General features: G+C 45.5%; 47 protein-coding genes and 1 tRNA gene (1 of these 48 cut by a window edge). 28 read left to right on the top strand and 20 right to left on the bottom strand.

Translation table 11 applies throughout. From position 1 onward, the window contains the following. The first annotated feature begins 54 nt into the window (after positions 1-54). The gene (locus M3191_RS09090) at positions 55-765 is read left to right on the top strand and encodes a GNAT family N-acetyltransferase (RefSeq protein WP_251700069.1); all 711 of its coding nucleotides are present in this window, start codon (positions 55-57) and stop codon (positions 763-765) included. Positions 766-1,137: 372 nt separating this feature from the next. On the opposite strand, the gene M3191_RS09085 is transcribed toward M3191_RS09090, so the two are convergent. The 3 genes from M3191_RS09085 to M3191_RS09075 form a co-directional block, all read right to left on the bottom strand. Beyond that, on the bottom strand, positions 1,138-2,160 hold the full coding sequence (locus M3191_RS09085) for a DUF4179 domain-containing protein (RefSeq protein WP_251700068.1): 1,023 nt from the start codon (positions 2,158-2,160) through the stop codon (positions 1,138-1,140). After that, entirely contained in the window at positions 2,135-2,680 is a 546-nt protein-coding gene (locus M3191_RS09080) for a sigma-70 family RNA polymerase sigma factor (RefSeq protein ID WP_251700067.1), read from the bottom strand. Before M3191_RS09080 ends, M3191_RS09085 begins: the two co-directional genes overlap by 26 nt. 271 nt (positions 2,681-2,951) lie before the next feature. Continuing rightward, a complete protein-coding gene (locus M3191_RS09075; RefSeq protein ID WP_251695746.1) occupies positions 2,952-4,145 on the bottom strand; it encodes a coenzyme F420-0:L-glutamate ligase in 1,194 nt (397 codons plus the stop codon). 112 nt (positions 4,146-4,257) lie between these two features. Between M3191_RS09075 and M3191_RS09070 the strand changes: the two genes are divergently transcribed. Beyond that, a complete protein-coding gene (locus M3191_RS09070; RefSeq protein WP_251700066.1) occupies positions 4,258-5,142 on the top strand; it encodes a LysR family transcriptional regulator in 885 nt (294 codons plus the stop codon). 187 nt (positions 5,143-5,329) lie between these two features. After that, positions 5,330-5,863, top strand: a complete 534-nt coding sequence (locus M3191_RS09065; RefSeq protein WP_251700065.1) for a GNAT family N-acetyltransferase — start codon at positions 5,330-5,332, stop codon at positions 5,861-5,863. Between the two features lie 36 nt (positions 5,864-5,899). Here M3191_RS09065 and M3191_RS09060 read toward each other — a convergent pair whose 3' ends face one another. From M3191_RS09060 to M3191_RS09050, 3 genes are all read right to left on the bottom strand, one after another. After that, positions 5,900-7,582: a ribonuclease J gene (locus tag M3191_RS09060; RefSeq protein ID WP_251700064.1), complete on the bottom strand. Its 1,683-nt coding sequence runs from the start codon at positions 7,580-7,582 to the stop codon at positions 5,900-5,902. A 48-nt stretch (positions 7,583-7,630) separates the two neighbouring features. Continuing rightward, positions 7,631-7,702 (bottom strand) — tRNA-Asn (locus M3191_RS09055). Between the two features lie 119 nt (positions 7,703-7,821). Further along, positions 7,822-9,489, bottom strand: coding sequence for an ABC1 kinase family protein (locus M3191_RS09050; RefSeq protein WP_251700063.1), 1,668 nt, complete (start codon positions 9,487-9,489; stop codon positions 7,822-7,824). Between the two features lie 190 nt (positions 9,490-9,679). Here M3191_RS09050 and M3191_RS09045 point away from each other — a divergent pair, with 190 nt between their 5' ends. After that, entirely contained in the window at positions 9,680-10,390 is a 711-nt protein-coding gene (locus M3191_RS09045) for a sulfite exporter TauE/SafE family protein (protein ID WP_251700062.1), read from the top strand. Between the two features lie 34 nt (positions 10,391-10,424). Here the strand turns inward: M3191_RS09045 and guaC are convergent, their stop codons facing one another. Next, positions 10,425-11,408, bottom strand: coding sequence for a GMP reductase (gene guaC, locus M3191_RS09040; protein ID WP_251700061.1), 984 nt, complete (start codon positions 11,406-11,408; stop codon positions 10,425-10,427). Between the two features lie 200 nt (positions 11,409-11,608). Between guaC and M3191_RS09035 the strand changes: the two genes are divergently transcribed. The 3 genes from M3191_RS09035 to M3191_RS09025 all read left to right on the top strand — a co-directional run bounded on the left by M3191_RS09035 (position 11,609) and on the right by M3191_RS09025 (position 13,721). Continuing rightward, positions 11,609-13,156: a sensor domain-containing diguanylate cyclase gene (locus tag M3191_RS09035; protein WP_251700060.1), complete on the top strand. Its 1,548-nt coding sequence runs from the start codon at positions 11,609-11,611 to the stop codon at positions 13,154-13,156. Between the two features lie 21 nt (positions 13,157-13,177). Further along, on the top strand, positions 13,178-13,354 hold the full coding sequence (locus tag M3191_RS09030) for a hypothetical protein (RefSeq protein ID WP_251695732.1): 177 nt from the start codon (positions 13,178-13,180) through the stop codon (positions 13,352-13,354). Positions 13,355-13,535: 181 nt separating this feature from the next. Further along, a complete protein-coding gene (locus M3191_RS09025) occupies positions 13,536-13,721 on the top strand; it encodes a hypothetical protein (RefSeq protein WP_251700059.1) in 186 nt (61 codons plus the stop codon). 87 nt (positions 13,722-13,808) lie between these two features. On the opposite strand, the gene M3191_RS09020 is transcribed toward M3191_RS09025, so the two are convergent. Next, the gene (locus M3191_RS09020) at positions 13,809-15,032 is read right to left on the bottom strand and encodes a DUF346 domain-containing protein (RefSeq protein ID WP_251700058.1); all 1,224 of its coding nucleotides are present in this window, start codon (positions 15,030-15,032) and stop codon (positions 13,809-13,811) included. 82 nt (positions 15,033-15,114) lie between these two features. Here M3191_RS09020 and M3191_RS09015 point away from each other — a divergent pair, with 82 nt between their 5' ends. Continuing rightward, positions 15,115-18,255 carry an SNF2 helicase associated domain-containing protein gene (locus M3191_RS09015; protein WP_435368150.1) on the top strand — a complete coding sequence of 1,047 codons (3,141 nt, stop codon included), beginning with the start codon at positions 15,115-15,117 and terminating at the stop codon, positions 18,253-18,255. 52 nt (positions 18,256-18,307) lie between these two features. Then, complete coding sequence (locus M3191_RS09010; RefSeq protein ID WP_251700057.1) at positions 18,308-18,733, top strand: hypothetical protein; 426 nt, start codon at positions 18,308-18,310, stop codon at positions 18,731-18,733. Positions 18,734-18,874: 141 nt separating this feature from the next. On the opposite strand, the gene M3191_RS09005 is transcribed toward M3191_RS09010, so the two are convergent. Further along, positions 18,875-19,903: a nuclease-related domain-containing protein gene (locus M3191_RS09005; RefSeq protein WP_251700056.1), complete on the bottom strand. Its 1,029-nt coding sequence runs from the start codon at positions 19,901-19,903 to the stop codon at positions 18,875-18,877. 343 nt (positions 19,904-20,246) lie between these two features. After that, complete coding sequence (locus M3191_RS09000; protein ID WP_251700055.1) at positions 20,247-20,498, bottom strand: DUF2188 domain-containing protein; 252 nt, start codon at positions 20,496-20,498, stop codon at positions 20,247-20,249. 129 nt (positions 20,499-20,627) lie between these two features. On the opposite strand from M3191_RS09000, the gene M3191_RS08995 reads away from it, so the two are divergent. Together M3191_RS08995 and M3191_RS08990 are read left to right on the top strand one after the other, a co-directional pair. Beyond that, the gene (locus tag M3191_RS08995; protein WP_251700054.1) at positions 20,628-21,425 is read left to right on the top strand and encodes an ABC transporter ATP-binding protein; all 798 of its coding nucleotides are present in this window, start codon (positions 20,628-20,630) and stop codon (positions 21,423-21,425) included. Further along, positions 21,418-23,058 (top strand): hypothetical protein, encoded by a 1,641-nt coding sequence (locus tag M3191_RS08990; protein ID WP_251700053.1) that lies wholly within the window; start codon positions 21,418-21,420, stop codon positions 23,056-23,058. The genes M3191_RS08995 and M3191_RS08990 overlap by 8 nt, the downstream gene beginning before the upstream one ends. A 228-nt stretch (positions 23,059-23,286) precedes the next feature. Here M3191_RS08990 and M3191_RS08985 read toward each other — a convergent pair whose 3' ends face one another. Next, positions 23,287-24,207, bottom strand: coding sequence for a hypothetical protein (locus M3191_RS08985; RefSeq protein ID WP_251700052.1), 921 nt, complete (start codon positions 24,205-24,207; stop codon positions 23,287-23,289). A gap of 388 nt (positions 24,208-24,595) precedes the next feature. Here M3191_RS08985 and M3191_RS08980 point away from each other — a divergent pair, with 388 nt between their 5' ends. Together M3191_RS08980 and M3191_RS08975 are read left to right on the top strand one after the other, a co-directional pair. Beyond that, the gene (locus M3191_RS08980) at positions 24,596-24,964 is read left to right on the top strand and encodes a MarR family winged helix-turn-helix transcriptional regulator (RefSeq protein ID WP_285853272.1); all 369 of its coding nucleotides are present in this window, start codon (positions 24,596-24,598) and stop codon (positions 24,962-24,964) included. Positions 24,965-24,976: 12 nt separating this feature from the next. Then, positions 24,977-26,179 carry an MFS transporter gene (locus tag M3191_RS08975; RefSeq protein WP_251700050.1) on the top strand — a complete coding sequence of 401 codons (1,203 nt, stop codon included), beginning with the start codon at positions 24,977-24,979 and terminating at the stop codon, positions 26,177-26,179. A gap of 444 nt (positions 26,180-26,623) precedes the next feature. Here M3191_RS08975 and M3191_RS08970 read toward each other — a convergent pair whose 3' ends face one another. After that, the gene (locus M3191_RS08970) at positions 26,624-26,998 is read right to left on the bottom strand and encodes a VOC family protein (protein WP_251700049.1); all 375 of its coding nucleotides are present in this window, start codon (positions 26,996-26,998) and stop codon (positions 26,624-26,626) included. Between the two features lie 365 nt (positions 26,999-27,363). On the opposite strand from M3191_RS08970, the gene M3191_RS08965 reads away from it, so the two are divergent. Both M3191_RS08965 and M3191_RS08960 read left to right on the top strand, forming a co-directional pair. Beyond that, positions 27,364-30,408, top strand: a complete 3,045-nt coding sequence (locus tag M3191_RS08965; protein WP_251700048.1) for an efflux RND transporter permease subunit — start codon at positions 27,364-27,366, stop codon at positions 30,406-30,408. 110 nt (positions 30,409-30,518) lie between these two features. Next, entirely contained in the window at positions 30,519-31,127 is a 609-nt protein-coding gene (locus M3191_RS08960) for an SAM-dependent methyltransferase (protein WP_251700047.1), read from the top strand. Positions 31,128-31,406: 279 nt separating this feature from the next. Here M3191_RS08960 and M3191_RS08955 read toward each other — a convergent pair whose 3' ends face one another. Both M3191_RS08955 and M3191_RS08950 read right to left on the bottom strand, forming a co-directional pair. Beyond that, positions 31,407-33,344, bottom strand: coding sequence for a GTP-binding protein (locus M3191_RS08955; protein ID WP_251700046.1), 1,938 nt, complete (start codon positions 33,342-33,344; stop codon positions 31,407-31,409). 83 nt (positions 33,345-33,427) lie between these two features. Next, positions 33,428-35,842: a sensor domain-containing protein gene (locus M3191_RS08950; protein WP_251700045.1), complete on the bottom strand. Its 2,415-nt coding sequence runs from the start codon at positions 35,840-35,842 to the stop codon at positions 33,428-33,430. A gap of 330 nt (positions 35,843-36,172) precedes the next feature. Here M3191_RS08950 and M3191_RS08945 point away from each other — a divergent pair, with 330 nt between their 5' ends. Both M3191_RS08945 and M3191_RS08940 read left to right on the top strand, forming a co-directional pair. Next, positions 36,173-37,798 (top strand): M20/M25/M40 family metallo-hydrolase, encoded by a 1,626-nt coding sequence (locus M3191_RS08945; protein ID WP_353056519.1) that lies wholly within the window; start codon positions 36,173-36,175, stop codon positions 37,796-37,798. Positions 37,799-37,942: 144 nt separating this feature from the next. Next, a complete protein-coding gene (locus M3191_RS08940) occupies positions 37,943-39,208 on the top strand; it encodes an MFS transporter (protein WP_251700044.1) in 1,266 nt (421 codons plus the stop codon). 99 nt (positions 39,209-39,307) lie between these two features. On the opposite strand, the gene M3191_RS08935 is transcribed toward M3191_RS08940, so the two are convergent. Continuing rightward, positions 39,308-39,937, bottom strand: a complete 630-nt coding sequence (locus M3191_RS08935) for a CBS domain-containing protein (RefSeq protein ID WP_251700043.1) — start codon at positions 39,935-39,937, stop codon at positions 39,308-39,310. A 143-nt stretch (positions 39,938-40,080) separates the two neighbouring features. Here M3191_RS08935 and M3191_RS08930 point away from each other — a divergent pair, with 143 nt between their 5' ends. Both M3191_RS08930 and M3191_RS08925 read left to right on the top strand, forming a co-directional pair. Continuing rightward, complete coding sequence (locus M3191_RS08930; protein WP_251700042.1) at positions 40,081-40,719, top strand: LytTR family DNA-binding domain-containing protein; 639 nt, start codon at positions 40,081-40,083, stop codon at positions 40,717-40,719. 144 nt (positions 40,720-40,863) lie between these two features. Further along, positions 40,864-42,378, top strand: a complete 1,515-nt coding sequence (locus tag M3191_RS08925) for an acetyl-CoA hydrolase/transferase family protein (protein ID WP_251700041.1) — start codon at positions 40,864-40,866, stop codon at positions 42,376-42,378. Positions 42,379-42,827: 449 nt separating this feature from the next. On the opposite strand, the gene mgtE is transcribed toward M3191_RS08925, so the two are convergent. Then, a complete protein-coding gene (gene mgtE, locus M3191_RS08920) occupies positions 42,828-44,186 on the bottom strand; it encodes a magnesium transporter (RefSeq protein ID WP_251700040.1) in 1,359 nt (452 codons plus the stop codon). A gap of 344 nt (positions 44,187-44,530) precedes the next feature. Here mgtE and M3191_RS08915 point away from each other — a divergent pair, with 344 nt between their 5' ends. The 3 genes from M3191_RS08915 (at position 44,531) to M3191_RS08905 (ending at position 46,786) form a co-directional block, all read left to right on the top strand. Further along, positions 44,531-45,343, top strand: coding sequence for a transporter substrate-binding domain-containing protein (locus M3191_RS08915; protein WP_251700039.1), 813 nt, complete (start codon positions 44,531-44,533; stop codon positions 45,341-45,343). Between the two features lie 69 nt (positions 45,344-45,412). After that, on the top strand, positions 45,413-46,045 hold the full coding sequence (locus tag M3191_RS08910; protein WP_285847209.1) for an amino acid ABC transporter permease: 633 nt from the start codon (positions 45,413-45,415) through the stop codon (positions 46,043-46,045). 15 nt (positions 46,046-46,060) lie between these two features. Further along, entirely contained in the window at positions 46,061-46,786 is a 726-nt protein-coding gene (locus tag M3191_RS08905) for an amino acid ABC transporter ATP-binding protein (protein WP_251700038.1), read from the top strand. A gap of 55 nt (positions 46,787-46,841) precedes the next feature. Here the strand turns inward: M3191_RS08905 and M3191_RS08900 are convergent, their stop codons facing one another. Beyond that, entirely contained in the window at positions 46,842-47,510 is a 669-nt protein-coding gene (locus M3191_RS08900) for a hypothetical protein (RefSeq protein ID WP_251700037.1), read from the bottom strand. 177 nt (positions 47,511-47,687) lie between these two features. On the opposite strand from M3191_RS08900, the gene yfkAB reads away from it, so the two are divergent. The 3 genes from yfkAB (at position 47,688) to M3191_RS08885 (ending at position 51,199) form a co-directional block, all read left to right on the top strand. Then, positions 47,688-48,818, top strand: a complete 1,131-nt coding sequence (yfkAB, locus tag M3191_RS08895; RefSeq protein WP_251700036.1) for a radical SAM/CxCxxxxC motif protein YfkAB — start codon at positions 47,688-47,690, stop codon at positions 48,816-48,818. 367 nt (positions 48,819-49,185) lie between these two features. Continuing rightward, the gene (locus M3191_RS08890; RefSeq protein ID WP_251700035.1) at positions 49,186-50,121 is read left to right on the top strand and encodes an AEC family transporter; all 936 of its coding nucleotides are present in this window, start codon (positions 49,186-49,188) and stop codon (positions 50,119-50,121) included. 73 nt (positions 50,122-50,194) lie between these two features. Next, positions 50,195-51,199, top strand: coding sequence for an alpha/beta hydrolase (locus M3191_RS08885; RefSeq protein WP_251700034.1), 1,005 nt, complete (start codon positions 50,195-50,197; stop codon positions 51,197-51,199). A 107-nt stretch (positions 51,200-51,306) separates the two neighbouring features. Here the strand turns inward: M3191_RS08885 and M3191_RS08880 are convergent, their stop codons facing one another. The 3 genes from M3191_RS08880 to M3191_RS08870 form a co-directional block, all read right to left on the bottom strand. Continuing rightward, positions 51,307-52,371 (bottom strand): M24 family metallopeptidase, encoded by a 1,065-nt coding sequence (locus M3191_RS08880; protein WP_251700033.1) that lies wholly within the window; start codon positions 52,369-52,371, stop codon positions 51,307-51,309. A gap of 227 nt (positions 52,372-52,598) precedes the next feature. Continuing rightward, positions 52,599-53,387: a cytochrome c oxidase assembly protein gene (locus M3191_RS08875; RefSeq protein WP_251700032.1), complete on the bottom strand. Its 789-nt coding sequence runs from the start codon at positions 53,385-53,387 to the stop codon at positions 52,599-52,601. After that, positions 53,380-53,880, bottom strand: coding sequence for a DUF2243 domain-containing protein (locus M3191_RS08870; RefSeq protein WP_251700123.1), 501 nt, complete (start codon positions 53,878-53,880; stop codon positions 53,380-53,382). Before M3191_RS08870 ends, M3191_RS08875 begins: the two co-directional genes overlap by 8 nt. 139 nt (positions 53,881-54,019) lie before the next feature. Here M3191_RS08870 and M3191_RS08865 point away from each other — a divergent pair, with 139 nt between their 5' ends. The 3 genes from M3191_RS08865 to M3191_RS08855 form a co-directional block, all read left to right on the top strand. After that, positions 54,020-54,454: a YugN family protein gene (locus M3191_RS08865; protein WP_251700031.1), complete on the top strand. Its 435-nt coding sequence runs from the start codon at positions 54,020-54,022 to the stop codon at positions 54,452-54,454. A gap of 143 nt (positions 54,455-54,597) precedes the next feature. Then, positions 54,598-55,497 carry an ABC transporter ATP-binding protein gene (locus M3191_RS08860; protein WP_251700030.1) on the top strand — a complete coding sequence of 300 codons (900 nt, stop codon included), beginning with the start codon at positions 54,598-54,600 and terminating at the stop codon, positions 55,495-55,497. After that, a protein-coding gene (locus tag M3191_RS08855) for an ABC transporter permease subunit (protein ID WP_251700029.1) crosses the window boundary here: on the top strand, positions 55,478-57,671 show its 5' portion. 356 nt of this gene lie beyond the right edge of the window; the window shows 2,194 of its 2,550 coding nt (coding positions 1-2,194); the start codon lies at positions 55,478-55,480; its stop codon lies beyond the right edge, outside the window. Before M3191_RS08860 ends, M3191_RS08855 begins: the two co-directional genes overlap by 20 nt.

Below are 57,671 nucleotides of genomic sequence, written 5' to 3'. Positions count from 1 at the left end.
CTGTATATGCTCCGGCGAAACTTCTTATACGGAGGAAGCGAGGGAGATGTGAAAATGAACTTATATAATCGGATTAAGAAGCAAAATGAATATTGGCTTGTTGATCAAGTGAAGGTAGGCGGGGTTTCCAAGCAAGAATATGAGGAAGCTTTTGATCGATTGCTAGGTGAATGGAAGGAAGAAAAGGTCGGTTATTTATCATTGTTGATGGATACTGTGCATGAAAAGAATCTATTGGAACAAGGTTTCCGCAAAATCTCAACGATTGTGGAATATACACGGAAGTTAGATGAAACCTTTTCGCCAGCGCCGGGTATAAGTGTCGAACCGTTAAGCGATGGGGGAATGGTGGATTCGGATTTTGCGGAGCTATACGAGCGTTGCCGCAGTGGATCTGCAAATAAAAATAAACTGTTCACAATCGAGCAGGTGATGGAATCACTCGAAAATGAACTTGGACCTGAATGGAGGGCATCTTGCTTCATCTTCCGGAAATCCGGCGAGCCGGTTGGTTTGAGCATCCCCATTATCGAGCAAGGAACTGTCGATGAGGGGCGTCTGTTTTATTTTGGGATTGTGCCGGAATGGAGAGGGAAAGGGTATGGAACCGTGTTTCACCGGCTTTCGCTCAATTTGCTAAAGGGAATCGGCGCTGCGACTTATGTCGGGAGCACGGATGAAGTGAATCATCATATGATTGGCATTTTTGAGCGGAATGGCTGCCGTTTGCGCGACAGGAAAGGGATTTATCGGATTGATAGGTGAAGAGCTCTCGTACTTGTACTTGCAGCGCTTGCTTGAGATTCTATTAAAGTGTTCGCGATGGCAAATCTCCAAAGGTCAATTTCAGTTAATGGATGAACATTTAATCGCCTCCTTTGAAAGTTGAATGTACTACCTTATCCAACTAGCTGAGAGTCTATTTTGAAGGGTATTGCCGATGGGAGTGAAGAACTTAACTAGTAATTAAGTCCTGAAATGACGATAAAATTGTGAAAATGACCGATAACGCGCTGTAGATGACCGATAACTTTGTGACATTGACCGATAACTTCCCGCAATTGATCGATAACTCTTGAGAAATGATCGATAAAAAACTGCCGGTCATGTTTACACGACCGACAGTAGGGCTACTATTTATAATTCTACTTCAATGTCTTCAAAATAAATTTTCTTCGAACCTTCAAGCGTGCTCACGGTCGCAAACGGGTGAAATATAAGTTTGGTCGCCTGCGGATCAATGTTGTGGATGGTTGCGCTCCATTGGAGATCCTCGCGAGTTCTGGCGCCACCTTCAGTAAACCCGCCGTTATAAGGAACTTCGTATTCATTCCCCAGATCATCTGTGGCTTTCAGCTCCGCCTCGACTGCCGTCAAGTCATCCAGCAATGCAGGGTCGACCAATTGCTGATAGTAAATATTGAAGGTTAACGGTGTCTTTCTCACTTCCTTGAATTGGATGGCAACACCATCTTTTTCAACTAGCTCATTCAAAGTCAGCACTTCGGGTTCGATTAAAGGCAGGGAGAAGTTTAACTTCCAGTCGCCTTTCACCTCTTTTTTATCACCAAGCAACACTTTCGGCTCCCAGTTGATATCCACCTCATCGGGTGTTTTCTCAAAATGGGGAGTGATGGTCATAATGCCTGCGTAGCCTAATCCTTTCACTCTCTCAAAGGAGTTGCTGGCATTTCCAGCGGACTCGCCCTCAACGGAAGGCCAGCCGTCAAAAAACAAGGTTGAGCCATAATTTTTAGTCGTTTGTACCGTCACTGCCATAGTGATTGTCGTCCCATCGAAGACTCCTTGGTCGATATTGATTAAAACACCATTATCCTCCGCAGTCCGGCCGACGTCAGTCGCAAGCTGTCCGAACTCCTTATAGGCAGGTTTACTAGTTGAACCGAAATAGTCGAATACATTCCCGATGACCGGCAGTTGGCTAATCATATTCGCCATCGCTGGATTCAACATGACCGTCCCGCCTAAAATACTAATTGCCAGTGTGGCGGCGAGTACATATCCAGCACGCTTTTTGACAGTCCTTTTACGGAATTGAGCATTTGATTTAAATGAATTCTCAATGATCGAATCCAGCTTCTCACTCGGTACAGGAATGGCCTCCATCGTGTCTTCAATAATTTTCGTTTCGTCTTTCATCCATATAAACTCCCTTCAACTTTGTTTTCAACAGGGAGAGACCCCTATGTAAGTTCGTTTTAACAGTCCCCTCAGGACAACCAAGTATATCCGCAATCTGCTTGACCGTGAAATCATGAAAAAAGCGCAAGACGAGAACAGATTTGTACTTGTCATCCAATTCATAAAGGACATTAGTCAAATCCATTTTTTCTTCAATGGAGCCGCTGATCTCAATAACGTCGGGAATTGAATAGCTCTCCATTGTAACGATTTTTTTGTTATTACGAATCTCCTTCAACGAGACATTGATGCAAATCCGTGTCACCCACGTGCTGAAATATGCCGGATTCCTTAGTTGGTGTATTGATTCAATGACTTCCAATACGGTTTGCTGAAATACTTCCAGGGCATCATGTTCATTTTTCATGTGAATGAATGCCATTTTATAGAGCTTATCCTTCTCTTCTTTCAGAAGCAGTTGCAATGTGTTCTGATCACCTTTAATTGCTTTCTTCACCAGTCTTTCCTTTTTCGGCATGGAATCACCACCTTCTATAGATTAGGTGACCGGGGTGGATGAAACGTTTCAAGTTTTTTTAAGAACAGCTATCCTAACAATAAATTAAGCGGTTCCTAAGTCCCGAAATGACAATAACTGTTGGGAAATGATCGATAACTTCTGGGAAATGAACGATATTTCCTCGCAATTGATCGATAACTCTCGGGAAATGAACGATAAACTCGGGGAAATGATCGATATCCCGATTAACTACAAAAAAGCCCTCAGTCAAATGACTAAGGGCACAATCTTATTTCGTATAGTTATCAAAATATCCTTGTATGAACACAATCGGAGTACCTTTATCACCGCTGCCTGAAGTCAGGTCGGACAGCGATCCAATCAGGTCAGTCAGTTTCCGTGGAGTTGTCCCTTGGGATTCCATTGAACCGACGAGATCCTCTTCTTTGTTCTCGATGAATTCATTGATCGCCTTTTTCAACTCTTCGCCTCGTAGATCAGCGAAGTTGTTGTCTGCAAGGTATTTCAATTTGATTTCGTTCGGCGTACCTGCGAGGCCAGCTGTATAGGCAGGTGACACGACAGGGTCTGCGAGCTCCCAGATTTTGCCGACTGGGTCTTTGAAGGCACCGTCGCCGTAAACCATGACTTCAACTAGCTTGCCGGTCTTTTCTTGCAATGAAGCTTGAATTGTGTCGACGACTGGCTGGCAATTGCGTGGGAACAGCTTTACGCTGTCTTCCGTCGCCTTATTGGAGCCTAGAAGTCCGTACGCTTCATTAAATCCACTGCCATCGACCGATTCGGCTAGGATATTATCAAGGCTGTAGATCTTTTCGCCGCCATTCGCTTTCAAGATGCGTTTTGTTCTCTCACGAGTATGGATATCGCAAGTGAGCACGTCTTTTGTGTAATCAAGAATCGTCTTCGCGTTGTTCGAGAAGATGACTTCGCATTCAACGCCATATTCTTCAACGATTGATTTATAATACTCGATGTAATCGATACCAGTGAATGTATGTTTATTGTATCCGAAATGATTGCGGAATTCTTGTTCATTCAACACGTCCGTCCATGGGTTGACGCCTTTTTCGTCGAGCATATCAATATCGACAAGGTGATTGCCTACTTCATCGGATGGATAGCTGAGCATCAAAACGATTTTCTTCGCAGCACCTTTTGCGATTCCGCGGAGACAGATTGCAAACCGGTTACGGCTTAGAATCGGAAAAATGACGCCGATTGTGCTATCGCCGAATTTTGCTTGAACGTCTTTCGCAATATGATCGACTGTCGCGTAATTGTCTTGAGCGCGAGCTACGATGGATTCCGTGATTGTGACGATATCTCTGTCATTGATGGCAAATCCTTCGACTTCCGCCGCTTTCAACACGCTATCCACGACGATTTCTTCAATATTGTCCCCTTTGTTGATAATCGGGCAACGAAGACCTCTGACAACCGTTCCAACTACTCTTTCCAATGTTATCGCTCCTTATCGGTATAACTTAACTGACAATCCTCTTGTACTATACTACTGATTAATGATATAAGTAAAATTAATAGTTCTAATGATGGGTATAAGGGGTGGTTATGTGGTAAGTAAATTAGACTTGTACCGTATTTTTTGTGTTGTCGGCAAGAATGAAAGCTTTTCAGGGGCCGCAAAGGAACTATTTATGACCCAACCTGCCATCAGCCAATCGATTATGCAGTTGGAACGGGAGCTCGACACACGACTATTCAACCGTACGCCTAAAGGAGTTACATTGACGAACGAAGGAAGCCTTCTTTTGGAGTATGTTAATTCGGCCATCAATTTAATCGAAATCGGTGAGGAAAAGATTGCCGAGTTCAAAAATCTGACAACCGGTGAGCTGCGAATCGGCGTCGGTGATACGATATCGAAATACTTTCTCCTGCCCCAACTGGAAGCCTTCCGATCTCGTTATCCGAATATCAAATTGAAAATCGAGAATGGAACGACGGACGAACTTATTTCATTCCTGAAATCGGGGGAGGTCGATATCGTCGTCTGTAATTTGCCTGTCAGCGACCCAACGTTGAATGTAACATCTTGCATGGACATCCACGATACGTTCGTCTATGGAGATAAATATCGGAAGCTGCTTGCAAGGCCGGTCGGATTCCGGGAACTCGCCAAGCTGCCGCTCATCTTCCTTGAGCCAAGTTCGAATTCGAGGAAATATGTCGAGGAGCAATTTTTATCCAAAGGCGTAAAGCTCTCGCCCGAGTTCGAATTGGGCTCACATGATCTCGTCGTTGAATTCGCTAGGATGAATATGGGGATCGCATGTGTCACACGTGAGTTCACGAAGGACTATTTGGAAAGTGGAACACTCCATGAAGTACAGCTGACGGAGCAGATTCCGCATCGAAGCATCGGCGTCTGCTCGTTGAAGAGTGTGCCGCTATCGCCGGCATCGACTAGATTTTGGGAACTTGTTGTAGGGGAATGATATGTTGATCGTGCCATTGACTTATGCGCAATTATTTCCGTTTATGCGCATTTCGCGAGATTTATGAGCTTTTATTTCCATTTATGCGTTTTTGGACAGTTTTATGCGTATATAATTGGAGTTATGCGCGCTTGTCAGGATTTATGCGTTTCTGGCGCGGGTGGATCAAATAAGGGGGATCAGTACAATGTTTGCTTTTAGAATTGATGAAAACATCGAGTTGCGTTTATTGGAACTCAGACATGCCGAACAGCTATTTCAATTGACCGATCAATCAAGGGAAAGCCTCCGTGAATGGCTTCCTTGGCTCGATTTCACGAGGACGATGGCGGATTCGAGAAATTTTATTGGCAGTACATTGCAGCAGTTCAGTCGGAATGACGGCTTCCAGGCGGGCATTTGGTACAAAGGAGAGCTTGCTGGCGTAATAGGCTTGCACAGCATTAATTGGTCAAACAAATCGACATCTATCGGCTATTGGCTAGGAGCCGGCTTCGAAGGGAAAGGCTTGATGACGAGAGCTTGCCAGGCGGTTGTTGACTATTGTTTCAATGAATTAGAGCTGAATCGGATTGAAATCCGTACAGCAACTGAAAATCAGAAAAGCGCAGCAATTCCGCAACGACTCGGTTTCCAGCTGGAAGGTAACTTGAAACAAGCGGAGTGGCTGTATGATAAATTTGTTGATCATTATGTGTTTGGATTGGTGAAAGAGGAATAAAAAAACGGAGGACAAGCGATGTCCTCCGCCTCATTTTCATATTTCGATAATAAATGGAAGAATCATCGGTTTTCTTCTCGTCCGGGTGTAGAGCAGCTTCTCAACCGCCTTTCGAATGGCGTGTTTCAAGTCGTTCTGCCGGTATCTGGTGGATGGTTTTGCATCTTTAATTGTTGAAATGACTAACTGGTTCACTTCCTGATAGAGCTCATTTGCATCGCGTTCATAGACAAAGCCACGTGAAATCGTGTCCGGATCCGAAATGATTCGCCCATCCGCTTTGCTCATGGAAACGATGATGATGAGCATCCCTTCTTCGGAAAGAAGTTTGCGATCGCGCAATACGACTCTTCCGACATCCCCGATGCCAAGACCGTCCACAAAGACATTCCCTGCTTCTATATGTCTCGTTTGGCGCGCGATTCCATTTTGAATGTCAACTACATCGCCGTTGTTAAGAATAAAAATATTTTCACTTTCCACACCGATCGATTCCGCCATTTCGCGATGCAGCTCCAACATGCGGTATTCACCGTGGATTGGGATGAAATAGGTTGGTTTCATTAACGAAAGCATGAGCTTCAACTCTTCCCGGTATGCATGTCCGGAAACGTGCATACCCGTTGCGCCGCCGGTCCCATATATGACCTTTGCTCCGAGACGATATAGATTATCGATAATCCGCGACACGCTTTTTTCATTCCCTGGTATCGGGCTGGAGGCAAATATGACGGTATCTCCCGGCAACACTGACACTTGGCGGAAGTTATTGCTAGAGAGACGCGATAACGCCGCCATCGGTTCGCCTTGGCTGCCGGTACAAATGATGGCGACGTTTTCAGGATCCATCTGATCGACTTCTTGCGTTTCGATCAGCATACCTTCAGGAATCTTCAAATATCCGAGTTCCTCGGCGACTGACACGACGTTCACCATGCTTCTGCCAAGCAATGCAATCTTTCGGTTCGTCATATGCGCAGCTTCGATGATTTGCTGGACACGATGGACATTCGAGGCGAATGTTGAAATGAAAATCTTTCCTTCCGCTTTCCGGAATGCGTCTGCAATATGCCCGCCGACAACTCGTTCGGATTGCGAGAAGCCGGGGCGCTCTGCATTTGTACTTTCAGATAATAAAAGCAGCACACCCTTTTTCCCTATTTCGGCCATCTTATGAAGATCCGCATATTCATCGTTAATAGGCGTAAGGTCAAACTTGAAATCACCAGTATGCACAACTGTTCCCTCAGGCGTTTCGAAGGCGATTCCGAGACAATCCGGAATACTGTGATTCGTTTTGAAGAAGGTGGCGGATATCGATCCGAGGTCGACAGTTGAATCTCCGTTTATTAATATAAGTTCAGTTTCCCTCAGTAGTCCATGCTCTTTTAATCTCAACTCGATCAGTCCGAGTGTCAGCCGTGTCGCATAGACAGGGACATTCAGTTGCTTCAGGAAATACGGAATTCCTCCGATATGATCCTCATGTCCATGAGTGACAATGAGTGCCCGGACATTTTCCCGATGTTCCTTCACGTAGGAGATATCCTGGATGATCAGATCGACGCCCAATAAATTCTCGTCCGGAAATTTCGAACCGCAATCGATGACAACGATATCGTCTGCATATTGAATAACGTACATATTTTTCCCGATTTCATTGATGCCGCCTAAAGCAAATACCGCTAATTTTGTGTCCACATCGATGTCCTCCCACATTGGTAATGAAAAAGGGCTGTCTCGTCGTTACGACAGAGACAGCCTTTACTCCGAAAGTAGGATTCGAACCTACGGCCTATCGGTTAACAGCCGATTGCTCCACCGCTGAGCTATTTCGGAAGGATATTAGTAATCCTATAATGTGCAGAACGCGGTGGATTATTCATCTTTATTTTAAAAAAATTGAGCGGCAATCAATTAGCTTGTAATTTTGGTGTACAAATTAAATGAAATATACTTCACATCCGCCCGGAGCGGAAGATGGAGTAGATCATGAAAAGAAACATGAGCGCGGCGATGATGGAACCGGCTTCAATGATAGGGAACTGCCATAGCACATTTGTCTGGCCGGCGATGGCTGAGCCGATGATCAACCCGACCATGAGAATGCTGAAGGACAGCAGGATGATACTAAATGAAAGGCGGTTGCTGATCCGGTCAAGCCGATGCAGAAATGCTTGCAGTTGCTGAATGTTAATGTCGAGCTGAAGCTTCCCTTTTCGGATTGTCGTCGTAATTGCTTTCAAGTCTTTCGGCAGATTCGTTAGGATTTCGATGTTTTCAACAAAGTCTTTCCACGAATTCTCCAGTAAGTTTTTCGGATGATAGCGCTCCCGCATCAATTTCTCTCCAAAAGGCTCGACCGCTTCCATGATGCTAAGCTCAGGGTCCAACTTCGCAATGAGCCCTTCGAGTGTAAGAATAGCCTTTCCTAATATCGAGATTTCAGATGGGATGATAATATGGTGTCGGTAGGCGACTTGAAACAGTTCGATGAAGATTGCCCCAAGGCTCACATCATTTAATGAAACATCGTAATACTTCGATTGAAGATCATCCACATCCCTCGTAAATGCCCGCATGTCCGTGTCTTCCGATAGGATACCCATATCGGAAAAAACTTCGATCATCCCTTCTGTGTCTCCTTCGCGCAAATTGAGGATAAGCGAGGCGAAATGGTATTTCAGCTCCTTATCAAGCCTTCCGACCATCCCGAAGTCCAAATAAGAAACGACGTGTTCAGGGAGGATGTAAATATTCCCGGGGTGCGGGTCGCCGTGGAAAAAACCTTCATCCAAGATTTGATGGAACATCGAATCGACGATCCGTCGCGCAATCAACTTCCGGTCATACCCGCCTGCATCCATCTTTTCCAAATCATTGGCTTTGACGCCATGGACCATTTCCATCGTCAGCACCTTTTCCGTCGAAAAATCCCAATAGACTTTAGGTATATGGATACTCGGATTTTCCTCGAATTGTTTCGCGATACGCTCACTATTGCGCCCTTCCACCCGGTAATCCAGTTCATCTTGCAATGATCTGGAGAATTCGATGACCATCTCACGGAGGTGATACGTCTCGGCCCAATCCGTATTGTCTTCTAAAAAGCGGGCCAAATCGCTTAAAATGGCAAGGTCGGTCTCCATTGTTGGTCTAATGTCAGGCCGCTGAACTTTGACAGCAACCTCTTCTCCACTTGGCAAGTGGGCGATATGCACTTGCCCGATCGAGGCGGTAGCTAACGGCTTTTCATCGAATGTCTTGAATAGATGTTCAAGAGGCTCTTCGAGTTCAAACTCTACTATTTTCCGAATTTGATCAAACGGAACAGATGTAACATGGTCCTGAAGTTTCTCTAGCTCCGAAGCGATTTCAAGAGGAACAAGATCCCGCCGTGAACTCGCAATCTGCCCAAGTTTGATGAAAGTCGGTCCCAATTCCTGCAAGGCATGACGAAGCTTGACCCCAGCATCTTGCATATTCATTTCATTTCCGCCGTCATCGTTTGACGAACTGCGATCGGTTAGCCCTAATCGGAACAGAAAGTGGCTGAACCCGTTCCGCAGAAAAACATTCGTAATCTCTTGAAATCGTTTTGTATGCCGTATTCGTATCTTCAACAAATTAATTCCTCCAAATCTATCGCAGCAGTTTACCTATCCATATACCCTTTCACGATTAATGTTAGCCATTGTATTACATCTTTACGCGGCTACAAAATTAACGGGCAGCCTCTCTCAAACGTTGCGATTCCAAAGAAAGCAAGACTCAATCCGTGTTACACTTAACAAAAACCATTAGAGGGTCATTCAATTGGATATTCTTTTTTTCATCACAATCATATTGCTAGCATCCATCCTCCAGACTGGGACCGGGTTTGGCTTCTCAATCGTTGCGACACCGTTTCTTCTGCTGTTATTCGATGCGCGGGATGCCATCCAAATCAATCTTCTTTTGTCGTTAGTCATTTCATTAGCGATGTACCACAAAGTGAGGACTGATATTGATAGGGGAGTGATGAAGCGGTTCATCATGGGCAGTTTCATTGGGTTGCCGCTTGGGATCATCGTATTCCTGCTAGTCGATATTCCAAAGTTAAAGCTGGGCATCGGTATCATCATCCTTCTGTTGACAGCCCTTTTGCTTCTGAGGTTGAGGATGAAGCAATCACCGAACAGGGATGTTGCCATCGGTGGGCTTTCCGGTGCGTTGACGACAAGTATCGGCATGCCGGGGCCGCCATTGCTGCTTTATTTTTCAGGTGCGGACACGGCAAAAGAAACATTGCGCGGCACGACGCTTGTCTATTATTTATTCATTTATTCCATCAGCTTGCTCATCCAGATCGTATTTGCAGGGACAAGTGTGACAGTATGGAAATCAAGCGTTCTTGCATTGCCAATTGTTTGGCTTGGCCTTTATGCGGGGCAGTATTTATTCCTGAAGGTTAATCAAACCGGTTTCCGCATTTTCATGTATATCATCTTACTATTTACGGGGATTTATTTGCTGTTAAGCAACTAAAAAAGGGCTGGCACATCGCCAACCCTTCCGCTTTTTAATAAACCTTGTCCCCATTAAAAATGGAGTTCTTCACGATTACATAATCAACTGTACGGATAGCATCCAGCTTCGTTCCGCCTGCATAGGATATGGACGATTGGAGATCCTGCTGCATTTCAGTAAGCGTGTCTTGCAGTTCCCCTTTGTATGCCACATGCATTTTTTTGCCTTCGACGTTTTTCTTCTCGCCTTTTTGGTCTTCAGAAGCAGATCCGAAATACTCTTTGTATAGCTTGCCGTCCATTTCGATTGTTTCGCCTGGGGACTCTTCGTGACCGGCGAATAGGGATCCGATCATGACCATGGATGCGCCGAATCGAACCGATTTTGCGATGTCTCCATGTGTACGGATGCCGCCGTCAGCGATGATCGGCTTCGAAGCGGCTTTTGCACACCAGCGAAGTGCGGCCAGCTGCCAACCGCCAGTTCCGAAACCGGTTTTAATCTTCGTGATGCAAACTTTACCTGGTCCAATGCCCACTTTCGTTGCGTCCGCGCCAGCATTCTCAAGTTCGCGGACAGCTTCCGGCGTACCGACATTGCCGGCAATGACAAACGTTTCCGGAAGATGTTTCTTAATATGTTGGATCATGCGGATTACGGCGTTTGAATGACCGTGCGCAATGTCGATTGTAATGTAGTCCGGAATAAGCTGGTCAGCTGCCAATTGCTCGACAAAGCCGTACTCCTCCTCTTTCACACCGACACTGATTGAAGAAATCAAACCACGGGTATGCATATCTATAATGAATTCAGCACGCTTTTCTGGGTTGAACCGGTGCATGATATAGAAATAACCGCCTTCCGCCAATTGGATGGCGACCTGTTCATCAATGATCGTCTGCATATTTGCAGGGACGACCGGCAATTCAAATTTATGTTTACCTAACATCACGGAAGTGTCACATTCTGAGCGACTATTTACTATACACTTAGCGGGAATCAATTGAATATCTTCATAATCAAATACAGTATCCATACATTACACTCCTAAAGGCGAACGATATTTTTTATTCCAATGAAAATGTTCGCACTTTTGCAATTTACATTATTTTTCCCCATTCGTCAATTACTATTCACGCTGTTCCAAGAGTAATATTCCAAAATAAGGGTGTTCAAAGGATTTATAGATGATATGATGTGTAAAAGTTTGAAAACTTACAGAGGTGATGGGTCGCTATGAGGCTATCTTTAAAGTATTTAATAGGGTTGGTTGCGTTCCTATCAATAGTGCTTACTTTGGCAGCCAGCATCATTTCAGGATATCGGGTGGAACAGCAATCGTTAATTGAGAGTACATTGGAAACGAACCGTGCGTATGCAGTAAAAATGGCGCAGTCGACAGAGTCGTATTTGTCAATGACGCTGCAATCAATGGAAGCGAGCGCGAAACACATTGCGCCGTTTATGGGTCAAGAAAATGCAGAGGAAATCTTACTTTCCGAAGTGAATCGAATGAAGAAACAGACGGATACCTTCAATTCATTTTCAATTGTCGACAAAGATGGTGAAATAGTAGCCGTCTCCCCGGAGACTTTAGCTTTGAAGGGAAAAATGTTGAATTCGGTAGGTGGTCGTGAAGCTTTAAAGAAGCGTGAAGCTTTCATTTCACATCCTTATATCGGATTAACAGGGCGCTTGATCATTTTCCTATCCTATCCGATTTTCGACAATAAAGGAGATTATCTCGGCCTTGTGGGGGGAACAGTTTATTTAAAAGAGGAAAACATCCTTCAACAAGTATTGGGTGAACATTTTTACGAGGACGGCTCCTACGTGTATGTCGTGGATAAAAGCGGTCGTATTATCTATCACCAAAATCCTTGGCGGGTAAACGAAATTGTGTTGGAAAATGCCGTTGTCCAGCAATTGATAGCAGGCAAGAGCGGTGCGATGGAAGTAGTGAATACGGAGGGAGTCGAAATGTTGGCGGGCTATGCGACGATCCCAACAGCCGATTGGGGAATCGTAACCCAGAGGCCGAAGGAAATTGCTTTGGCTTCATCCGTCACAATGATAGAAGAAATGATCTTGAAGACGACTCCAATCTTGCTCATCTCCTTCCTAGGCATTTTATTTTTGTCTTATAAAATTGCCCAGCCTTTGACGAAACTTGCTACATACGCCGAATCCAGCACGCAAAACAATCAAAGCGGAAAAGTAAGTGATGTGCGTACATGGTATTACGAAGCAATTCAATTGAAAAAGGCATTAAACTATAGCTTGAATTTCTTTATTCACCAATCGACGGTCGATCCGTTGACGAAGCTGATGAACCGGCGATTCATGGATGCCCATTTGGAGCAATGGGCAGAGCAGGGCCGCCCTTTTGCATTGCTTATTTTTGATATTGATAAATTCAAACGTGTCAATGATACGTATGGACATGCGATGGGTGATGAAGTGCTGAAATACTTGGCAGCATCAATACTTGAAGTCGCCCGTAAGGATGATGTATGCTGCCGTTTCGGCGGGGAGGAGTTTGTCATGCTGTTACCTGAGACGGATCGGCAGACGGCATTCCAAGTAGCGGAACGCTTGCGCAAGAAATTGGAAAGCACAAGTAGTCCATGCGGGGAAGTAGTGACGATATCGATCGGGATTGCGATGCATCCCGAAGATCGCCAGGACTCAAGCGAACTGTTGGGGTTGGCAGACCAAAGTCTATATGAAGCGAAACGGACAGGTCGTAACCGGACGATTGATTATGCTACACTGAGAATATGAAAGCCCAAGGAGGACATAATCATGCAATATTCGAAGTCGAAAATGGAACTGCTTGTGAAAAACAATTCGGAATTGACGCAGCGGTTGAAGCAGATCATGAAGGAACATGAGTTGGAAAAGAGTTTTGCATTGAAGGCACTGTATCACTCCGAAGTGAAGGAAAGCGGCAGGTTCATGAAAGACTACCAGGAACTTTGAAGCAACGATAAATAGGCAGGGACACATCTCGACGTGTCCCTGCTTTTTTCTATTCATGACTCTAAAAGCTATTTCATTGATTAACAGGAACATTTGTTTTATATTATTGGAAGGAGGTGGAAGGTTTTTTGTCGAAAAGGAAGTAAAAGGAAATTAAGTATATATGAAAGGAGGGAGTCAAATGCAAAATCGGGTAGAGGAATTGGAGGAAGCACGCTTGAAAGGGTTGAATCAAGGCATCTGGCAAGAGAAGGTTTCCACAGTGCTGACAATGCATGGCTTGGCTTTCTCCACAGAAAAAATCGCCTTGGTGACGAGGCTCACTACAACAGAGATCAAAGCCGTTATTTCGGAAAATTGGCGTTAGTATAGGAAGAAACATGACTTGTGAGTATCTCTATCGAGAACCACAGGAAGAGCCACTGAAGACGAAATGTTTTCAGTGGCTGATTGTCTATCTGTTTTGATATAAATGAATCAGGTTTTGATTTTGCCCTCTTGCGAATACGTCCGTCCGGTTCGGTCCCCATGAAACAGCTGAAGGTCTCGAGGTGAGCGATCCGCCAAGGTTTTGCCAGTCGGACCAGCGTGAGCCGTTCCACTCCAGCATGTACAAGCTGTTGTCCGTTCCCCTTACGAATACTTGCAGGCGGTTCGGTTGCTTGGAGGAGACTGTTGGTCCGCCGACAAGGATGCCGCCAAGGCTTTCCCAATTGCTCCAAGATGATCCGTTCCACCATTTATGGATCAAGTTCTGGTTTTGTCCTCGAGCGAATACGTCAATCCGGTTTGGTCCCCATGACACAGCAGCCGGTTCGGAAGTCAAATTGCCGCCGAGATTCTCCCATTCTTCCCATCGAGATCCGTTCCACGTCTTTTTGTATAGTGCATTGTCACTTCCTCTTACGAAGACATCCAATTGATTGGGCCGGCGAGATGATGCAGCCGGGTCGCTCGTAAGCACACCGCCAAGACTTTCCCAATCATTCCATTGTCGTCCGTCCCACCATTTATGATAAAGGGAATTGTCTGTTCCTCTTACAAACACATCAATGCGGTTCGGTCCCCAAGACACAGCTGCAGGAGCTGAAGTTAACACACCGCCAAGGCTTTCCCAATCATTCCATTGCCGTCCATCCCACCATTTATGGTAAAGGGCTTGGTCCGTTCCGCGGACAAACACATCCAATCGATTAGGCTGCCAAGAAGATACTCCCGGAGCGGACGTCAAGACACCACCCAAGTCCTCCCAACCGATCCAGCCTTGGCCGGGCCCGGGTCCAGGTCCAGGTCCTGGTTGGCCACCGCGGATTTCATCCAGAGTCAATTGAATCACCCGCAACAAAATACGATCAATAACGTTTTGAGGGATATTGAATTGGCGGAAGAATAGATTCATCCAAGGGTATTGCTGCTGAAACTGCCTATAGATTTGTTCAGCGGTTTGGTTCGCAGTTGACGCATTGATTGTGGATCCGATGACCAGCGTGAATACATAATTGGTGATGACTTGATTCATGCCGTACCGGTCGAGTTCCCGGTACAGGTCATAATTTTCCCTTCTGATTTTCTGTAAAATCTGCTGAACGCTTGCTTGACGCTCTCTTTCATCAGGGCCGAGTTGTGCAAACTGGTTCATCGGCATCATTGAAGGCGCCATATAACCATAATAAAACAATCAAACACCTCCTCTGAGTGATAAGATAGTATATGCAAAGCGCCTGTGCAGGTGATTAATCCCCGAAAGGAGACAAGCTGATTTGAGCATCCATATAACACAAAATAAGATCATGGATCTGTGCGGCTCCGTCTCATTCAAACGGGGCGAGATGTTTATCCGTGCAGGGAAAGTGACGTTTACACAATACAGCGACACGTATTGCGAAGCGATTGTGGCAGGGAAGGAAAACTTCCGCGTTTTAATCGATCTATTGGGTGAAAAACTTCAATCGGAGTGCAGCTGTCCGGTTTTGCCTTACTATAAATTCAAATGCCAACACGTAGCGGCTGTTTTGATAGCCATGATGGAACGCAAGCGTGAGATAGCGCCGGATTTGGCGGAAGGAATGCTTTCCCTTTTCAATGACAAACCAAGAGCTAGCGGACATCAGCTTCATTTCGAAAATAGGGAAGTGGTGGAGCTCGCTTTTATATTGAAGCCCGTTGCTGCGGGGAAACAGCAAGTGCTTGGCATGGAGTTGGCTGTTGCAGGAATTCATGTGGAGGACATCCGGCAGTTTTTGGAGGATGTGAATGATAGACGGCCAAGCACACTGACACATGCATTCACTTTTGATTCCCAACTGCACTGCTTCAACCGGGAAGCTGATGCAGTTCTCCAGAAACTTATCGGTATTCATAGTGAAGATAGGGCTTTCCGGCATCGTTCAGTCAGTCCCGCTACATTACTCATTCCGCCATCCTCGTGGGAAAGGTTACTGTCGCTTATAAATCAAGCAATCGATGTGAAACTGGAATTTGGCGGCAGAATAACAAGCTTTCACATAGCGGAAGCGACATTGCCTGTCCATTTTCATTTCGAAAAAAAGCAGGAAACCGGGCATGTTCTCACAATTGATGGGTTGAACCATGTGCACGTATTGGAGGCTTACAAGCTTGTCCTTTGCGATGGGCAATTATTTCAGCTGAGCAATGAGGATTGCAAACGGCTTGCTGATCTGCAACAAATGATCGAGACGTCAGGCACACGCCAGCTGCCCATCTCCAATGAGCAAATCGGATTTTTCCTCGAAAAGGTAGTACCCGGACTGAGGAGAATCGGCGAAGTCCAACTCGATGAAACGGTAATGGACCAGCTCGTGAAATCTCCTTTGAAGGCAAAGCTGTACATCGATCGGGTAAACAACCGATTGCTTGCAAGCCTAGAATTCCAATACGACCAGATTGTCCTGAATCCTGTCACGGAGAGTGATCTGCCGACGGGATCCGTATTAGTCCGCGATCTTGAAAAGGAAGAGGCCATCCTCCGTTTAATGGAAGACAGCTCATTCGCCACAACAGATGAAGGGTATTTATTGCACAATGAGGAATTGGAATATGAATTTCTTCATCATATCCTCCCGAAACTTCAGAAGTTCGTCCAAGTGTATGCGACGACAGCGATCAGGAACCGGGTTTTCAGGGGGAATGCCAAACCGCGCATCCGAGTGAAAGCGCACGAGGACCGGACGAATTGGCTAGAATTCAAATTTGAAATGGACGGCATACCCGATAAGCAAATACGTGAAATCCTTGAAGCGCTGGAGGAAAAACAGAAGTATTACCGTTTGCGGAATGGCTCCCTTCTTTCATTAGAAACGAAGGAGTTTGAAGAAATCCAACGGTTTTTGAATGAAATTCCGGAAGATCTCGAGACCCTTGAAAAGGGATTGAACGTTCCTATGGTGCGTGGCATTCGGTTTTTAGATGCAGTGGGAGACGATGAAACGTTTTCCGTCGAGGAATCTGCTCGCCAGTTTTTTGAACGTCTACTGAATCCCAGCGATTACGCGGAAGTGCCACCGTCGTTGGAAACGGTATTGCGCGATTATCAAAGAACAGGTTTTCAATGGATGAAAACGATTGCTGAATTCGGCGTCGGGGGCGTGCTAGCAGACGATATGGGGCTCGGTAAGACGTTGCAGAGCATTGCATTCATCCTGTTTATGCTTCCTGACATCCGAGAGAAGAAACGGCAAGTCTTAATCGTCTGCCCCTCTTCATTAACCTATAACTGGTTGAGCGAATTCCGGAAATTTGCGCCTGAACTCAATGCCGTCGTCATAGACGGGTCAAAAAAGGAGAGGGCAAAGCGGCAAAGTGACGTGGAGGACAAGGATGTGTTGATCACGTCCTATCCTTTGATTCGCCGGGACATTCAGTGGTATGAGAAACAAGACTTCCTGACGATCTTTTTCGACGAGGCGCAAGCATTCAAAAACCCGTTTACGCAAACGGCACGGGCTGTAAAAAGATTACATGCTGACACCTGTTTCGCGCTGACCGGAACGCCTATTGAAAATTCGGAGGAGGAACTTTGGTCCATCTATCACGTCGTATTCCCTGAACTGTTCATGGGATTGCAGGAATATAGTGAACTTACGCCGAAAGCGATATCCAGGCGAGTACGGCCATTTTTGCTGAGACGGATGAAGGAAGATGTCCTCGGAGAGCTGCCGGCAAAAGTCGAATCGACGGAATCCGCGGAGCTGCTTCCCGAACAGAAGAAGCTGTATGCCGCCTATTTGGCAAAGCTGCGCCACGACACGTTAAAGCATTTGGATAAGAACACGATTCGAAGGAATAAAATCAAAATCCTCGCCGGACTGACGAGGTTGCGGCAAATCTGTTGCCATCCGGCATTGTTCGTCGACGGCTACCAGGGCAGTTCCGCGAAGTTCGAGCAGTTGAAGCAGCTGATTCAGGAATCGAAGCAGGCAGGGAGAAGAGTGCTGATCTTTTCGCAGTTTACGAAGATGCTTGGCATTATCGGCAAGGAACTTGCACTGAAAGGTACTCCGTTTTTCTATTTGGATGGCCAAACACCTTCCGAGGAACGACTGGAATTATGCAATCGATTCAATGCAGGAGAGCGCGATGTGTTTCTCATTTCATTGAAAGCGGGCGGGGCAGGCTTGAATTTAACGGGGGCCGACACGGTCATCCTATACGATCTTTGGTGGAATCCCGCGGTGGAGGAGCAAGCCGCGGACCGCGCCCACCGCATGGGTCAACAGCAAACTGTCCATGTCATCAAGCTCGTCGCGCGTGGCACGATTGAGGATAAAATGAATGAGTTGCAGGAGAAGAAGAGGAATCTGATCGAGGAGATCATTGATTCTAAAGATGCTGCTAATACTACATTGACTGAGGACGACATCCGGGAGTTGCTGGAAATATAGAAGTATAGTTGCTGCAAAGGCAGTGGATACTACTGGAAAAGGAGCGGATCAATTGAGAGCAATCAAGGTTTTACTAGGAGTTGCGGTTGTCATTGTGGCTATCGGCTTCGGTGTCTACCATTTCGGAACAAAATTCATCGCCGATGAAGTGATGGGCCAAGTGGCGGCAGAACTGGAATCGAGCGGTCAGATGGAAGCCATCAGACAGGAAGTTCAAAAAGACCCGGAACTCCGTGCGTTCATCGAAGAAGGGAAGAATGTGGACAGCTCGAAGCTCCCTTTCCAAACAAAAGAGGAAGCGACGAGGATCCTGTTGAAGAAATTCGATCTAGGTGAAATCAACGACATACAAATTCAAGCACGGCAAGGCATGACAGCATCGGAGCAACAGGCGCTGCTCAATAAAATCGAGAGCCGGTTGACGGATGAAGAGATGCTAGCGTTGAAAGCGTTGGCTTATAAAGAGTTATTCAAGTGAGAAACCGCTTCAGTCCGATTGACTGAAGCGGTTTTTGCTTGGAAAGGAAAGTTATCGGTCACTTGGCATGAGTTATCGGTCATTTGGAGCAAGTTATCGATCACTTCTAGTAAGTTATCGGTCACTTTCACAAAGTTATCGTCATTTCGTTACTTTTGTCCTATTAGAATCATGAAGGTTTCTAACCCAATCCAGGTTCGCCGCGTAAACTCTTCCCCTTCTTTCTCCCTCGAAGGGAATTCCTACCCTTCTTAGAATTCGTTTCATCTTTTGTTCGTCGGATAGACGGAAAAATTGCCGGGCTGTCTTATTAGAGATACGGTAATTCATCAACATGAAATAATCCAGCAGTGTTTCGATATGGGCATGAGGGTCAATGTTCCTGCATTGCGGACATCCCCAACCACTTTGTATCGACTCCATGCCAAACCAACCGCATTGAACACAGCGGACTCCCGATATAAGTTCGGATGGCTGGATTCCAAATCGGTCTGATAGTGGAAACGGATCAAATTCACGGTGGGCATCAGTTATCTTATTTGCAATAGCTTCAAGTCCGGGTAAATCAATTGAAGGGTGAAATGAATTGAGTCTTCGGAGAAAAACAGGGATCTCAAGAGGAAAAAGGAGAGTCAAGTCCTTACGAAGGTTTTCGAATTGCTGATGCGGTCTGGGGAAAACCGCTGCCTGATAAATGGGGATAGGCATGTGGTGCGTGTGAAACCAATCTTCTAACAGCATCTTATTCCGCTCCAGTTGGACAGATGGACATTCAAATGCGTCAATTTGTCCGTTTTCAAGGGTTCGCGTCAGTTGATTGTACTCTTCAGGGAAACCGATTCGGCCGGCAATATTTTTCACTTCTAAAATGACCGCGCCTTGTTGAAAAAGAAAAAGTGTATCGATTTGGAATTTGCCTGTGGATTGTAAGTTCAAATCATGGAAAATGTAATGCTTGAAAGGGAACTGATAGTGCTGAAAGACATTCGCCAGTATTTTCTCGCCATTTTCACCGGCTCGAGTTTTTCTCAGCTCATTCTCTATATCAACATAGCGCGGGTGATGCTCCGGCAGCCTCCGTAGCAAGGCCTCTAACCCGATTGCCTTTAAAGAAATCTCTTTTTCCTTCATGATCAATGAAATACCGCCTCCATTATTGTTTTGTAACATCTATTCTACCACAAGAGTCTGAAAACTCGCTATAGTTAGTGCCGCTGAAAAGTTATCGATCATTTCCTTTAGGTTATCAATCAATTTCACCGAGTTATCGTTCATTTCCTGGCAGTTATCGGTCAGTTGTAAAAAGTTATCGGTCACTTCTCAAAAGTTATCGTCATTTCGGGACTTTAGTCTCCCCCAAATTACATAATTCCAGTGCCTTTTAAAGATGAAAGGCAGGCGTAATTGGTAAGTGAATCATTTGGCGTTTCAGTATTATGGGATTCCAAGGTGCAAACGGTTTTTATTGAATGAAATAAAAAACGGCAGCGCACAAGGCGTTGCCGTTTCGTTGTTAATCACCGTATTCTAACTGTTCCTCTATCTTCCCATCATCTCCATGAACATAAACCATCGTACCGGCTTCTTCCGCCATTCGTTTGGCTTCATCGACGGCGTCATTCCGGTTGCCCGCCGTATAGGCAGGTTCATCATTGCCTTCCTTTTTCACAGCCCAGCCTTCATCATCATGGGGAACGACGTGGAATCTCGCATCGTCTGTTCCTGCGCGATCTTCGAAATACTCGTCTTGGTCACGTTTTGCCATACAATAACCTCCTCAATCTAGTACCCTTCCATTACCCGGTTGGGTGGAATCCAAAACAGCTGTAATTCATAGAATGGTATGACTTCTCTGGTTAATTAATGGTAAACTTAAGCAAGTGGGGGTGTATATATGGATTCACCAAATAAGGTGTTATCTTTACGGAACGTCACGATGACATACGGGAATCATCGTGTGTTGAATGGCGTGAATTTAGAGGTTGAACGGGGACAGATTATCGGCTATATCGGTCCGAACGGTGCGGGGAAAAGCACGACGGTGAAGATCATGCTCGGCTTAATTCAAAATTATAAGGGCCAGGTAGTAATTTTCGGCGAGGATATCGCTTCGGGAGACCCATCTTACAAAAGAAGAATCGGGTATGTGCCGGAGCAAGCGGAGCTGTACGATAACTTGACGGCGATGGAGTACTTGGCGTTCACGGGGGAATTGTACGGACTTGACCGTGCATTTGCGGAAGAGAAAGCGCAGAAGCTTATGGAGGAATTTGAACTTGGCGACGTAATGCACACGCGGCTTTCTTCCTTCTCCAAAGGGATGCGGCAAAAGGTGCTCATCATTTCGAGCTTGCTGCATAATCCCGATCTGTTGTTCTTCGATGAACCGTTAAGCGGTTTGGATGCGAACAGCATGATGGTCATCCGTGAAATGCTCGCGCAACTGGCGGCGCAAGGAAAAACGATTTTTTATTCTTCGCATATTATGGATGTCGTCGAGAAGATCAGCAACCGGATTGTGCTGCTCGTCAAAGGGACCGTGATCGCGGATGGCAGTTTTGAGGAGTTGCAGGAACTGAGTGAAGAAGGATCGCTTTCCGGCATATTCAATCAGCTGACAGGATTCACAGATCATGCGAGTCGGGCAGAGCGATTCATCTCGATCGTTGAGGATGGAATTGCCGATGCATGAATTTCGTACACTTGCGATCCTCTCTAAATGTAAACGACTATTTGTAAAAGCAGGCATCGACTACGACGCAATGGGTACCATTTTGCGCATGAAATTGACTATGGATGGCAGACGAACGCCAACCATTTTCAATGGGCAGAAGAAAAAGGAAGGCAATCAGTTCCTGAAGTCCTTGTGGATCTATGGATTGTATGGGCTGATGGTCATTCCGTTTCTCCTATTTGGAGACGGTCATTATATCTTTCAAATGAGCATCGTTTTCGGTATCATCATGTTCATTTTGACGACGACGATGGTGTCCGATTTTTCTTCGGTACTGTTGGATGTAAGGGATAAGACGATTTTGCAGACAAAACCGGTGAGCAGTAGGACGCTTGGCACCGCGAAAACCATCCACATATTAATCTATATGTTTTTCATAGCAGGGGCCTTCATTGCGATCCCTCTTGTCGTAGGGCTGTTTTCCAAAGGAATCGTATTCACATTGGTTTTTCTTGTCGCACTACTGCTTACGATGCTTTTTATTGTAGTAATTACGTCACTCGTGTACTTTGCGGTCCTGCGGTTCTTTGACGGCGAAAAACTGAAGGATATCATCAACTACGTGCAAATCCTACTATCTGTCGGCGTCATCGTCGGCTATCAGATTGTCATCCGCGCCTTCGATTTTGTAGATATAGATTTGACGTACACATTCAGCTGGTGGCATGTGTTTTTGCCTCCGATGTGGTTTGGAGCTTCGTTCGAGCTATTGTTGAATCAAGACCTTTCAAAAGTACTCATCCTGTTGTCCGCACTGGCCTTGCTCGTCCCGATCATCTCCATCTACATCTACGTGAGGCTCATGCCTTCGTTCGAACGCAATATGGATAAGTTGATGAGCGAATCGAAAAATAAGAGGAAGAAATCGCGTTGGTGGGTGGACAGTTGGGCAAAGCTTTGCTGTCGGAATAGGGAAGAGAGGACGTTCTTTCATTTTGGAGCTTTGATGATGCAACAGGAACGGGATTTCAAGCTCAAAGTCTATCCTTCGCTTGGATTTTCAATGGTATTTCCGTTCATTTTCATCTTTACAGAACTGCAAATGAGGACACTGGCGGAAATCTCTACAGGAAAGTTGTTTTTGCTCATCTATTTCGGCAGTATGATGATCCCGAGCATCATTCATACGATGCAGTTTTCCGTGAATCATAAAGGGAGTTGGCTTTTCAAGGCAGCGCCGATCCAGCAGCCCGCTGCGGCATATAGTGGGACGCTGAAGGCATTTTTAGTGAAGTTATATATGCCGGTTTTCGTATTGCTGTCGATTGCATTCATCGCGATCTTTTCGTGGCGCATTGTGCCTGATTTGTTCGCTGTGTTATTAGGGGCAATTCTTCAGACATTGCTCACATACAAATGGCTCAATTCAGGCGACTTTCCGTTTACCCAATCCTTCGAGTTTGCACAATCAGAAGGGTCGGCGAAAATGATTTTGATCACTTTCTCGACAGGGATTTTCGTCATAGGTCATCTGATTGCACATGCAATAACGGGTGGGATTTATGTATATATCGCATTGCTGCTAATTGGAGTATTTCTCGGTTGGCGGAAAGTGTTTCCGATGATGGGGGACGTGCCGGTACGGGTGTGAATTGAGGGGTGGCTTGCTAGCATTTATGCGTCTTTCGCGCGATTTATGCGCGTTTGTGGGCGGTTATGAGCTTTTGCGGAGGTTTATGCGTGTTTGTTGGCGTTTATGAGGGTTTGGAAGAATTTATGCGTGTCTGGAGAAGTTTATGGATTTTTGGAGGAAGTAATGCGTGTCTATATACGAATTTCTGGTGGGATCAGTGCGACTTGCATGATTTCCACCCGTTTTTTATATAACTTGTAATTCGATTATGAATAAACCAAGTCCATTCGCCTGCGAAACGGTATCAACAATTTTCTTGATGTCTCTTTTAATTGTTTCATCTTCAAGATCTATAGTTTCGAAATAAAGTATGATGTGTTTTTTGTCCTTTGAATACACCATGATTCCAGTTTGCCCGTTTGGTGCATATCCGTTCTTTTTAAGTTCCTCTTCAAGTTGAATGGCGAAATTTGTTTCTTGTATTTTGTTAATCATTTCATGGGCTTCTGCACTTCGGGCGGAGGATGCTGTATGGATTGTATTGACGATGTTTATTTGAAAATCATCTCTGGCATGATGGTTTTGCTCAATTATATCTGTCGCTAATTGCTCCACTTTGGGATTGATGGCTGGGTCATAGTCTATGGGCAGGTTAATGATCAACTCGACTTTTTCAGAAGCCATTTTGTATTCCAGGCCAAAGGTTGAGTAATCTTGATGCTCCAACTCCTGCATAATGTAACCCATCAAATCATTATAACTAAGCCGAACCGAAGATTGCTTATTCTCTTTAGAGAGTTTGTGATAGCTAGAAATTTCTAAAAGAAAATGTTCACGTTCCATATTGTTCTCTTCCAGCACCCTATTGACGATTTGCGTTATTTCCTTTTTAGTGGACCTTTTAATTTTTTCGCTTGGCAACTTTATGAGGATTTCTATGTTTTCATCCGGGAGAATGGCGTAGTCCAACACAAATCCTATGTCAGCCTGGCGTAACTCCTGCGTAATTTCATTAATTACTTCCTCGTATTGTTGAATGTAGGTAGTTACATCAGTTGATAACTCCGAGTCTGCTTCAACTTCTTTAGCCGACTTGCCCTTAAAAAGGACAACTGCAGAGGTGGAAAAGATCAGAAGTAGACAAAGCAATAACAGTTTAATTTTCAAGTATCTCTATTTCTCCTTTCATTGAAAATGGCTATGGTAAAGGGTATGTCAGATACTAGGGGAGCATGCATTGACTTTTACCTCCCCCAATGCCGCCGCCTTAAACTTATCGATCATTTCCAAGAGAATATCGTTCATTTCGAGCCTTTTATCGATCAGTTAGAAGGAGTTATCGGTCACTTCTCGAAAGTTATCGGTCATTTTCCTAGAGTTATCGTCATTTCGGGACTTTAGTAGCAAGCAAATTATGCCACCACTTTACAAATTCCCAGTTATATGTCATAATTAAATAGTTAATTAACCTAACTAACCATTATGCGAGGGGGCGAAACCCATCGAATCATTACAACAAAACCTTTTCGGACATTATTATAAAATTTATCGTCCGTTGCTTAATCAAGTCAATGCTAAGCTGGCCCAATACGGGTTGTTTAGTTCACAGTGGCAGATCATGAAGCTGCTTATGCAGGAAGGCGCGATGACGCCTGCGGAAATTGCGCTGCGGCAGCAAGTGGAGAAGCCGAGCATCACGAAGATCCTCCAGCGTCTCGGGGAAATGGAGTATGTGGAATCGACGCCGGGACAAGATAAGAGGGAAAAATGGATTCGGCTGACAAGTTCAGGGGAGTCCGTTTGCCGCGACGTCATGGAGCAACTTGCATCCCTTTACAAAGAACTATTAAAAGGTTCATCGAAAGAAGAAGTGGAAATAGCCATTAGCGTATTGGCGCTCGCCCACCAAAATCTCACATCATGAAAGAGTGAAAATATGGAAGAACAGAAATTATGGACAAAGGACTTCATAACCATATCAATTATCAATTTCATCCTCATGCTTGCCATGTATTTATTATTAGTCACCATTGCACCGTTCGCGGTTGAACAATATGGGGCTTCGACGAGCATGGCGGGACTTGTTTCGGGGATTTTCATCATCGGAACACTGATTGCACGGATTTTTTCAGGAGGCTTGATTGGAAAAGTAGGCGGCAAGAAGATGCTGTTTATCGGCCTTCTCGTGTCCACAATCGCAACTGCTTTTTATTTCGGATCGGCGAATATGCCGTTGCTACTTGTGAACCGGCTATTTCACGGAATTGGACTAGGAATTGCCTCAACCGCAACCGGCACAATGATTGCCCAAGCGATTCCAGCTTCAAGAAGAGGGGAAGGGATTGGCTATTTTAGCATGAGTACCGTTATGGCGACAGCAATCGGGCCGTTTTTCGGCATCTTCATGAGCCAACACTATCCATTCCATATGCTGTTCGTCCTCTGCCTCACATTAAGCATTGTGACGCTAATCATGTTTTTCTTCGTCAAGGAAACTACGAAGTTGTCTGCTCCGAACAAGCAGGAACTGGCGAAGAAACGGATTAGCTTATCCAATTTCATTGAATTGAAAGCATTGCCGATTTCCATTATTACGTTATTCGTGGCACTCGCTTATTCAGGCGTGCTGTCATTCATCTCGTTTTACGCGAAGGAAATTAACCTCGTTCAAGTTGCAAGCTTCTTTTTCCTCGTCTATGCCATCGTCGTGCTACTTTCCCGCCCATTCTCAGGAAAGCTATTGGACGTAAAAGGAGCGAAGTATGTTGTCATCCCTTCGCTCATACTTTTTGCGCTCGGCATGATCATATTGAGCCAGACGTATAGCGGTATCATGCTTCTTGCGGCGGGTGCCATTTTCGGGCTTGGCTACGGGAATTTCCAATCATGCGCCCAAGCGATTGCACTGAAAGGGATTTCCGTTGAACGGCTCGGCATCGCCACCTCTACGTTCTATATCTTCCTGGACTCCGGACTCGGATTTGGTCCGTACTTTTTAGGCGTTGTCGTTCCAAGCCTCGGCTATCGGGGCATGTATGAAGTGTTGACGGTTGTCATTCTGCTATCCCTTGCGGCGTTTGTCTACTTGTTCCGTACGAGAAGTAAAGACCCTATATGCGATATAGATGAAAAGATGTAAGACAAGCAGCGCGAGTAGCTGCGATATCGATATCAAAGTAATAAAAAGTATATCCGAAAATAATATGATTTCGCCGGGGGGAAGTTCTTTTGAGGGGGCAACAACGATAAAGAAGGAAACTAAAACGGATACACCGAATGCTAAATAGGCAGCAAGCGAATGTTGAAAAAAAGCTAGCCTAAATTTGCTGGCTCCGAGAAGAATATTGGTGAATCCAATCGCTAAAGGAAAAATCACTAATTGGAATAGGAATAAATCAATTGTTCCTACAGGTATTGACCAATAAAACACTTGGGCTGAACAAGCAATAATGATGTTTATTATCGCTACAGTCATGAAGCTTTTATTCATTCTGCACCCCCTTCTTCGTTCCAATTGAATATCGTAATAAAAGAAGGCGACTACTGGGAAAGTAGTCGTCCATTTTTATGTGAATTAATTATTTTACCCCACCACAACTTCGCTCAACAACGCATGCATATTATCCTCCGTGTCCTTGAAGAACACCATCCACGTTTCGGTTTGCTCCACTTTTGCGACAACATGAGGTTCATCAATGAACACAATGCCTTTTTCCTTGTATTCCTCAAAGGCCTGTTTAATATCTTCCACGTGAAAATAAAGGACTGAGCTTGAATTGGCGAACTCCTCTTTTTCAGGAAGGCTGACGAGTAAGCGTACGCCGTCGCAATCAAAAAACGCCATTGTGTCAGTGTTGAATAATAGCTGCAAGCCTAATTGCTCCTGATAAAATGCTGTTGCACGTTCAATGTTTTTTGCCGGTACCCCAATTTGTCCGATTTTCTTGATTTCTCCCATATAAAAATCCCCCTTATTAATAAATTCCCTTCATTATATCATTTTCTAAGTAGTCAAACACCTCTACCATAGAGAATCGCTTTGCTAAGCTAAATTTTTTTTTTGCGGAAATGGATTTAACTTGATAGGTATTAAGTCTTGAAATGACGATAAGTAGGCAAATATGATCGATATTTTCAGGGAACTGACCGATAATTCCCGGGATTTGACCGATAAACTTGTGAACTTGACCGATAACCTAGCGCCAACCCTCGAAAACAGCTATCTACATCCAAAGTCTGAGCTGAAATCCGGCTGGAGCACGTTATAGGAAGTGGAAAAACTTGTTAAGCTAATGAACAATGAGGCTGGAAAGGGGAATGGTTGTGAAGGTATTGGAGTTTATTGTGAAAAAGAAGGTGCTGGTTGGTTTATTGACCGTGTTGATCGTAGCTTTGGGGAGCTTTGCGATCGTTAAATTGGATAAGGAAATTATGCCGTCGGTCGGGATGGATGGGGCGTCCGTCTATATCGACGCGGGGGATATGGCAGCGGTTGATGTAGAACGGTTCATAACCTCGCCGCTGGAACAGGAGCTTGCAGGAATCGAAGGTGTTGAGGAAGTACGGTCGACGACGACGGTCGGGAGCAGTTCCCTCGATATAACGATTGCCCGTGGGCAGAGCGATAAGGTCATGAAAGATGTCGACAAAGCGGTGAATGAAACAAAAGCGGAGCATTCTGAAATTCAAGTAGCCGTGGCCATGCAATACGGTGTCCAGCAAGGCTATGAGTTTTTCATGGACCTTTCGGGCGATTATCTTCAAGCGATGACGGCCTTCGCCAAGGATGTACTTGAACCGAGACTTGAAGGCTTAAAGGAGGTTCAAGACGTCCATCTATCCGGCGTATCGGAGCCGGAACTGTCCATTACGTTCAATCGGGATGAAATGAAAAAGCATGGATTGGATATTTCGCAAGTCGCGGGGTTCATTGCGCAAGCGAACTCGGAAACGACAATTGGGGAACTGCAGGACGGGATCATCCGCTGGAATTCCCGGCTTGAGGATATTGACGGAGTGAAGCGGATTGAAATTCCAACAGCAGAAGGTTTTATTCAACTGAAGGAGATTGCAGATGTAACGCTAGCGACTCGTGAAAATTCATCATTCGTATGGAAAAACGGGACGAAGGAATTGGTGTTCATCCAAGTAGGGCGGGCCGCGAACATTACACAAATTGATATGGCGAAAGCAGTCCGTGCCGAGATTCAGAAGATACGTGATGAAGGGCTTGTGAAAGGCTTTACGTTGAATGAAATGGTGGCGCAGGCGGACATCGTACAGGAATCAATTGATGGGGTAGTCGTCAATATTCTGATCGGCAGCATTGTGGCAATTGCGATTCTGCTTTTATTCCTAAGAAATGTCCGTGCGACGCTCATCATCGCCGTCTCGATCCCGACATCGGTGCTGCTGACTTTTTTGACGGTATATATGCTCGGATACAGCCTCAATATGCTGACGCTTATCGGTCTAGGGCTTGGAATCGGAATGATGGTGGACTCGTCGATTGTCATTTTGGAATCGATTTATCGGCAGCGGGAGCTCGGCCTCGCAAAGTTGGAGGCGGTTCTTGCAGGGACGAAGGAAGTGGCGGGTGCCGTTTTCGCGTCCATGCTGACGACGATTGTGGTATTTCTTCCAATCGGCCTTATCGGTGGGGGATTGGGCGAGTTCATGATCATCCTTGCGATTGTCGTGGCGATTACATTGATAAGCTCGGTGCTTGTCGCATTCACGCTCATTCCTGTACTTTCGGAGAATTTCCTTCGCTACCGGGACATCCGTAATACCAGGAAAGAGAGCCGTTTCAGCAAAGGGTACAATGCAATCGTTTCGTGGATTGTTGGGAAAAAACGTCGGTGTCTTCTAGTCATCGCAGTCTTTTTTGGACTTTTTGCCGGGTCGCTTTTCCTTGTGAATAAAATTTCGATGACCGTCATGCCGGACGTCTTTAATCGATATAGCGAGATTGTCGTTGCACTTGAAACAGGGGTGGAGCCTGCTGAAAAAGAGCGGCTTGCACATCTGCTGAATGACAAGTTGGCGAGGATTAACGATGTCGAATCCAGCTATGTATTGGAAGGTAGTGTTAACGAACTGTTTGTCATCGTCAATATGACCAAAGGTAATGACATGGTTCTCGAACAGAAGGAAGTAAATGAACAGATAGTACGATCGCTGCGGGAGTTCCAAGAAGCAGAACCGATACGAACCGTGCAATCGGCAATGTCCGAAGTGAGCGGCGCGCCTGTCCAAGTGATGATCAAAGGGGAAGATTTTGGTCAGCTGCAGGCAATTGCGAAGGACTTTATGGGGCAGCTCGGCAAGGTTGAAGGACTCGTCGGCATGACGAATTCAATGGAACGCACATCGGAAGAACAGGCGATTGTGCTAAAACAGAAGGCAATCGCGGATGCCGGCTTATCGCAAATGCAGGTGAAACAATTCATCGAACAAGCTTTCATTGATATGCCTGTCGGTCAAATGATGCTTGATGGAGAGAATGTGCCTCTACTAGTAAGTTGGGGTTCTAAAACGGATACGCGGGAGGCGCTATTCGACTTGGAAATTCCGACGATGGAAGGCGATAAGAAATTATCAAATTTTCTTAGCTTGGAATCGGTCAGCACGCCAAACGAAATTACACATATCAGCGGGGAACGATTCATAACAGTTTCAGCGGATATTGAAGGAAGGGATTTAGGTGCAATTAATCGCGACGTGCAAAGAGTCATTAGCGAATTCAATGCGCCCGCGGGCTATGCAATCGATGTAGCCGGCGATATCGAGCAACAACAGCAGCTCATGGTGGAAATGCTTCTAGTGTTGGGCGTCGCACTGTTCCTCGTCTATTTCGTCATGGCTGTCCAGTTCAATCACCTGGGACACCCGCTCATAGTTATGTCGGTCATTCCGATGGCAGTCATCGGTGTCATCATCGGATTGTTCGTGACGCAGATGGAGCTCAATCTGTTGTCCGGGATGGGCATCATCATGCTGATCGGTATCGTGTTGAATAACGCAATTCTCTTAATTGACCGGACGAACCAGCTTCGAAAGGAGGGAATGACTGTGCAAGAGGCTTTGGTCGAAGCAGGAAGGAACCGGGTTCGCCCGATCTTCATGACGACGTTGACGACTGTTGGGGGAATGCTGCCCCTTGCGCTCGCTTCCGGTGCATCGGGAAATTATCAGGCGCCTCTCGCAACGGTGTTAATTTTCGGATTGCTGTTTGCTACGTTTATAACATTGCTGCTCATTCCATCGGTGTATCGTTTGTTTACTAAGACTGAGATAGTGGCGGAAGCGGTGACTGCCAAACGAAGGAAACGCGTGGTGACACGATTGGCCGAACCTGTGAAATGACTAATGTAGTGCGAGCACGATCTTCATGAATAATGAAGATCGTGTTTTCCGCTTGTCATAAGACAAGTTAGACGGCTACAATGAGGCGATGAAGAAAGGGAGTGAGTTCGTTGAACGAAAAGGAGTACGATAACCTTCTTCGGATAAAAACGGGTGGGACGCTTGAACTACTGAGTCAGTCAGCTCATTATAATCGCTATGAGGCGACGCCTTACGAAGCGTTGGACGAGCTGTTCAAATCTTACGAGTTGAAACGATCGGACGGTTTTGTCGATTTTGGATGCGGCAAAGCGCGCGTGTCATTTTACGTTCATCATCACTTCGGATCATCTGTTACGGGCATTGAGATGAATGGCCAGCTCTACGAGGACGCAATTGAAAACTTGGTCAGATATCGCCGTAAAGCGAAGTTCCGCGGCGGGGCAATCCGTTTTGAGCGGTGCTTTGCGGAAACGTATGAAATTGATTCGTCGGAGAATAAATTTTATTTCTTTAACCCGTTTTCCATTCAAATATTTATGACGGCTATTAGTAACATTTTGATGTCCGTGGAACGGGCTGCACGTCCGGTCGACGTCATTCTTTATTACCCGACCGCGGAATATGTGCAATATATGGACAAACAGACGCCGTTTAAGCTGTGGAAAGAAGTAAAAGTCGACCGGCTATATGATAAAAATGAGAATGAGCGATTTTTAATTTATCGATTGGGTGAGTAGGGAAGATATCGATCATTTCCGGTGAGTTATCGGTCAAATTTACAAGTTTATCGGTCAGTTCGAGGAAGTTATCGGTCACTTTCCGAAAGTTATCGGTCAAATTCACAAAGTTATCGTCATTTTGTGTCTTTTCACCTAGTAGATACTAATGGCGAAGAAAATTTTTGATTGGTCAAAGGCATTCGGCGCGAATGGGCTGGTCATGTGCGATAAAAATAACCGCGGAAGAGAAAAAGTAGTGGCCCTTGCCAAGCGCGCCAAATGCACTCTACAAATCAATCACAACAAATGCATCGCCGCCTCCGCTTCATACCACGGAACCGGATAGCCTTTGCCTTTTGCGCAAAAAATCGAAGTGGATGTGTATTCGGGGTCGGCGTCTTTGTTGTAGCCGATCGCCTCAATCACTTCTTCCGGATTATGGCATTCGTCATAGCCGCCGAACTGCAAGGTAAGCGCACCTTTCCCATTCGTAAATGATGCGAATGTTGTGCTGTAATTCATGAACGTGGCAACCGGAACTCGACCCGTCACGACAGTGTTTTCCCCTATCGTCTGAGGTGGCGCGAAACTTCCGGATGCTTGCTGAATGTCGGAAAGGACTCGGCCGATATGCTCCATCCCGACTTTTATTTTGAAATCGTAAACAGGTTCAAGAAGAACATTTTCCGCTTTCTCCAACCCTTGCCGCAATGCACGGAATGTCGCTTCCCTGAAATCGCCGCCGGATGTGTGCTCGTTATGCCCCCTGCCTGTCAGCAAGGTGATTTTTACGTCGGTCAGTGCCGATCCTGTCAATAAACCATGATGAGAACGCTCGAAAAGATGGGTCCGCACCAAGTTTTGATTGCCAATGGATAAATCATTCGCATGGCATACATTGTAAAACGAAATGCCGCTGTTCCGCTCTGCCGGCCCAATCTTCAAGTGTACTTCCGCATAATGCTTCAGCGGCTCGAAATGGCCGTAGCCGTTTACTGTGGAACGAATCGTTTCCTTATACAAAATTCTCGGATCGCCAAACGACACGTCGAATTGGAAACGATCTCGCATAATTTGCCTCAACACTTCAAGCTGGATGACGCCCATCACATGGACATGTACTTCCTGGACATGCTCGTCCCAGACAACGCGCAACGAAGGGTCTTCGGCGTCCAGCATTTTGAAGCAGCGCAGCACTTCCTTTACATGGACGGAAGGATCAAAAATGACTTTTGATTTCAACGTAGGAATTAACTCAAATACTGCCTTCTCAGTGAGTGCACCGATCGGATCACCAGCGCCGGCTTCCGTCAACCCCGTCAAAGCAACGATTTCTCCCGCATGAGCAACGTCCAACGCTTCAAACTTCTTTCCGTTATATCTTCTAATCTGTGTTACTTTCTCAAGCTTGCCGGCATATTGCACTTCATCCCTGACGCGCACGCCACCTTGCAACACTTTCAGGAACGTCACCCGGTTGCCGTTTTCATCATGTCGGATTTTATAGACGCGCGCTGCAAAATCTCCCTCAACCACATAATCCGTTTCCGTAAGCAAATCCAACTTCTTCAAGAAATCAAGTACACCGATATCCTTCAGTGCAGAGCCATGCCCATAAGCAAAGACATCGCGGTTTTTAATCATCCGCTTTAGAGCCTCCAGCCATAGCGCTTCATCATAGCCGGCATCCATATAACGCTCGAGCAATGCCTCGTCGCGTTCCGCAACGAATTCAATGAGGTTTTCGGTCATGCAGCCTTCTTCCATTTCCGATAAATCAAAGATCTCCTCTGAAAGGCTGCTGCGAATTTCAGCCAAGACGTCCGGTAAAATCACGCCTTCGCGATCGGTTTTATTCAAAAAGAAGAAGATTGGAACTTGATGCTTTTTCAGCAATTGCCAAACCGTTTCGGTATGCCCTTCCACTCCGTCCGCCGCGCTGATGATGACGATTGCGGCATCCATCACCTGGATAGCTCTCTCCATTTCAGGCGAAAAGTCTACGTGTCCCGGCGTATCGATGAGTGTGTAGTGCGACCCGTTGAATGTGAAGGCGCCTTGGTCTGCGAATACGGTGATGCCGCGGTTCTTCTCGATTTCATGGCTGTCGAGGAACGTGTCTTGATGGTCGACACGGCCTCTTTGGCGAATGCTGTTCGTATGAAATAGCAGCTGTTCGGAAAATGTCGTCTTTCCCGCGTCGACATGTGCGACGACTCCGATTGTTTTATACATAGGCGCACCTCAATTCATACTGGATTCTATAACTCTTATTTTAGACATAAACGCACCCCGAATAGGAGTGCGTAATGTGAAGATTAATGGAACAGCAGTTGCTCGATTTCCTTCAGAGGAAGCGGTTTGGAATAAAGATAGCCTTGCACTTCATTGCAGCCGAGGTCTTTCAGGAATTGTTCCTGTTCTTCTGTTTCGACGCCTACCGCGATGACGTTCAGTCCCAAGTTCTTCGCGAGGTCGATAATCGCTTTGACGATTGCGGTGTTGTTGTTGCTCAGTTCCCGGATGAACGCCTGGTCGATTTTCAGATGGGAGAGCGGGAACTTGCTCAAATAGAGGAGGGATGAGTATCCTGTGCCGAAATCATCGACGCTGACAGTGATTCCTGCGTCTTTCAACTGTTGTAAAACAGTTTCGCAGCGCTTCACGTCTGACATCATGCTTTCTGTAATTTCTAAATTCAAATACGATGGATGGAGCCCCGTTTCGTCCAAAATTTTAAGTGCATCTGCCACGAAGGAAGGCTGATTGAATTGCCTCATCGATACATTGACGCTCATCCGCAAAGCAGGAAGCCCTTGTTCCTGCCAAGCTTTCGCCTGCGCACATGCCGTTTTCAACACCCAATCGCCGAGCGGGATGATGAACCCGTTCTCCTCGGCAATCTCAATGAATTTCAACGGCGGGATAAAACCCCGTTCAGGATGATTCCATCTGGCAAGCGCCTCCATCCCTATTAACTGTCCAGTTTTCAAATCGAATTGGGGCTGATAATGAAGGAGGAATTGCCCCTTTTCCAATGCCTGCCGAAGCTCCATTTCGAAAAATGTCTTCTCCATCAATTCTTCGTGGAGCTCTTCCGTGAAAAATCGGAATGTCCTCCTGCCTGCCTCCTTTGCCACGTACATGGCGGTGTCCGCATTGCGTATCAATGTACTATAATCCTCTCCATCGTGTGGATACAATGCGATTCCGATGCTTGGGGCAACGAAAATCTCTTGTTTCTCAAAATAGTAGGGCTGTGAAATGTCTTCAACGATTTGGGCAGCAAGGGCTGTCAATTCATCCGTATCGCCGGAGTCAATGAGGACGACAAATTCATCCCCGCTCAGTCTGGCCACGGCATTTTCACTATGAACACAATCGCGCAGCCTTTCCCCGACAGCAATGAGCAATTGATCGCCGACATGGTGGCCTAACGTGTCATTGACATTTTTGAAACGATCCAAGTCGAGGAATAGGACGGCAAACTGTTCGCCCTCACTAGCTCCGGCGATTTTCTGTTTCACTCTCTCTTGAAGGTTTCTCCGGTTGGGCAGGTTGGTCAGGGAATCGAAATAGGCCATATGCTCAATGACTTTTTCAGCTTCAATCCGTTCTGTAATGTCAATAGCTGTGCCGACAACTTCGACGATTTCTCCATCTTTTGCGATCGGCGAGAGGTAAACGAGGAAGTAAAGACCATCGTAGTGCAACTCGAATTGGACAATCTCCCCAGCCATCCCTGCCAATAAATAATTCTTGAATGTTACGAGCTGCTCTTCGGTGAATAAATGGTAGACTTCCCGTGTGTTTAATATGTCCACCGATATACCGATCCGTTCTTTAATTTGTCCCTCGAAAAGGGTGAACTCAATTTCTCGGTCTTCATTTGTCGTGTATTTAAAAATCGCATTTTGCAAGTTTTTCACGGTCGTACGGAAATCATTCTGTAAAGCGATTTCCAATGATTCTTCCGCCTGCTTACGAGCTGTAATGTCATGCCGGATTGCAATATACTGTTCCGGTTTTCCTTCATCATCAAGAAACGGGACGATTGTCGTACTTACCCAATAGAGGGAGCCGTCCTTCGCCCGGTTGCAAATATCGTCTTGCCAGATGTCTCCGCTTTGGATCGTGTTCCACATTTCCTTGAAGAAGCTTTTGGGATGAACTTTCGAATTCACGACTCGGTGTGTTTTTCCGATCAATTCATTACTCGTATATTGGGATAATGCACAGAATTTTTCATTGACATACGTGATGACGCCTTTCGCGTCGGTTATGGCGACGACCGATGAGTGGTCGAGCGCATTTTCGATATTACGCAGATTTTGCAGTGTCTCTTTATATTTTCCCTTCGTAAGCTCCCGCGCTGTAATGTCACTGTCTATAGAAAGGAACTGGATGATCTCCCCGTCCGCATTCAATACCGGAATAATATTGGCGTTTACCCAATATGGAGTACCATCTTTTGCAATGGCCATGACATTTTTCTGCCAAGCTTCGTCACGTGAAAAGTACTGCTCCATTTCCTCCACAAAACGCTCCGTTGTATACCCAGGGTTTACAATACCGTAACTCTTCCCGAGCAACTCCTCTTTGGAATAACCGGACAGTTCGCAGAAGTTGTCATTGACATGTGTTATCCGCCCTCTTCTGTCAGTAACTGATACACAAAATTTCTTATCCAATAGAGATACGAGAGAGTTGTAGCTTAATTCCGAAAACAACATTTCCATTTCCTTTCTATACAAAAACAACGCTATATCGCGAAGAAATAATTCTGTGTAATCCACCGGTTGAGGGAACGAGAGTATAAGTAGCCCAGGGACGTTAAAACATCAATTTAAATTAGTAAAGATAATTTTATTAATTATACCATCCGAAAGAGCGGCATTCCACATAATATAGTTCTTTAGTCAGTTTTTTCGAAGAGTTAGATATTTATTTATTTAATCAATTCAATAAAGTTTAATTGACTTTCCATTCCTGCCGTCGTACGTTTAGAACAATAGATGAAACTGTTACTATTTTATACATTCATAGAAAAAGGGGGTCACAAGATGGGAATGGAGAATCTGAAATGGAATCGGCCTGATCAACTGGAAGACTTATTATGTGAAATGGTCAGTTGGGAAAGCAGAACGGGAACTGTGGGGGAAGTCGAGTTTTCGACGAGACTGTTAAAAAAGCTATTGGAATTGAAGTATTTTCAAGAACACAGCTCGCATATTCATTTCCACGATGCAGGTAAAGGGAGAAATGCGGTGACCGCCCTTTATGACAGCCGGGTGACGAATAAAACGATTGTGTTGATCAGCCATTTCGACACCGTTCATACAAAGGAGTTTGGCGCGGGATTAGAAGAGTTAGCTTTCTTGCCTAGGCAACTGACGGAGGAATTGAAAAACCGGATGGCCGACTTGCCGGAGGATGCGCAAGAGGATTTGGATTCGGAGGAATACTTATTTGGCCGCGGAACGATGGACATGAAAATGGGGCTTGTATTACATCTGCATTTATTGGAAAGGGCAAGTGCTGAACAGTGGCCGATCAATCTTCTATTACTGACAGTGCCTGATGAAGAGGTGAATTCTTCCGGAATGAGGGTTGCTGTGAAGGGGCTCGTGGAATTGAAGGAAGCGTATCAATTGGAATACGAGCTGTTCCTTAACAGTGAGCCGTCCTTTTCACAGAAGCCGCAGGATCCAAATTATTATATTTACTCGGGAACCATCGGCAAAATTATGCCCTCAGCGCTGTTTTACGGAAGGGAGACGCATGCCGGAGAACCTTTGAGCGGCATGACGAGCCACTATATGGCGTCTTATCTGACGAGGGCGATGGAGTTCAATTCGGATTTCGTAGAAGAACAGTATGGAGAAAGGACCCCGTTGCCCGTGTGTTTGCAGCAGGTGGATTTGAAGGAAGATTATTCGACCCAAACTTCCCATCATAGTGCGGCCTTGTACAATGTCTTTTTGATGCGTCAAAATGCTGACGATATTATGAATATATTCAAAGATACTGCTGACCGGGCAATGGCGGAATGCTCAAAGGATTATAAAGCGGTTTGTAAACGTGAAGGCGTCCAGCCAGTCGGTCCTATTAACGTACTGGAGTACAAGGAATTGCTTACGTATGCTAAGGGGAAAATCGGCGACGCGGAAGTTCAAGTGATTCTTGAAGATGTCATGTCGGACGAGTCGTTGGATGAACGGCGAATGTCCATGCTCATCAGCGATCGATTACTGTTGCACTGTCAGGAATTGGCTCCAGCTGTCATCCTGTTTTATGCCCCTCCGTATTATCCAGCCGTCAATTCATCTGATAACGAGCTCGTACGAGAAAAGATTTCCCTTGTCCAAAAGATCTTACTTGAAGAGTTTCATGTGGAAGCGAAGCAAGTGCATTATTTCAATGGAATTTCTGATCTCAGCTATGTGAACTATGACGCAACAGATTCGGGCTGGCAGTCTTATAAAGAAAACACACCCGTATGGGGCCGGACCTATAGCATTCCTTTCAAGGAAATGCAGCAACTTCAGGCGCCAGTTCTGAATATCGGTCCGTATGGCAAAGATGCGCATAAGCTTACCGAGCGATTGCACAAAAAGAGTGCCTTCCACTATACCCCTCGCGTGTTAGGGAAGGTCATTAAAAGCATGTTTTCTCTCATAGAGGCGTGATCTCCTGGAGGTCAACCCGTTTCATCAAGGGTTGGCCTATTTAATTGGTGAAGAAAAAATCATTCATCACTACTGTTTGCTGATTATTAATTGTATAATATTGGTACGAACATAGTTTTGAAGAGTATGAAAGGGGTGGGATGGATGGGAAAGGGGAAATACACAAAAACGGAGAAAAGTTGGATGTTTTATGACTGGGCGAACTCGGCCTATTCAATCATCATTACAACAGCAGTATTTCCGATCTTTTACAAGTCGGTGGCGACCGAAGCAGGGGTCGGACTGACGCAGTCGACAGCGTATTTGGGGTATACGGTGGCGATTGCGACATTCATTTTAGCGATGATCGGGCCGATTTTGGGGACGATTGCGGACTATGAGGGATTGAAGAAGAAATTTTTCTTCGCCTTCTTCCTCCTTGGTTCACTTTCGACGGTTTCATTGGCGTTTGTGCCGGAGGGAACATGGTTGCCGTTATTGATCATTTACACGATCACTGCGATCGGATTCCACGGGGCAAATATTTTCTACGACGCATTTCTGGTCGATGTAACGCCGGAAGAGAAGATGGATGAAGTCTCTTCGCGCGGTTTCGGATTGGGGTATATCGGAAGTACGATTCCTTTCATCATCAGCATCGCCATCATCCTGTTGGCGAAACAGGAAGTCATACCACTTTCGACGACAGTCGCGACTAAGTTGGCGTTTGTCATCACGGGAATTTGGTGGTTCACCTTCACGATTCCGATGTTAAAGAATGTTGTGCAGATCCATGCAATTGAACGGGAACCAAGGATTTTAGCCAGCAGCTTCCGTAGGCTTGGTGAAACGTTCAAGGAAATCAAGAAATACAGGACCGTCTTCATTTTCTTATTGGCGTATTTCTTCTATATCGATGGGGTCGGTACGATCATTTCGATGTCGACGGCATATGGAACGGATTTGGGCATCGAACCGACTGATCTTCTGATTGTCCTATTCGTTACCCAAGTCGTTGCCGCACCGTTTGCGATTTTGTATGGAAGGCTTGCGCAGCGATTTTCGGTGAAGACGATGTTGTATGTCGGGATATTTGTTTATATCATCGTCTGCATCTATGCGTTCTTCCTATCGACAACATTGGATTTCTGGATTCTGGCAATGCTTGTTGCGACGTCACAAGGCGGAATTCAAGCTTTGAGCCGCTCTTATTTCGCGCAATTGGTGCCGAAAGAGAAGTCCAACGAGTTTTTCGGCTTCTATAATATTTTCGGGAAATTCGCATCCGTCATGGGCCCACTATTGCTTGGTGTAACTGCAACATTGACGGGAAGCTCTGCGTACGGTGTGTTCAGTCTTGTTATCCTCTTTATTATCGGAGGCATTCTGTTGCGGATGGTGCCGAAGCCAGAAAGTGAGCTTGCTGCATAAAAGAAGGCTGTTTCCGATGTCGATTACGACGTGGAAACAGCCTTCTATTTGTGGTTATTATCCAACTGTTATGGCAAGGCAAGCGCCCGCTACTTTTGGTTACTTAGGCTGAATTCTGTGCATTTGCAAGATCCGGAATCCGTGTTTTTCAAGCCTCTCACGCAATTTCACCATTTCTTCATCGGATTTACCGTTTTCAAGCGTAATGACAACCCTTCTCGCGAGTGCTGAGCCGTTGTCCAGTGTGAGCATGCCTTCAATGTTCTCGTCCTTTAGCGTCGTCGTCAACTTTCTGATCATGCCTCGTGCTTCAGTTGATGCAAGTGTGATATTAATGCCACCTGTTTTCAGTCCGAATGCATCTTCCAGGACACTTTCAATTTTATTATGTGTTAAAATACCGAGAAGTTTGCCATCCCTTACGACGCTGATGAAAGGCAGTGCTTTAATTTCAAGCAAAGCACTCAAAAAAGAAGCGTTCTCATATAGGTAGATGTCTTGGTGTCTCAATAAGGAGTCGATGGGCTTCGCGACATCTCCCTTATCTTCATACAGATAGGAAAGTAAATCGACTTTGTAAATCATCCCTTTATAGGTGTCATCGCTGTCGACGACAGGGATGCACCTATATCCTGTCTCGTTGATTTTTGCTAGCGTTTCAGATACGCTTTGATCTGACTTTACCGTAGCGACTCCGAGTCTTTCTACTATCAAATCCCGAATATGCATAAAAGCTCCCCCTCGTTACCTGTAGTTTCTGTGAAGTCCAAATTTTTAGTTTAGATTGGTTTCCATTATAAATGAAAATTGGAATATTGTACATGAAAACTTATACTAGCAGTAATTGAATTGCGAAAGGAGTACGGAATACCTTGTTAAATGTGGAATCTCTGCTCGACGTTGTCGGCGAGTTGTTTGCTGATGAAATCTCCATAGTCGTTTCTAATACAAAGGAATATATTTATTACCGGCCGAGCAAGCGGATTGACCTGAAAATCAGACCAGGTGATCCTGTGCGGGAAGGGACGATCGCCTATAAGGCACTGAAGGAAGGGCAAAAGGTTTCAGAGTTCATCAATCGTGATGTCTTTGGTGTGCCCTATCACGGAATGGCCGTTCCTTTCCATGATAATGGCGCTTTGGACGGTTGCGTCGTTGCTATCTATCCCGCTTATACGGAAGGAAAGTCGGTCGTTACCGTGAAAACGGAGGATGGCTGGGTGCCAGTCCCATTTTCCGAAGTGAAGTATATTGAAGTGCGGGATCGCAAAACGGTCGTCGTTGCGGACCATATAACGGGTACCCATCGGCATTCATTGCAGAACTTCGAATTTGTGCTGCCACACGAATTGTTTGTACGTTGCCATCGGTCGTTCATCGTCAACGTCACACAAATTAAAGCGATTTACCCGGATAGCCACTCGACATTTACCCTCTCCATGAATGATGGTGCTCAAATCCCGGTCAGTCAATCGTATTCCAGTTATTTTCGTAAACTGTTAGGGTTTTAAGGTTGTAAGTCAAAAATATGCTGTTTCAGTCATTGAATGAGCTTGTCTGTTTTCAAATCCGGTAGTTCATTCACAAAACCCCTTTTCAGCACTGTGGCGAGGTATAATGCAATTATCTAAAAGTTATGAAAAGGGGCGATTTAAATGGGTAACCATATGGATCGTATCAGAATTGAAAAAATGAAAGACTTAATTGTGTCGCCTAAAGAGGCTGCTTCTTGGATTAAGGACGGCATGACTCTCGGGTTGAGCGGATTTACACGTGCGGGCGACGCGAAAGCGGTTCCAATGGCATTAGTGAAGCGCGCTGAAACGGAAAAGTTCAAAGTGAATGTGTTCACGGGGGCATCGCTCGGCTCCGATATCGATAAATTATTCGCGGAAGCGGGAATCGTGAAGAAGAGGCTGCCATTCCAAGCGGAAAAGGCGATGCGCAACGACATTAACAACGGGGAACTGCTGTTTGTCGACCATCATCTATCCCAAACGGCAGAGTGGATCCGTACTAATGTGACCGAACCGATTGACTTCGCGATTTTGGAAGCGATTTCAGTGACGGAGGATGGAATGATCATTCCGTCGACTTCTGTAGGTAACTCGTTATCGTTTGCGCAGCATGCAAAGTCAATCATTATTGAAATAAACACAGCACAGTCAACGGCCTGGGAAGGAATCCATGATTTATATGACCCGGGCAAACAGGGAGAACGGAATCCGATTCCATTGACGAAAGTGAGCGATCGGATTGGAACGATCGGCATTCCGATTGACGTGGATCGAGTGAAGGGAATTGTGTTCACTCACCAACAGGATTCCGCGTCAACGATCACCCAACCTGACCGTGACACGGAAATTATGGCAGAGCATCTGCTATCCTTCCTTCGTTCGGAAGTGGAAGCGGGCAGATTAACGAACAGTCTTGCTCCTCTCCAATCGGGTATCGGATCTCAAGCAAATGCGGTTTTGCATGGTTTGCTTGACTCGGAATTCGAGGATTTGGAAGTGTATTCGGAAGTGCTGCAGGACGCGGTATTGGATTTGATCGACGCGGGTAAAATCCGCAATGCTTCGTGTGCGTCAATCACACTGTCGCAGGAAAAGATGGAAAAGGTCTTCAACAATCTGGATAACTACCGGGACAAGCTAATAATGCGTCCACAGGAAATTTCAAATCATCCGGAAATCATCCGTCGACTCGGTTTGATTTCCATCAACACTGCGCTTGAACTCGACATATACGGCAACGTCAATTCGACGCACGTAACGGGGACGAAGATGATGAATGGCATCGGCGGCTCTGGTGATTTCGCCCGAAATGCAAGACTTGCCATCTTCGTTACGAAATCCATCGCTAAAGACGGCGATATTTCAAGCATCGTACCGTTCGTTTCGCATGTGGATCACACGGAACATGACGTTGACGTCATTGTTACGGAGCATGGATATGCGGATCTGCGCGGCCTTGCGCCGAGAGAACGTGTTGAGCTGATCATCGGTAATTGTGCGCATCCAATGTACCGTACGCAACTATGGGAATACTTCTATGAAGCTCTTGATAGAGGCGGCCATACGCCACATGTGCTCGAAAAGGCATTTTCATGGCATATGAACCTCATGCAACATGGTACGATGCGCCCACTTACTGAGAAACGCATCTAACGTCAACCACCTATTCGAACTTACCGATATAAATGAAAAGCTGTCCAGAAAGTCGAGAAATTGACTTTCTGTGACAGCTTTTTTGTGGTTATGCGTCTAAGAATACAGAAATGTGCTCAACAATCGAGTTTTGCGCTCAAGAATCCGTTTCCGCGCTCAAGAATCCGTTTCCGTGCTCAAGAATCCGTTTCCGCGCTCAAGAATCCGTTTCCGTGCTCAAGAATTCATTTCCGCGCTCAAGAATCCGTTTCGGTGCTCAAGAATTCGTTTCCGCGCTCAAGAATTCATTTCCGCGCTCAAGAATCCGTTTCCGTGCTCAAGAATTCATTTCCGCGCTCAAGAATCCAGTTTCCGTGCTCAAGAATTCATTTCCGCGCTCAAGAATCCGTTTCCGCGCTCAAGAATTCATTTCCGCGCTCAAGAATCCAGTTTCCGCACAATCCCGTTCTCTACATCAATTTCGAAATGAACATCGTTGCGATCCCGAAGTAGATCAATAAGGATAAAATGTCATTGATTGTTGTAATAAGCGGGCCGGAAGCAACCGCAGGATCGACTTTGAATTTACTCAAGATCAACGGAATAATGGTTCCTGCCAACGTCCCGATGATCAGTGTCGCAACGAGGGAAGAACCGACGACGAGACCAAGTGTGAAGCTGCCTTGCCAAACATACGCAATGACGGAGATGACTGCGCCGCAGACAACTCCGAGCATGACTCCCACTAGCAGCTCACGGAAGACGAGGCTGAGCGTTTTTTTCATCGTCAGCTCCTCCGTTACAAGTCCCCGGACAACGACAGCCAACGATTGGGTTCCTGTGTTTCCGGTCATCCCTGCAATCATCGGCATGAAAAATGCCAATGCCACGACGGCTTCAAGTGTTGCCTCGAATTTAGCGATGATGCTGCCTGATACGAGTCCTATGAATAATAGCAAAATAAGCCAAGGGAGCCGTTTATACGTTGCGACAAAGGGTCTTGTGTGGAAGTCGATCTCTTTACCGGATGCAAGCAACATATCAATATCCTGATTCGCTTCCCTGACGACAATATCGAGTACATCATCAGCCGTAATGATGCCGACTAAAATATTGTCATCATTCACAACTGGCACGGACAGGAAATCATGCCGCCCGATCATCCTAGCGACTTCACTTTCTTTCGTACTTTCATGCACCTTGACGATGTCCGTCGTCATTACATCTGTGATTACCTCGTCAGGTTCGCTCAAAAGCAGGTCACGGTAAGAGGCGACGCCGACCAATTCCTTTTCATCATTGATGACATAAACGTAATTCAAATAATCCGCGAAATCCCGGAAGTATTTCAACTTATTGATTGTTTTTTCAACCGTATAGGATTCATGGACCCACACGTACTGGCTGATCATCGCGCGACCGGCTGACTTTTTCGGATACTTCATCTTTTTACGGATGTCCTTCTTTTCTTCGTCCCGCATTTCGGCAATGAGGGCATTGACCTCTTTATCCGGTAAATCGGACAGTAGATGGGCAAGGTCGTCGCTCTTCAATAGTTCCAGTAATTCCGTGGAGCGGACGGCTCCGATCTTCTTCAATACGCGAAGCTGTTCGTTGCGTGTCAAATATCTGAGCAACGTCACAAGTTGATCCATAGAGAGCCACTCTAAAAATAGAATTCTTCTTTTACGAGGCAGTCCCCGGTAATGTCTCGATATTTCATATGGGGTTAATTCACTCACGATTTTTTGAAATGTGTCCTTTTGTCCTTCCTTCAACACGTGGACAATCGCACGCGAAACATCTTCTTTCTCACCGTTTAACGCCATGACTCCCTTCACCTCTCTTTATGTATATAAAAGCCTTGCTGACTTGTCCAATTCCCTGTTTCTTATGTGAATAAACGGAGCATAGTTTACTCATTCAGTATGAATTGTAGTTAATCGGTGATAAATTCAACCGAGTCGGTGATAAACCCCTCTAAATCGGTGATAAAGTACCGAGAGTCGGTGATAACACCTCAAAACACAATTTGCCTGGCAAGTCCTGTTGTCGCTCAATCCTATTTTTCTATAAAGTATCAAAATTAGATGTTTAGCACGGAAATGATAGGGAAAGAGAGTTAGTAAGCAAAAAAAGACGGCATCTTGTCGGGAAAGAGGGAGTTATTATCATGGGAAAATGGAAAACGCTATTATTTTTACTTATTTCGGCCACGCTTGTGTTGGCAGCTTGCGGTGATGACAAAACCGAAGCGACTGATGACGGGTATCGCCTTGTTGAAAAAGGGAAATTGACATATGCGGCAAGCGGTCTCTACAAGCCGTTCAACTTTGAGGAAAATGGGGAGCTTACGGGTTTTGATATGGAAATCGGAGCGGAGATTGCGGAGAGAATGGGCTTAGAGCCAAATCCGGTGACGAATCCATTTGAAACAATTCTTCAAGGCCTGGTTGCCAATAAATACGATGCCATCATCGGCTCGATGGCTTATACGAAAAAGCGTGCCGAGCAGGCTGCTTTCACAGAGCCATACTATTATTCGGGCGGGATGATTTGGGTCGCCGAAGACAATACCGATATCAAGTCCCCTGAAGACCTGAAAGGCAAAAAGATCGGTGTCATTGCGCAATCGACATATGAAGAGCCAGCAAAAGAATTATCGGACAACCTCCAATACTATAGCAGCGATGTCGTCGCACTGAAAGATTTGACGGTCGAAAATCGATTGGATGCCGTCATTACGTCGGATATCGTCGGTTTTGAAGCGAAAGATAACGGCTTTGCCATTAAAGAGGTCGGCACTCCGTTATGGGTCGAACAGCCTTCGGTTGCGGTGAAAAAGGATAATGAAGAGCTCCGTGACGCGATTGACAAAGCCCTGCAAGAAATTATCGATGACGGTACGTATGAAGAAATATCACAAAAGTGGTTCGACCGTAATCTATTGGATATCGACTTGGAGAATGCTGAACTACTAGAATAAAAACAGATTTGTAACGGAAAGAGGGAGTGGCCAGTGCCTGATATATTACTAACGTTATCTGAAGTGTTCATGCGCACGTACGAAGGCTTCCTGAAAGCGGCACTTGTCACATTGAAAATAACTGCCATTGCCATTGTGTTAGGAACCGTGTTCGGGATTGTCTTTGCGTTAATGAAAATATCGAGATCAAAAATCTTACAAACGATTGCAAACTTATATATTACGTTGATCCGTGGGACCCCGCTCATTGTACAAATCATGTTTTTGTACTATGGAATTACGTCGATTGTTGTCCTGTCGAATTTCTGGGCAGGGGCGATTGCACTCGGCGTCCATAACGGGGCGTATATTGCGGAAGTGTTCCGGGGTGCGATCCAAGGGGTTGACCGCGGACAGCGGGAAGCGAGCCTTGCGCTTGGGATGAATCGGTCGCAGGCGATGCGCCGGATTATTTTCCCGCAGGCGCTGCGCCGCGCAATTCCTCCGCTAGGGAACCAATTTATCATTACATTGAAGGACTCGTCCCTCGTTTACGTCATCGGGGTGACGGAGTTGTTCGGCCTTGCGAACCGGGAGGCGGCGTCATCCTTCTTGCCGTTCGAGACGTTCCTTGTCGTCGGCATGTATTACCTTGTTCTCGTCCTAATCTTCACAGGACTTTTGAAGTTGTATGAGAATAAATTGAACGTGGACAAATCGTAGGCTGGAGGAAATGACATGATTAAAACAATGAATCTCCATAAATCATTCGGTGATCTCGAAGTGCTGAAAGGGATCGATATTGATATAAATCCCGGCGAAGTCGTCGTTTTAGTCGGCGTCAGCGGTTCCGGGAAAAGTACATTGCTGCGCTGCCTGAACTTCCTTGAAAAGGCGCAAGAGGGAGACATCTTGATTGATGGTCGGAAAGTCGATCGGAAGAAGGAAGACTTGTCGAAAGTACGGGCGGAAGTCGGCATGGTGTTCCAGCATTTCAACCTGTTTCCGCATAAGACGGTGCTTGAGAATATAATGGAAGCGCCGTTGATCGTCAAAAAAGAGGACAAAGAGAAGGCGAAGAAATTGTCGCTTGCCCTGCTAGGAAAAGTCGGACTGTCCGATAAAGCGGATGTCTATCCGAATAAATTGTCGGGCGGGCAGAAACAGCGTGTCGCCATCGCTCGTGCGCTTGCAATGGAACCGAAAGCATTATTGTTCGACGAACCAACATCAGCGCTCGATCCGGAGCTCGTCGGCGAAGTACTCCAAGTTATGCAAGACCTCGCCAATGACGGCATGACGATGGTCGTCGTCACGCATGAAATGAAGTTCGCAAAAGAAGTGGCGGACCGAATCATCATGCTCGACGAAGGGCGCATCATCGAGGATGCAGATCCAGAGACGTTTTTCAATCACTCCACTAACGAGCGGACGCGGCAGTTTTTGGAGATGGTGAATGTGTGAATGAAGAAGCAGCTTCCTATGAAAAGGAGGCTGCTTTTTTTTGGATAAATAGTCTTCAATCGATCTCATTTACCCATTCAGGTACATAACTGATATTAACACGGGACGAATTGGCTAAAAATGTTAACGTAGAAGGCTCACGATAACTGTTTCTGTGAAAAAGCTGATAATAAAATCGGTCATCCTTCCATTCCATAAGATTTATCCTAAACAGCGCTTCCACTCCATCATCCAACAGGATTGTCTTTACATCATCCAACTCAGAGTCCTCCAAGGAATGAGCAAAAGGCTCTTTACTGACCTGATAATAATACATGCCGTACGTCAGCTGCTGATTATACTCCCATTTAGCCCCCTTACGGACATCGATTTTCATATCCCGATGCCTGACAAAATGCGTGAATTGCACTGGCTCTTCATCTGCATACGCAACCTCTCCAAAAGTACATTCCATAAAATAAGGCTCATCCTTGGGCAGGGGCACATACCTACCAAATTCTTTCATCGCATCTTCCGTCCGTTTATATCTCTTATACTTCTTCTCATCAATGGATTCACTTACGATGTTTTTACTTACTTCAAACTGACCGAGTGGTTGACTCGAAAATATAAAGGAGTTGTAATGAGGTGCTTTCCGCATACATGAATTATTGTTGGAATAATAGTAGGCACTGATAATGATGCATACTAATAAGAAGGGGATTACTATTTTGGTTTTCTTCATTGCCCTATCGATCCCTTCGCTTTTTTCGAATAAAGTACATTATTCTCAAGTCGAAGCATATCATATATTTATACAATTCAGGCAAAGTAATTGATTGGTTGAGAAGGGTTGCAAAAGGCAAAAATGAAGCTCATACTTATTTATTGGTTTAGTAAACTAGTAGGGAGTCATATAGAAATGAAAAATATAGCTACACTTCAAAAAATGTCGCCTGCCCATGATCCGTGGGAAGCCTACTTGGACGTGCAGGAACATGGCAAATTAACATTATCGAGCATCGAATTTACGACTACATATTTGTGCAATATGCGATGTGAGCATTGTGCGGTCGGCTATATGCTGCAGCATAAAGATCCGGATGCCCTTCCAATTGATTTACTTCTTTCCCGACTCGATGAAATTCCACATTTACGAACGATCAGCATAACAGGCGGCGAGCCGATGTTCTCCAAGAAGTCGATTGAACAATATGTTTTACCTTTATTAAAATATGCACATGAAAACGGCATTCGGACGCAAATGAATTCGAACTTGACGATGCCACTTGATCGTTATATGGGAATTGCACCTTACTTGGACGTTTTGCACATTTCCCATAACTGGGGCACAGTTGATGATTTCATTGACGGTGGTTTCGCGAATATGGATAGAAAACCGCCTAGAGAACGCCGTGCTGAGCAGTTTCAGCGAATGATCGACAACAGCCGCGCATTGGCGGAAGCGGGTGTGATGGTTTCCGCAGAAACGATGTTGAATAAGCGGACGTTGCCGCATCTTGGCCATATCCATCGCCAAATTGTTGAGGAGATGAAGTGTGCAAGGCATGAGGTGCACCCAATGTATCCGAGTGACTTCGCATCACAGCTTGAAGTGTTGTCGTTGGATGAAACGCGAGAAGCGATCCATCAATTATTGGATATGCGGAATGAAGACGTGTGGATGCTATTCGGCACATTGCCGTTTTATCCTTGCAGTCAAAATGGAGAAGATTTGAAGCTGTTGGAACGCATTTACAGCAGCAAAAATGTTTCCGTCCGCAATGACCCGGACGGCCGCTCCCGTTTGAACGTCAACATTTTCACAGGCGACGTCATTGTAACTGATTTTGGGGATACGCCTCCAATGGGCAATATCCAGAACGATTCTCTGCCCGAAATGCTAGATAGATGGCTTGACCGTCCGCTTGCAAAAACGATTGGATGTCACTGTCCTGCTGTCAAGTGCCTGGGGCCGAATCTATTGGTGAAAGATGCTTATTATCCGGAGGAAGATTTCACTGTGAAACGGACGAATATTGTCGTGGAGTGATTATCGCGCGTGGGAGATTGCCAGAATCAGTAAATCTGCTTCGCGTCAAATGCCTTTGACAAATAAAGAGCTTTTTTGGGTAGGTATAAGGTCACGAAATGACGATATCTTTGTGAAAATGACCGATAACTCGCTCGAAGTGACCGATAAGCCCTGGCAACTGACCGATAACTTACAGTAAATGATTGATAACTCCCGGCAACTGACCGATATCCATCCGGGGAAAACACTAGACGATAATGAAAGGACTTCCGGATTGTAGGAAGTCCTTTTCTTATCTAGTGTTATAACTTTTTCATAATTACAACAACGTATTGCTTTCCTGTATACTCATAATGGAAGAGATTTCTTTAAACTGATATAGGGGGTGGCCAACATATTCATAGGATCCATTTTCTTAAATGTAATCTTGCCCATTTTAATCCTCGTAGTCCTCGGTGCAGGTTTACAAAGAAAATTCGCCTTCAATTTAAAAGCAGTATCGAATCTGATTACATATTGTCTCATGCCGGCGGCTGTTTTCATTAATCTTTATGAGACGGAAATCGATGTCCATGTACTCTTAGAAATCATCGGTTACCTAGTCGCCTTCAGTTTAGCGATCATCATTGTTACAACTATATTGAGTAATTTTTTAAAGCTAAACAGAGGGGAAGCAGCGATATTCAAAAACAGCATTTCGTTGATCAACTCGGGGAATTATGGAATACCGGTCAGCCAGCTGCTATTCCACGCGAATCCCCTCGGCATCTCCATTCAAATTATTGTGATGGTCTTTCAAAACGTTTTAACCTATACATATGGATTGTATAATTTGATATCCGCGACAAAGTCCGGGTTGGAAATCCTAAAATCGCTATTGAAAATGCCAGTCATCCACGCGATGCTCCTCGGCGGCTTGTTGAATTGGCTGCAAATCCCGATTCCGAACTTCGTCTGGGCGCCGATCAGTCATCTATCCGATGCATTTTTGGCGATCGCGCTTATTTTATTGGGGGCGCAGCTTGCGCAAATTGAATTGAAAACAATTGTGAATCGGACGATTATTACTAGCAGCATTGGAAGACTTATCATCGGCCCAAGTGTTGCATTGCTTCTCATTTTCCTCTTCGGGCTGGATGGCGTCGTCGCGCAATCGCTCTTTATCGCAAGTTCCTTCCCGACGTCAAGAAACAGTTCGACACTTGCGTTGGAATATGATGTGAATCCAGATCTGGCAGCACAAACGGTTCTGTTTTCAACTGTGTTAAGCGCAATCACAGTAACATTTGTCGTGTATTTATCTGGAATATTGTTTGTGTAGACGAAGGGGAATAGGAGGAATCCATCGAATCATAAACTAAAGAGTTATGATGCCTTTAGGAAAAAGGGGAGAAATGAAACGGATGGAGATCCATGTGGAGAATCAACAGGTTGTCATTAAAAGTGATGTTTTATTAAAAGGAACACTGACCTTGCCTCCAATTAAAGAAGGTTTGCTCCCAGCGATTCTGATACTTGCCGGATCAGGTAAACTGAATCGGGATGCGAACGCGGAAAAAGGGAAATTCCAGTTCAATTTGTATAGGGATTTGGCCGAACACCTGCCGACATTGGGATTTGCAACGCTTCGATATGATAAACGGGGTGTTGGGGAAAGCGAAGGGAATTTTGAACGTACCGGGCTTTGGGACGCGGTGACGGATGCGGCAAACGCCCTTGAATTTTTGGCATCCCATCCTGACATCGATCCTCATCGGCTTATTGTGATAGGTCATAGCGAGGGATGCATTGTCGGCACTGCATTATACGAGAAAAGACCGTTTAATGGATTGATTTTATTGTCCGGCGGCGGCGGGGGTCTGCGGGAAAGTCTGGATTATCAAAGGCAACAATTATACTCCGAGTTAAAACAAGCGAAGGGGTTGCAAGGGTTTATCATTCGGAAATTCAATACATTGGATAAAGGCGAAAAACAGGCACAAGCGACGTACCGGAAACTGACGACGACAAATAAGGATGTAGTCCGGATTGCCGGTTTAATTAAGATGCCCGCGAAATATTACCGCGAGCATTTCGATTACGACATTGTCGAAGGCTTGCAACATGTCGCATGTCCTGTGTTGGCGATTAATGGCTCAAAGGATTTCCAATCAAGCGTTGAATTCGCGAAAAGGATACCTGAAAACGTAAAAGGACCGTCGACATGCATCGTTGTCGAAAATATGGATCACGGTTTGAAAGAACAGCTGACACCACTTTCCGCCTCTACTTATAAAAAGGATTACATCAAGACAATCGGCAAACCGATCCATGCTGAAGCGATCAAGCATCTTGATGCATGGCTGAGTGAGTGGAAGGAAGGGTCTGTCCAAGTACCGGGGAAAATAGCTAATAGGTAAAAGGTCATGAAGTGACGATAAACTTGTGAAAGTGACCGATAACCACGTGGGAATGACCGATAACACTAAAAAATGGACTTCCGGATAAGCGGAAGTCCATTATTGTCTCAAAGAATGATCAACTCTTTAGGTGATTTCGTAATGATCTCAATCCCATCTTTTTTCACGATAATATCATCCTCAATCCGCACCCCGCCAAGACCTGGAATATAAATGCCCGGTTCGACCGTCAATACCATTCCTTCTTCGACGAGCAGCTCGCACGTCGGGTTCATGAAAATATCTTCATGGATATATAAGCCGATTCCATGCCCCATGCCATGCCCATAATAGTCGCCATACCCTTTTTCGCTGATCAAATCACGGGTTAATGCATCCGCTTCTTTTCCGGTCATGCCGGCTTTGATACCCGACAGCGCGTTTTCAAGAGCAGCATGCACAATCGAATAGATGTCCTTCAGCTTCGGATCAGGCTTGCCGACTGCAAACGTTCTTGTCATATCGGAGCAATATCCTTGAAAATATGCGCCGAAATCCAACGTCACCATATCGCCTTGCTCAATTACCTTCTCACTCGCCACTCCATGCGGCAACGCGGAACGCACGCCGGATGCGACGATCATATCGAACGAGGAAGACGTCGCGCCCAATTTCCTCATATGGAATTCCAATTCATTCGCGATTTCAATCTCCGTACGTCCAGGTTGAATGAACGTCAAAATATGCTCGAATGCAACGTCTGCAATTTCAGCAGCCTTTTTTAAAATAGCCATTTCAGATTCGTTTTTAATCATCCGCAGCTTTTCAACGACATTTGAGACAGGCACAAGCTCCGCCTTTATTTCCTTCGAAAGCTGGGAGTAATACAAGTAGGATTGGTGCTGTTGTTCAAATCCTAGCTTATTGATTCCCAAACTTTCCGCAAGCGTTGAAATCTCCTTATAAATGATGGCGCGATCGATTTCCTTCACGGTAAAATTCGTCACTTGCGCATTCGCCTGGCTGGTATAACGGAAATCAACCAATAAAAACGCCTCTGACTTTGAAACAAGCACTGTCCCCGCAGTCCCGGTGAAATCCGTCAAATATCTACGGTTATATGGATCCGTAATAAGCATCCCGTCAATTCCTAATTCTTCAAATCTGTTGCGTAACTTCATTAACTTCTCCATTCTCAAACCCCCATTAATAGAAATATTCCCATTATTACTATGACACAAGGAGTGTGGAAATAATAGAGAGGGCAATCCTTTGCCAATGAAGATTAGCAGTTTATTTGGCTGGGTAAAAGGTTGCGAACTGACGATAACTCTTTGGCAGTGATCGATAACTCTGCCGAAGTGATCGATAACTCCCAGCAGGTGACCGATAACTCCCCGGAAATGATCGATATATGCAGCTACACTGCTTTCCCCGACATGGAAACAAGTTTGCGAGGACGGACTGATTGATACCAATGCTTAAACAGAATAAAAATTAGCAGCAAATCAACTGCATCTCCGCCATAATACATCAGCATGGCACCGACCCTTGCCTGTTCTACCGGGACTCCCGCCGGTGGATATGCGTAGATGAATTTTGACAGGATGCCATGTCCAGCAAGCGCTACAATAAAGACGACAGTCCTGTATGTGTAACTGAAGCGGTGGAAGATCGGATCGATATAAACCAAGGATATTGTGAATAAATAACCGGCAAGAAAGACGTGGACGTGAACGATTATATGGAGCAAAAAATTCGAATGCATCGTTGCATATAAATCGGTCGTATAGAGAAGCCATAACCCGCCGATGTTCAAGACGGCAGCAACGATCGGGTGAGTGAAGAAACCAACAAACGAACTTTGCAGCAGTCGGCTAAGCTTTCTTGCTAAATGAACATTTATCGTACGCAATATTAATGTCATAGGCGCGGCTAGCGCAACGAGAAGCGGAGCGAGCATACCAAGCAGTAAATGCCCTGCCATATGGGCCGTGAAATCGGTATGGGATTGACGGGCAAGTGGGCCGATCAAAGCGACTGCGGCAAAAAAAACACCTGCAACAAAAGAAACCATACGGAGCCATGGCCATTTACGAAGTCGGCCCCGTCTGTTCGTGATTAACACGGCACCGATATATATTCCGATTGCAAGAAGAGCCGGAATGCCAAACAGCAAATCAGGCAATGGAAAATGAGCATCATGCATTGGAAAACGCTCCATTCTCCACCCGTTTGTCACGTTTCGCACTTGCAATCAAACCGATACCTACGACAATCATAATAGCAGCGGAAATATTCCAGATGAGATCATACGGTAAAATATCGACATTGTATCGGATTTGGTGGATGCGCATGAGCTTATGCTGGATGGTCCCGTCGTAAAGTTGAAAAGCTCCACCGCCTAGCAACTTCCCTCCCCACCACAACTTATGCCACAAAGCATCGCGCCTACGTAAGTCCGCTACGAGGAATAACCCACCGACAGTCGCGAACCAGCTGAATGCATGAAACAGTCCATCCGAAATGAGACCAACCGCGACAGTCGATTTATCATAAAACTTATGCCAATGAAGCAGCTGATGGAATAATGTCTCATCGAGAAACGCAACAAAACCTAATCCGAACAAGATACCTGACCAAAGGTTTCGTCTCGCAAATGTTACTCTGTTATCTGAATGTGCATTAACGTTATGCGTCATTGTCAAAACATTCCCCTCCAATTGTATGCTTTTAAAAGTATTGCCGTTAGGGAGGAATGATAATCTGCTTCTTTATTAGTATGTCTCCGCCTCCTTTTGTGAATGCTGACAAAAGAATCATTCAGAAGGAGGAAAAACTATGTTGAAATTACAAACGGGGCTGGAGGGGCAGACTGCCTCTTTCGGTGTTGTTAGCGACTGTATAAGGGAACTCGGTTATCACATGGGTGGGAACTGGGATTATGATCAAGGCTGCTTTGATCACATTTTGTGCCAGGAGGAAGGCGAAACGATCTATATCCGAATTCCTTTTGTCGTGACGGAAGGCGAGCTCGACGATTATGAAGCCTCCATCAAATTCGGCACACCCTATATCATCAAGCATGTCGTGCATATCGGTCTCGATCGAGACGGCGATTCATTATTGGATGCAACCGGATTTAGTCAATTCCAGCAGCCCATTGATAAGGACGGGAAGATTATCAATAAAAACAGATGGATTCATGCGGGGGAAGTTGCTGTGAAAGATCTGATGGATTGCATGTATGCACAAAATTTATTGAAAACGAGTTGAATTGAATAAGTAGTCCACCTTGGCAACAGTGGCTAAGGTGGATTTTTTTTGGACAATAAATTAAATTTTTAAACAAATACACACCTAGATATTGTATAGTGGAGATAATTGGATATTAAAGGCTTTTGGGGGGAGTTGTGGACATGATTTTATCAGTGAAAGATGTGTACAAATCTTACGGCAAGGAACAGGTGTTGAAGGGGATTACGTTTGAAATCGAGGAGCCGCAGATCATTGCGCTCGTTGGGCCAAATGGATCGGGGAAGTCGACGTTGATGAACATCATTACGAATTTGCTGCCTGCGGATAAAGGGGAAGTGACCGTACTTGGGAAGAACAACCGGGACCCCAATATTTTCCGTGAGATTTCGTTCATGCAGGATAATACGGTGCTGTACGAATATTTGACGGGGTACGATCATTTGCAGTTCATCTGCGATGTGCAAGGGCTGCCGAAAAAGCAATTGTTAGACACGGCGGACCGGATCGGCATTACAAGTTATTTGAATAAAAAGGTGAAAAACTATTCGCTTGGGATGAAACAGCATCTACTGCTCGCGATGGCTGTCATAAACAAGCCAAAGCTAGCGATTTTGGATGAGCCGTTGAACGGTCTTGACCCGACGAGCGCGATTCGGGTACGTAATTTGCTGCTCGCTTTGCGTGACGAAGGGACGGCTATTTTACTGTCCTCCCACAATTTGGCGGAAATCGACCGGGTGACGTCATCGATTTTATTCCTGAAGAAGGGGAATTTGATTCAGGAAAATATGGCGGAATTTGAACAAGTCCGCTATCAGATTGCTGTGAATGATGTCGTGAAGGCGGAAAAGGCATTGGCGGCAGTGGGCATCCCTGTTGAAGTAGTGGATGGGCGATTGCATCTATATCGGAAAGATGTAGGGCTTGACCGCGTGTTCTATTTATTGGATCAAGAGCAGATTGTCATTGACGATATCGAGAAGAAAGTGTTCGGCTCGGAGGAACGCTACCGCAAAATCTTCACGGAAGAGACGAAGTCCAATGAGCTTGTTGAAGTTTGAGCTGAAGAAGATTTGGCGGCAGAAGAAGCTCATTTGGTTGTTAATGTTGGTGACGTTATGTATCGGTTGGATTTACTATCAAAACAGCATGGAACAGGATCTTATGGCGAAAGAGGCAGAGGAGAACATTGCATTCATCGTCCGACAGTCGGATGAATTATATACACAACTTCTGCCATTGAACCGGGAGAATAGGTTGACTGAGGAGCAGACGAAGCAATTTGACAGCTTGAACAATATGGCGCAGTCACTCTTTCTCTGGAAGAGCGCCATCTATGGGGGACGGTGGGAAGAAATCCCCCAATTTGAGAATGATTTTTTAGTTAATCTTGAAAGATACGAGGATGCGGGTGGAGTCTTTACCGCCTTAACGGGTGTCCAAAGGGATATGGCTATCGAAAAAAATGCCTATCTGTTAGAGCATGGGCTGCCGTATGCCAATGAAACGTATCCAGTGACTCCCGCTTTGCAGATGGGCGAAATTGCCCCGATTCTGTTGGGGCCAGGCGGGCTTTTATTGCTCCTTCTTCTATTCGGAAATGCATACACATCCGAGAAGGAACAGCAGACACTGTTGACGTTAAGGACGCAACCCCTACGCAGAGGGAAACTGCTGACAGCTAAATATATCAGCCTGCTAGTTGTCTTATTCTTCTTTTTTGCTGCCACCATCCTCATTGGCTGGGCAATTCCGCACTTTTTCGGGGAGCCGTTTAATGATCTGTCTTATCCACAGTTCCTGCAGACGGGTGACGCATTTACCATCATTCCAGCTTGGCAGCACCTTGCGAATGTAACGGTTTTATTCCTTGCAGCTGCAGCAGTCCTTTTTGGTCTACTGCTAGTAATTAGCACACAACTGAGAAGTTCTTTTTCAACGATCATGTTCATCGGATTTGTAACAATGCTTGGTGTCGTGTTGACGGAAGCGGTTAAGGGATTTCAAGCCCCCTGGAACCCATTCCAGTTCTTTCGTGCGGATCGGTTTTTAACTGAAATGCCAATCCATTCGATTTGGCAGTATGCCATTTCAGCAATTGTATGGAGCGTAATTCTTGTCATTGCCTCTGTGTTACTCCGCGAAGGGGAACGGGGCATATTCAAAGCGGCCGAGGAACTGAAGCCGTATCGCAAAGGACAAACAACACGTCTGCAGTCTGTTTGGAACAACGGATTGTTCGAATGGCGGAAGTCGAGACGGAGGGGGCTTATCGAGCAAACCTTTGTCGTACTCTCTGTTGCAGCTTTCGTTGGCTACCTCTTTTTTGCAGAACAGGTGAAAGAGCAGGAAAGTATGGCCTTGAATGGATTAGCATCTTTGGTGGAGAGGACAGAGACGGAAATCATCCCTTTTTATGAGTCACGGATTCAAGAGCTGGAAGATAAGGTTGCGGAGGCGAACGCGAATGGTGAGGATGGCGACTTTATCTATGGTCATAATATCCCCACCTATGAAGGCTATATAGAGAATGCCCGCGAAGAGGCTAAACTTGCCGAACGGGCACTTGCAGTCTATGAAGAAGGGGAATGGTCAGCATTTTACGAATATCAACTGTTCAATGATAACCGGATTTATGAAATGCAGGCAGAGGCTAAAAAACATATGCATTTACCGCAAAGTCTTTTCGGTTATGAAACGAGCATTGCCCAAAAAGAATGGATGAAGGAACATGGGGTAAAACCTGTCTTCTCAGGAACGTACATTCCAAACATTCATGACAATTGGAAGACAGAGCAGCGAAAGGAAAAGGAATGGACTGAAAGGATGAATCGGAAAGTAGATCATAGCGGTTTGTTTTCGCTATACATGTATTTCCGTGACTATCTGTACTTCATCCCCCTGCTTATATTCTTGCTTCTCGTAGGCGCGGGATTTGCGGGCGAGCGTGGCAAAAGACCGACGCTACAGCTGTTGAAGACGTTACCGATCACGAAGCGATCTCTCTTCCTAGGGAAAGTGTTCTACAGTTCAATCATAGCAACAGGAAGTGCAGTTGGCATATTCCTGTTCGCTGTGCTGGTCGGGACAGTTTTCAACCGATTCGGCGACTGGATGTATCCGGTGTTGCACTACCATAGCAGGCATGAAGTGCAGTCCTTCGACTACTCAGGATTGAGGGCATTCGAAGGGGGCTATTCTTTTCTGCCCCTCGGAGAGTTTTTGCTGAAAGCTC

This window comes from Sporosarcina luteola (genome assembly GCF_023715535.1).
Classification (GTDB): Bacteria; Bacillota; Bacilli; order Bacillales_A; family Planococcaceae; genus Sporosarcina; species Sporosarcina luteola_B.
This window is presented reverse-complemented; position numbering and strand designations above follow the sequence as displayed.

Bases quoted from the DNA above. Each gene is read 5' to 3' on its own strand.
- M3191_RS09000 (WP_251700055.1), bottom strand. From the start codon at position 20,498: ATGGCAAAACGTGACCAAGACGAGTATTTCGAAGATCGCGCAGGAACA.
- M3191_RS09060 (WP_251700064.1), bottom strand. From the start codon at position 7,582: ATGTGGGAGGACATCGATGTGGACACAAAATTAGCGGTATTTGCTTTA.
- M3191_RS09025 (WP_251700059.1), top strand. From the start codon at position 13,536: ATGCAAAATCGGGTAGAGGAATTGGAGGAAGCACGCTTGAAAGGGTTG.
- M3191_RS09080 (WP_251700067.1), bottom strand. From the start codon at position 2,680: ATGCCGAAAAAGGAAAGACTGGTGAAGAAAGCAATTAAAGGTGATCAG.
- M3191_RS08860 (WP_251700030.1), top strand. From the start codon at position 54,598: ATGATTTTATCAGTGAAAGATGTGTACAAATCTTACGGCAAGGAACAG.
- yfkAB (WP_251700036.1), top strand. From the start codon at position 47,688: ATGAAAAATATAGCTACACTTCAAAAAATGTCGCCTGCCCATGATCCG.
- M3191_RS08885 (WP_251700034.1), top strand. From the start codon at position 50,195: ATGAAACGGATGGAGATCCATGTGGAGAATCAACAGGTTGTCATTAAA.
- M3191_RS08945 (WP_353056519.1), top strand. From the start codon at position 36,173: ATGGGAATGGAGAATCTGAAATGGAATCGGCCTGATCAACTGGAAGAC.
- M3191_RS09065 (WP_251700065.1), top strand. From the start codon at position 5,330: ATGTTTGCTTTTAGAATTGATGAAAACATCGAGTTGCGTTTATTGGAA.
- M3191_RS08940 (WP_251700044.1), top strand. From the start codon at position 37,943: ATGGGAAAGGGGAAATACACAAAAACGGAGAAAAGTTGGATGTTTTAT.
- M3191_RS08935 (WP_251700043.1), bottom strand. From the start codon at position 39,937: ATGCATATTCGGGATTTGATAGTAGAAAGACTCGGAGTCGCTACGGTA.
- M3191_RS08925 (WP_251700041.1), top strand. From the start codon at position 40,864: ATGGGTAACCATATGGATCGTATCAGAATTGAAAAAATGAAAGACTTA.
- M3191_RS08970 (WP_251700049.1), bottom strand. From the start codon at position 26,998: ATGGGAGAAATCAAGAAAATCGGACAAATTGGGGTACCGGCAAAAAAC.
- M3191_RS08910 (WP_285847209.1), top strand. From the start codon at position 45,413: ATGCGCACGTACGAAGGCTTCCTGAAAGCGGCACTTGTCACATTGAAA.
- M3191_RS08865 (WP_251700031.1), top strand. From the start codon at position 54,020: ATGTTGAAATTACAAACGGGGCTGGAGGGGCAGACTGCCTCTTTCGGT.
- M3191_RS08995 (WP_251700054.1), top strand. From the start codon at position 20,628: ATGGATTCACCAAATAAGGTGTTATCTTTACGGAACGTCACGATGACA.
- M3191_RS08975 (WP_251700050.1), top strand. From the start codon at position 24,977: ATGGAAGAACAGAAATTATGGACAAAGGACTTCATAACCATATCAATT.
- M3191_RS08870 (WP_251700123.1), bottom strand. From the start codon at position 53,880: ATGACGCATAACGTTAATGCACATTCAGATAACAGAGTAACATTTGCG.
- M3191_RS08950 (WP_251700045.1), bottom strand. From the start codon at position 35,842: ATGTTGTTTTCGGAATTAAGCTACAACTCTCTCGTATCTCTATTGGAT.
- M3191_RS08905 (WP_251700038.1), top strand. From the start codon at position 46,061: ATGATTAAAACAATGAATCTCCATAAATCATTCGGTGATCTCGAAGTG.
- M3191_RS08900 (WP_251700037.1), bottom strand. From the start codon at position 47,510: ATGAAGAAAACCAAAATAGTAATCCCCTTCTTATTAGTATGCATCATT.
- M3191_RS09030 (WP_251695732.1), top strand. From the start codon at position 13,178: ATGCAATATTCGAAGTCGAAAATGGAACTGCTTGTGAAAAACAATTCG.
- M3191_RS09035 (WP_251700060.1), top strand. From the start codon at position 11,609: ATGAGGCTATCTTTAAAGTATTTAATAGGGTTGGTTGCGTTCCTATCA.
- M3191_RS08880 (WP_251700033.1), bottom strand. From the start codon at position 52,371: ATGGAGAAGTTAATGAAGTTACGCAACAGATTTGAAGAATTAGGAATT.
- M3191_RS08990 (WP_251700053.1), top strand. From the start codon at position 21,418: ATGCATGAATTTCGTACACTTGCGATCCTCTCTAAATGTAAACGACTA.
- mgtE (WP_251700040.1), bottom strand. From the start codon at position 44,186: ATGGCGTTAAACGGTGAGAAAGAAGATGTTTCGCGTGCGATTGTCCAC.
- M3191_RS09090 (WP_251700069.1), top strand. From the start codon at position 55: ATGAACTTATATAATCGGATTAAGAAGCAAAATGAATATTGGCTTGTT.
- M3191_RS09085 (WP_251700068.1), bottom strand. From the start codon at position 2,160: ATGAAAGACGAAACGAAAATTATTGAAGACACGATGGAGGCCATTCCT.
- M3191_RS08955 (WP_251700046.1), bottom strand. From the start codon at position 33,344: ATGTATAAAACAATCGGAGTCGTCGCACATGTCGACGCGGGAAAGACG.
- M3191_RS09005 (WP_251700056.1), bottom strand. From the start codon at position 19,903: ATGTTACAAAACAATAATGGAGGCGGTATTTCATTGATCATGAAGGAA.
- M3191_RS08915 (WP_251700039.1), top strand. From the start codon at position 44,531: ATGGGAAAATGGAAAACGCTATTATTTTTACTTATTTCGGCCACGCTT.
- M3191_RS08875 (WP_251700032.1), bottom strand. From the start codon at position 53,387: ATGCATGATGCTCATTTTCCATTGCCTGATTTGCTGTTTGGCATTCCG.
- guaC (WP_251700061.1), bottom strand. From the start codon at position 11,408: ATGGATACTGTATTTGATTATGAAGATATTCAATTGATTCCCGCTAAG.